This window comes from Nonomuraea sp. NPDC048826, from assembly GCF_043198225.1.
Taxonomy (GTDB): Bacteria; Actinomycetota; Actinomycetes; order Streptosporangiales; family Streptosporangiaceae; genus Nonomuraea.
In genome coordinates, this window is record NZ_JBICUQ010000011.1 from 55,541 (window position 1) to 109,331 (window position 53,791).

Annotated in this window: 61 protein-coding genes and 1 riboswitch (2 of these 62 cut by a window edge); of the genes, 32 read left to right on the plus strand and 29 right to left on the minus strand. The window is 72.5% G+C overall.

Annotated features, from left to right (window positions below):
• The 5 genes in view from ACGFI7_RS34905 to ACGFI7_RS34925 are tightly spaced (at most 28 nt apart) and all read right to left on the minus strand, a layout consistent with a single transcriptional unit that may run on beyond the window.
• Positions 1–527: the 5' portion of a 3,4-dihydroxyphenylacetate 2,3-dioxygenase gene (locus ACGFI7_RS34905; protein ID WP_393412280.1), read on the minus strand. Its footprint begins 385 nt before the window's first position; the window shows 527 of its 912 coding nt (coding positions 1–527); the start codon lies at positions 525–527; its stop codon lies beyond the left edge, outside the window.
• Positions 520–1,983 (minus strand): aldehyde dehydrogenase, encoded by a 1,464-nt coding sequence (locus ACGFI7_RS34910; protein ID WP_393412282.1) that lies wholly within the window; start codon positions 1,981–1,983, stop codon positions 520–522. Before ACGFI7_RS34910 ends, ACGFI7_RS34905 begins: the two co-directional genes overlap by 8 nt.
• A 28-nt stretch (positions 1,984–2,011) precedes the next feature.
• Positions 2,012–2,809 carry an acetoacetate decarboxylase family protein gene (locus ACGFI7_RS34915; RefSeq protein ID WP_393412284.1) on the minus strand — a complete coding sequence of 266 codons (798 nt, stop codon included), beginning with the start codon at positions 2,807–2,809 and terminating at the stop codon, positions 2,012–2,014.
• A 14-nt stretch (positions 2,810–2,823) separates the two neighbouring features.
• Entirely contained in the window at positions 2,824–4,029 is a 1,206-nt protein-coding gene (locus ACGFI7_RS34920; RefSeq protein ID WP_393412285.1) for an NAD(P)/FAD-dependent oxidoreductase, read from the minus strand.
• 5 nt (positions 4,030–4,034) lie between these two features.
• A complete protein-coding gene (locus ACGFI7_RS34925) occupies positions 4,035–4,223 on the minus strand; it encodes a ferredoxin (RefSeq protein ID WP_393412287.1) in 189 nt (62 codons plus the stop codon).
• 165 nt (positions 4,224–4,388) lie between these two features.
• Between ACGFI7_RS34925 and ACGFI7_RS34930 the strand changes: the two genes are divergently transcribed.
• A complete protein-coding gene (locus ACGFI7_RS34930) occupies positions 4,389–5,744 on the plus strand; it encodes a glutamine synthetase family protein (protein ID WP_393412289.1) in 1,356 nt (451 codons plus the stop codon).
• A 14-nt stretch (positions 5,745–5,758) separates the two neighbouring features.
• The gene (locus ACGFI7_RS34935) at positions 5,759–7,021 is read left to right on the plus strand and encodes a cytochrome P450 (protein WP_393412291.1); all 1,263 of its coding nucleotides are present in this window, start codon (positions 5,759–5,761) and stop codon (positions 7,019–7,021) included.
• Between the two features lie 54 nt (positions 7,022–7,075).
• Here ACGFI7_RS34935 and ACGFI7_RS34940 read toward each other — a convergent pair whose 3' ends face one another.
• On the minus strand, positions 7,076–8,596 hold the full coding sequence (locus ACGFI7_RS34940) for an APC family permease (RefSeq protein WP_393412293.1): 1,521 nt from the start codon (positions 8,594–8,596) through the stop codon (positions 7,076–7,078).
• 361 nt (positions 8,597–8,957) lie between these two features.
• Between ACGFI7_RS34940 and ACGFI7_RS34945 the strand changes: the two genes are divergently transcribed.
• A complete protein-coding gene (locus ACGFI7_RS34945; protein WP_393412295.1) occupies positions 8,958–9,611 on the plus strand; it encodes a response regulator in 654 nt (217 codons plus the stop codon).
• Positions 9,608–10,768, plus strand: a complete 1,161-nt coding sequence (locus ACGFI7_RS34950; RefSeq protein WP_393412297.1) for a sensor histidine kinase — start codon at positions 9,608–9,610, stop codon at positions 10,766–10,768. Before ACGFI7_RS34945 ends, ACGFI7_RS34950 begins: the two co-directional genes overlap by 4 nt.
• Here the strand turns inward: ACGFI7_RS34950 and ACGFI7_RS34955 are convergent.
• The 3 genes from ACGFI7_RS34955 to ACGFI7_RS34965 form a co-directional block, all read right to left on the minus strand.
• Complete coding sequence (locus ACGFI7_RS34955) at positions 10,735–11,415, minus strand: hypothetical protein (protein ID WP_393412299.1); 681 nt, start codon at positions 11,413–11,415, stop codon at positions 10,735–10,737. The genes ACGFI7_RS34950 and ACGFI7_RS34955 overlap by 34 nt on opposite strands.
• A gap of 135 nt (positions 11,416–11,550) precedes the next feature.
• Complete coding sequence (locus tag ACGFI7_RS34960; RefSeq protein ID WP_393412301.1) at positions 11,551–12,198, minus strand: class I SAM-dependent DNA methyltransferase; 648 nt, start codon at positions 12,196–12,198, stop codon at positions 11,551–11,553.
• Between the two features lie 46 nt (positions 12,199–12,244).
• Positions 12,245–12,592, minus strand: coding sequence for a rhodanese-like domain-containing protein (locus tag ACGFI7_RS34965; RefSeq protein ID WP_393412303.1), 348 nt, complete (start codon positions 12,590–12,592; stop codon positions 12,245–12,247).
• A gap of 38 nt (positions 12,593–12,630) precedes the next feature.
• On the opposite strand from ACGFI7_RS34965, the gene ACGFI7_RS34970 reads away from it, so the two are divergent.
• Positions 12,631–13,263 (plus strand): TetR/AcrR family transcriptional regulator, encoded by a 633-nt coding sequence (locus tag ACGFI7_RS34970; RefSeq protein ID WP_393412305.1) that lies wholly within the window; start codon positions 12,631–12,633, stop codon positions 13,261–13,263.
• Between the two features lie 392 nt (positions 13,264–13,655).
• Here ACGFI7_RS34970 and ACGFI7_RS34975 read toward each other — a convergent pair whose 3' ends face one another.
• Complete coding sequence (locus ACGFI7_RS34975; protein WP_393412307.1) at positions 13,656–14,381, minus strand: helix-turn-helix domain-containing protein; 726 nt, start codon at positions 14,379–14,381, stop codon at positions 13,656–13,658.
• A 150-nt stretch (positions 14,382–14,531) separates the two neighbouring features.
• Here ACGFI7_RS34975 and ACGFI7_RS34980 point away from each other — a divergent pair, with 150 nt between their 5' ends.
• A complete protein-coding gene (locus tag ACGFI7_RS34980; RefSeq protein WP_393412309.1) occupies positions 14,532–15,053 on the plus strand; it encodes an AAA family ATPase in 522 nt (173 codons plus the stop codon).
• Between the two features lie 19 nt (positions 15,054–15,072).
• Here ACGFI7_RS34980 and ACGFI7_RS34985 read toward each other — a convergent pair whose 3' ends face one another.
• Together ACGFI7_RS34985 and ACGFI7_RS34990 are read right to left on the minus strand one after the other, a co-directional pair.
• Positions 15,073–16,311, minus strand: a complete 1,239-nt coding sequence (locus ACGFI7_RS34985) for a hypothetical protein (protein WP_393412311.1) — start codon at positions 16,309–16,311, stop codon at positions 15,073–15,075.
• 65 nt (positions 16,312–16,376) lie between these two features.
• Complete coding sequence (locus ACGFI7_RS34990) at positions 16,377–17,627, minus strand: pectate lyase (protein WP_393412313.1); 1,251 nt, start codon at positions 17,625–17,627, stop codon at positions 16,377–16,379.
• Positions 17,628–17,829: 202 nt separating this feature from the next.
• On the opposite strand from ACGFI7_RS34990, the gene ACGFI7_RS34995 reads away from it, so the two are divergent.
• On the plus strand, positions 17,830–18,393 hold the full coding sequence (locus ACGFI7_RS34995) for a dihydrofolate reductase family protein (protein ID WP_393412315.1): 564 nt from the start codon (positions 17,830–17,832) through the stop codon (positions 18,391–18,393).
• A 112-nt stretch (positions 18,394–18,505) separates the two neighbouring features.
• On the opposite strand, the gene ACGFI7_RS35000 is transcribed toward ACGFI7_RS34995, so the two are convergent.
• The gene (locus tag ACGFI7_RS35000; protein WP_393412317.1) at positions 18,506–18,724 is read right to left on the minus strand and encodes a BTAD domain-containing putative transcriptional regulator; all 219 of its coding nucleotides are present in this window, start codon (positions 18,722–18,724) and stop codon (positions 18,506–18,508) included.
• 267 nt (positions 18,725–18,991) lie between these two features.
• Here ACGFI7_RS35000 and ACGFI7_RS35005 point away from each other — a divergent pair, with 267 nt between their 5' ends.
• Genes ACGFI7_RS35005 through hypE form a run of 12 tightly spaced genes read left to right on the plus strand, consistent with a single transcriptional unit; the run spans position 18,992 to position 27,940 of the window.
• Positions 18,992–20,341: a hypothetical protein gene (locus ACGFI7_RS35005; RefSeq protein ID WP_393412319.1), complete on the plus strand. Its 1,350-nt coding sequence runs from the start codon at positions 18,992–18,994 to the stop codon at positions 20,339–20,341.
• A complete protein-coding gene (locus ACGFI7_RS35010) occupies positions 20,338–20,838 on the plus strand; it encodes a hydrogenase maturation protease (protein WP_393412320.1) in 501 nt (166 codons plus the stop codon). Before ACGFI7_RS35005 ends, ACGFI7_RS35010 begins: the two co-directional genes overlap by 4 nt.
• A complete protein-coding gene (locus ACGFI7_RS35015) occupies positions 20,831–21,202 on the plus strand; it encodes a hydrogenase/urease maturation nickel metallochaperone HypA (RefSeq protein ID WP_393412322.1) in 372 nt (123 codons plus the stop codon). The genes ACGFI7_RS35010 and ACGFI7_RS35015 overlap by 8 nt, the downstream gene beginning before the upstream one ends.
• Complete coding sequence (locus ACGFI7_RS35020; protein WP_393412324.1) at positions 21,199–22,257, plus strand: hydrogenase expression protein HypE; 1,059 nt, start codon at positions 21,199–21,201, stop codon at positions 22,255–22,257. The genes ACGFI7_RS35015 and ACGFI7_RS35020 overlap by 4 nt, the downstream gene beginning before the upstream one ends.
• Positions 22,258–22,293: 36 nt before the next feature.
• Positions 22,294–24,087, plus strand: a complete 1,794-nt coding sequence (locus tag ACGFI7_RS35025; protein WP_393412326.1) for a nickel-dependent hydrogenase large subunit — start codon at positions 22,294–22,296, stop codon at positions 24,085–24,087.
• Entirely contained in the window at positions 24,080–24,427 is a 348-nt protein-coding gene (locus tag ACGFI7_RS35030; RefSeq protein WP_393412328.1) for a hypothetical protein, read from the plus strand. Before ACGFI7_RS35025 ends, ACGFI7_RS35030 begins: the two co-directional genes overlap by 8 nt.
• Complete coding sequence (locus ACGFI7_RS35035; RefSeq protein ID WP_393412330.1) at positions 24,424–25,020, plus strand: DUF5947 family protein; 597 nt, start codon at positions 24,424–24,426, stop codon at positions 25,018–25,020. Before ACGFI7_RS35030 ends, ACGFI7_RS35035 begins: the two co-directional genes overlap by 4 nt.
• Before the next feature lie 10 nt (positions 25,021–25,030).
• Positions 25,031–25,240, plus strand: a complete 210-nt coding sequence (locus ACGFI7_RS35040) for a hypothetical protein (protein ID WP_393412331.1) — start codon at positions 25,031–25,033, stop codon at positions 25,238–25,240.
• Between the two features lie 11 nt (positions 25,241–25,251).
• Positions 25,252–25,374 (plus strand): DUF6893 family small protein, encoded by a 123-nt coding sequence (locus ACGFI7_RS35045; RefSeq protein WP_393412333.1) that lies wholly within the window; start codon positions 25,252–25,254, stop codon positions 25,372–25,374.
• 17 nt (positions 25,375–25,391) lie between these two features.
• A complete protein-coding gene (locus ACGFI7_RS35050; RefSeq protein ID WP_393412335.1) occupies positions 25,392–25,664 on the plus strand; it encodes a HypC/HybG/HupF family hydrogenase formation chaperone in 273 nt (90 codons plus the stop codon).
• A 12-nt stretch (positions 25,665–25,676) separates the two neighbouring features.
• Positions 25,677–26,816, plus strand: a complete 1,140-nt coding sequence (hypD, locus tag ACGFI7_RS35055; RefSeq protein ID WP_393412337.1) for a hydrogenase formation protein HypD — start codon at positions 25,677–25,679, stop codon at positions 26,814–26,816.
• Positions 26,813–27,940, plus strand: a complete 1,128-nt coding sequence (gene hypE / locus ACGFI7_RS35060; RefSeq protein WP_393412339.1) for a hydrogenase expression/formation protein HypE — start codon at positions 26,813–26,815, stop codon at positions 27,938–27,940. The genes hypD and hypE overlap by 4 nt, the downstream gene beginning before the upstream one ends.
• A 1-nt stretch (position 27,941) precedes the next feature.
• Here hypE and hypF read toward each other — a convergent pair whose 3' ends face one another.
• The 5 genes from hypF to ACGFI7_RS35085 are packed head-to-tail and all read right to left on the minus strand — an operon-like array spanning position 27,942 to position 32,163.
• Complete coding sequence (gene hypF / locus ACGFI7_RS35065; RefSeq protein WP_393412341.1) at positions 27,942–30,215, minus strand: carbamoyltransferase HypF; 2,274 nt, start codon at positions 30,213–30,215, stop codon at positions 27,942–27,944.
• Position 30,216: 1 nt separating this feature from the next.
• Positions 30,217–30,867: an SIS domain-containing protein gene (locus tag ACGFI7_RS35070; RefSeq protein WP_393412343.1), complete on the minus strand. Its 651-nt coding sequence runs from the start codon at positions 30,865–30,867 to the stop codon at positions 30,217–30,219.
• On the minus strand, positions 30,864–31,079 hold the full coding sequence (locus tag ACGFI7_RS35075) for a HypC/HybG/HupF family hydrogenase formation chaperone (protein ID WP_393412345.1): 216 nt from the start codon (positions 31,077–31,079) through the stop codon (positions 30,864–30,866). The genes ACGFI7_RS35070 and ACGFI7_RS35075 overlap by 4 nt, the downstream gene beginning before the upstream one ends.
• The gene (locus ACGFI7_RS35080) at positions 31,076–31,690 is read right to left on the minus strand and encodes an SIS domain-containing protein (RefSeq protein ID WP_393412347.1); all 615 of its coding nucleotides are present in this window, start codon (positions 31,688–31,690) and stop codon (positions 31,076–31,078) included. The genes ACGFI7_RS35075 and ACGFI7_RS35080 overlap by 4 nt, the downstream gene beginning before the upstream one ends.
• The gene (locus tag ACGFI7_RS35085) at positions 31,669–32,163 is read right to left on the minus strand and encodes a PadR family transcriptional regulator (RefSeq protein ID WP_393412349.1); all 495 of its coding nucleotides are present in this window, start codon (positions 32,161–32,163) and stop codon (positions 31,669–31,671) included. The genes ACGFI7_RS35080 and ACGFI7_RS35085 overlap by 22 nt, the downstream gene beginning before the upstream one ends.
• A 174-nt stretch (positions 32,164–32,337) precedes the next feature.
• Between ACGFI7_RS35085 and ACGFI7_RS35090 the strand changes: the two genes are divergently transcribed.
• Complete coding sequence (locus ACGFI7_RS35090; RefSeq protein ID WP_393412351.1) at positions 32,338–32,568, plus strand: hypothetical protein; 231 nt, start codon at positions 32,338–32,340, stop codon at positions 32,566–32,568.
• Positions 32,565–33,713, plus strand: a complete 1,149-nt coding sequence (locus ACGFI7_RS35095) for an acyl-CoA dehydrogenase family protein (protein WP_393412353.1) — start codon at positions 32,565–32,567, stop codon at positions 33,711–33,713. Before ACGFI7_RS35090 ends, ACGFI7_RS35095 begins: the two co-directional genes overlap by 4 nt.
• Before the next feature lie 43 nt (positions 33,714–33,756).
• Here ACGFI7_RS35095 and ACGFI7_RS35100 read toward each other — a convergent pair whose 3' ends face one another.
• The 9 genes from ACGFI7_RS35100 to ACGFI7_RS35140 form a co-directional block, all read right to left on the minus strand.
• Positions 33,757–34,158: a four-helix bundle copper-binding protein gene (locus ACGFI7_RS35100; protein WP_393412355.1), complete on the minus strand. Its 402-nt coding sequence runs from the start codon at positions 34,156–34,158 to the stop codon at positions 33,757–33,759.
• Positions 34,159–34,234: 76 nt separating this feature from the next.
• Positions 34,235–34,708 (minus strand): TspO/MBR family protein, encoded by a 474-nt coding sequence (locus ACGFI7_RS35105; protein WP_393412357.1) that lies wholly within the window; start codon positions 34,706–34,708, stop codon positions 34,235–34,237.
• 37 nt (positions 34,709–34,745) lie between these two features.
• Positions 34,746–36,278 (minus strand): acyl--CoA ligase family protein, encoded by a 1,533-nt coding sequence (locus tag ACGFI7_RS35110; RefSeq protein WP_393412359.1) that lies wholly within the window; start codon positions 36,276–36,278, stop codon positions 34,746–34,748.
• A gap of 63 nt (positions 36,279–36,341) precedes the next feature.
• Entirely contained in the window at positions 36,342–37,025 is a 684-nt protein-coding gene (locus ACGFI7_RS35115; RefSeq protein WP_393412361.1) for a CHAP domain-containing protein, read from the minus strand.
• Between the two features lie 12 nt (positions 37,026–37,037).
• Positions 37,038–37,186: riboswitch (cyclic di-AMP (ydaO/yuaA leader) on the minus strand.
• A 201-nt stretch (positions 37,187–37,387) separates the two neighbouring features.
• Positions 37,388–38,674, minus strand: a complete 1,287-nt coding sequence (locus tag ACGFI7_RS35120) for an ArsB/NhaD family transporter (RefSeq protein WP_393412363.1) — start codon at positions 38,672–38,674, stop codon at positions 37,388–37,390.
• Positions 38,671–39,108: a CBS domain-containing protein gene (locus tag ACGFI7_RS35125; protein WP_393412365.1), complete on the minus strand. Its 438-nt coding sequence runs from the start codon at positions 39,106–39,108 to the stop codon at positions 38,671–38,673. The genes ACGFI7_RS35120 and ACGFI7_RS35125 overlap by 4 nt, the downstream gene beginning before the upstream one ends.
• Positions 39,109–39,342: 234 nt before the next feature.
• Positions 39,343–41,451 (minus strand): polysaccharide lyase 8 family protein, encoded by a 2,109-nt coding sequence (locus tag ACGFI7_RS35130; protein ID WP_393412367.1) that lies wholly within the window; start codon positions 41,449–41,451, stop codon positions 39,343–39,345.
• 33 nt (positions 41,452–41,484) lie between these two features.
• Positions 41,485–42,123: a response regulator gene (locus ACGFI7_RS35135; protein ID WP_393412369.1), complete on the minus strand. Its 639-nt coding sequence runs from the start codon at positions 42,121–42,123 to the stop codon at positions 41,485–41,487.
• Positions 42,111–43,337 (minus strand): sensor histidine kinase, encoded by a 1,227-nt coding sequence (locus ACGFI7_RS35140; RefSeq protein WP_393412371.1) that lies wholly within the window; start codon positions 43,335–43,337, stop codon positions 42,111–42,113. Before ACGFI7_RS35140 ends, ACGFI7_RS35135 begins: the two co-directional genes overlap by 13 nt.
• A 112-nt stretch (positions 43,338–43,449) precedes the next feature.
• On the opposite strand from ACGFI7_RS35140, the gene ACGFI7_RS35145 reads away from it, so the two are divergent.
• The 11 genes from ACGFI7_RS35145 to ACGFI7_RS35195 all read left to right on the plus strand — a co-directional run bounded on the left by ACGFI7_RS35145 (position 43,450) and on the right by ACGFI7_RS35195 (position 53,174).
• On the plus strand, positions 43,450–43,674 hold the full coding sequence (locus tag ACGFI7_RS35145; RefSeq protein WP_393412373.1) for a hypothetical protein: 225 nt from the start codon (positions 43,450–43,452) through the stop codon (positions 43,672–43,674).
• Entirely contained in the window at positions 43,671–44,345 is a 675-nt protein-coding gene (locus ACGFI7_RS35150) for an ABC transporter ATP-binding protein (RefSeq protein ID WP_393412375.1), read from the plus strand. Before ACGFI7_RS35145 ends, ACGFI7_RS35150 begins: the two co-directional genes overlap by 4 nt.
• Positions 44,346–44,355: 10 nt before the next feature.
• Positions 44,356–45,102, plus strand: a complete 747-nt coding sequence (locus tag ACGFI7_RS35155) for a phosphatase PAP2 family protein (protein ID WP_393412377.1) — start codon at positions 44,356–44,358, stop codon at positions 45,100–45,102.
• Entirely contained in the window at positions 45,092–45,769 is a 678-nt protein-coding gene (locus ACGFI7_RS35160) for a phosphatase PAP2 family protein (RefSeq protein ID WP_393412379.1), read from the plus strand. The genes ACGFI7_RS35155 and ACGFI7_RS35160 overlap by 11 nt, the downstream gene beginning before the upstream one ends.
• Before the next feature lie 59 nt (positions 45,770–45,828).
• Positions 45,829–48,612, plus strand: a complete 2,784-nt coding sequence (locus ACGFI7_RS35165; RefSeq protein WP_393412381.1) for a hypothetical protein — start codon at positions 45,829–45,831, stop codon at positions 48,610–48,612.
• Positions 48,613–48,672: 60 nt separating this feature from the next.
• Entirely contained in the window at positions 48,673–49,497 is an 825-nt protein-coding gene (locus ACGFI7_RS35170) for an alpha/beta fold hydrolase (protein WP_393412383.1), read from the plus strand.
• A gap of 28 nt (positions 49,498–49,525) precedes the next feature.
• Positions 49,526–50,011 (plus strand): MSMEG_6728 family protein, encoded by a 486-nt coding sequence (locus tag ACGFI7_RS35175; protein WP_393412385.1) that lies wholly within the window; start codon positions 49,526–49,528, stop codon positions 50,009–50,011.
• Between the two features lie 75 nt (positions 50,012–50,086).
• On the plus strand, positions 50,087–50,686 hold the full coding sequence (locus ACGFI7_RS35180; protein WP_393412387.1) for a sulfite oxidase-like oxidoreductase: 600 nt from the start codon (positions 50,087–50,089) through the stop codon (positions 50,684–50,686).
• The gene (locus ACGFI7_RS35185; RefSeq protein WP_393412389.1) at positions 50,687–51,412 is read left to right on the plus strand and encodes a ferredoxin reductase; all 726 of its coding nucleotides are present in this window, start codon (positions 50,687–50,689) and stop codon (positions 51,410–51,412) included.
• Position 51,413: 1 nt separating this feature from the next.
• Positions 51,414–51,674 (plus strand): DUF6510 family protein, encoded by a 261-nt coding sequence (locus ACGFI7_RS35190; RefSeq protein ID WP_393412391.1) that lies wholly within the window; start codon positions 51,414–51,416, stop codon positions 51,672–51,674.
• Positions 51,675–51,773: 99 nt separating this feature from the next.
• Positions 51,774–53,174: an LCP family protein gene (locus tag ACGFI7_RS35195; RefSeq protein ID WP_393412393.1), complete on the plus strand. Its 1,401-nt coding sequence runs from the start codon at positions 51,774–51,776 to the stop codon at positions 53,172–53,174.
• 3 nt (positions 53,175–53,177) lie between these two features.
• On the opposite strand, the gene ACGFI7_RS35200 is transcribed toward ACGFI7_RS35195, so the two are convergent.
• Positions 53,178–53,573: a hypothetical protein gene (locus ACGFI7_RS35200; protein WP_393412395.1), complete on the minus strand. Its 396-nt coding sequence runs from the start codon at positions 53,571–53,573 to the stop codon at positions 53,178–53,180.
• On the minus strand, positions 53,570–53,791 hold the 3' portion of the coding sequence (locus ACGFI7_RS35205; protein ID WP_393412397.1) for an SgcJ/EcaC family oxidoreductase. The gene runs 153 nt beyond the window's last position; the window shows 222 of its 375 coding nt (coding positions 154–375); the start codon falls outside the window, past its right edge; it ends in the stop codon at positions 53,570–53,572. The genes ACGFI7_RS35200 and ACGFI7_RS35205 overlap by 4 nt, the downstream gene beginning before the upstream one ends.

Here is a 53,791-nt window from a genome sequence, read left to right on the forward strand (position 1 = left end):
CCGGGGGTGGCGGCGATGCCGTCGGCCAGGGCTCGGCCCAGCCGCAGGTGGTCCTCCATGTCGCCGGTCTGGCAGACGCCGATTGTCATCCAGCGCTTGTCGGGCAGCCCCTCGCCGAGGAACTTCCACAGGTTGACCGTGGCGTAGAAGATCGGCAGGTACGGGTCGTCGATCGGGGTGATCCAGGTCCCGTGCTTGTCGGCGAAGGAGGCCACGTTGTGGGCCAGCTCCGGGTCGCCGGGGAAGTCGTACGGCATGCGGCACATGCCGCGCGGCAGTTCCTCGGAGGTGAACAGCCCGGCCCGCCGGTCCTGCGCGGTGATGACGAACTCCACGGTGGTGGCCCAGTGCGAGTCGAGCACCACGACGGTGTCGTAGTCGGCGGTCTCGAAGACCTCCTCGCGCAGCTCGCGCAGGCCGGTGACGAGGGTGATCTCCTTGCCCTCGTTCAGCTCCAGCCGATCCTGCTCGGGGAGCACGATGGTGGGGACGTGCGCGAGCAGGCCCGCCCCGACGATCTCACCCATGGTTCTGCCATCCCTCCGGTGCGGTCACGGTGTTCTTCAGGTCGCAGTAGAAGTCGAAGCTCCAGTCGCCGCCCTCGCGGCCGACACCGGAGTCGCGGGAGCCGCCGAAGGGCGCCCGCAGGTCGCGGACGAAGAAGCAGTTCACCCAGACCGTCCCGGCGACGAGCCGGGCGGTGACGCGCTCGGCGCGGGCCCGGTCGCCGGTGGCGACGGTGGCAGCCAGGCCGAAGCGGGTGTCGTTGGCCAGCGTGACGGCCTCGTCCTCGGTGTCGAAGGTCTGCAGGGTCAGCACCGGGCCGAAGACCTCCTCCTGGACGATCTCACTGTCCTGGGCCACGTCGGTGAGCAGGGTCGGCCGGTAGTACAGGCCCTCGCCGCGCTCGCCGCCGATGACGGCGCGCGCCCCCGCGGCCAGTGCCCGCCGCACGAACCCGTCGATCTTGTCGAGCTGGCGGGGGTGGATGTTGGGGCCGATGTCGGTGCTCTCGTCGCGCGGATCGCCCTGCTTGAGCGCCGAGGCCCGGGCCACGAAGCGGCGGGTGAACTCCTCGGCGACCGGGGCCTCCACCAGCAGCCGGGTGGCGGCCAGGCACACCTGGCCGGCGTTGTCGTACTGCTCGACCGCCAGGTTCACGGCCAGGTCGAGGTCGGCGTCGGCGAAGACCAGCAGCGGCGACTTGCCGCCCAGCTCGAAGCTGGTGGGCACCAGGTTGGCAGCGGCCGCCGCGGCGATCCGCCTGGCGGTGGGCACCGAACCGGTGAAGCTGATCCGGCGCACGTCCGGATGGGCCACCAGCGCGGCCCCCGCCTCGGCGCCGTACCCCTGGACCACGTTGAGCACCCCGGCGGGCAGCCCGGCCTCGGCCGCGAGGTCGGCCAGCAGCGAGGCGGTGAGCGGCGACCACTCGGCGGGCTTGAGCACGACCGTGTTGCCGGCCGCCAGCGCGGGGGCGATCTTCCAGGTGGCCAGCATCAGGGGCGCGTTCCACGGGGTGATCAGCACACACGGCCCGGCCGGGTCCCAGGAGACGTGGTTGGTGTGGCCGCGGGTGTCGAAGTCCTCGTGCCCGAGGTTCTCCAGCCAGTCGGCGAAGAAGCGGAAGTTGTGCGCGACGCGCGGCATCACGCCGCGGCGGTGCGAGCGCAGCAGCGCGCCGTTGTCGGTGGTCTCGACGATCGCCAGGTCCTCCAGGCGCTTCTCCACGCCGTCGGCGACGGCGCGCAGCAGGCGGGCGCGCTCGGCCGGAGGCGTGGCCGCCCAGCCGGGGAAGGCCTGCCGGGCGGCGGCGACCGCCGCGTCGGCCTCGGCCTGCCCGCCCCGGGCGATCTCGCCCAGCGGGCGGCCGTCGATGGGCGACTCGTCGGTGAAGGTGCCGGCGGAGGCCACGCGGGCGCCGCCGATCCAGTGCCGGGTGTCGACGGCTACCCCGGCGACGGTCAGCGTGTGCGAAGACATGGTGGACTCCATTCGGTGACGTGGTGACTTACTCGGAGCCGGACGTGCCGGATTCGAGGAGGGTCCCGCCGTCCCAGGTCACGCCGACCTGGCGGTAGTACGCGGCGATCGGCTCGTGGATCTCCAGCCGGGCCAGTTCCTCGGTCGGCGCCTCGAACAGCTCCAGGTCCGCGTCGCCGCGCCAGGCGGGGCCGGCCTCGAACGCCTTCGCCCCGGACTCGATCAGCTCGTCCAGCGCCAGGCCCTTGCCCTGCTCGATGGCGGGCATCCAGCGGTGGTGCGCCATCGGGTGACCGTTGACGAACCCGTTCGTCTCCGACTCTCCCCGCAGGGTGACCACGGCCTCCGCGAGCCTGCGGTCGGCGGCGGCGAGCGTGGCGCCGAACCGGGCCCCGGCCTCGATCCGCGGCGCCGGTCCGTACGGGTGCGGGCGGGTCAGGTGGATGGAGCCGAGCTTCTTCGGATAGCCCTGGTGCAGCCCCCGCGCGATGGCGAAGTCCTTGTCGACCCAGATGTAGACGCAGCGGGAGTACGTGCGACCCCGGTAGGAGCAGCGCACCACCGCGAACGCCTCCTTGTACTGGGAGCGCACCGGGTCGAGGAGCTCCTCGCGGGAGGTCGAGCAGGACTGCCAGTCGGCCCAGATCAGGGCGACCGCGCCGGGGTCCTCGGGGGCGAGTTCGAGGGGTGGCGGCAGCAGTTCCCTGACCCGGGCCGGGTCGGTGCGGTACTCGACGGTGAGCAGGTCGCCGGAATAGTGCCAGGGCGGTGCGGGGATCAGGGAGGACGCCCCGGTCGCCGTCTTGGGGTAGAAGTAGCCGCGCATGGGTTCGGTGCTCCTTATCCGGTGAGAGCGGGCTGCTTCAGCAGGTCCGCGCGATAGCGGGCGGCCCGGGCCACGACGGCCTGGCCGCCGAGCGCGACCACGGCCACGAGCCGTCCGGCGCGGTGGTAGCCGGCCAGCAGGTCTCCGCCGGTGCCGCCGTCGAGGACGCGCACGTCGTCCAGGCCGAGAGCCGGGGCGCCGAAGGACTGCAGGCGGAAGTCGTGCTGGTCGCTCCAGAACGTGGGCAGGGGCGCGAAGGGCTCCGGGTCGGCCACGTCGCCCGCGAGATGGGCGGCGAGGACCGGGGCGGCGTGCTTGGCCATGGCGGTCGGCAGCGACCAGTGCTCGACCCTGCGGGCCACCTCGTCGTAGCGGGCGTTGGGGAACCGGGCGACGTCGCCGACCCCGACCGCGTACGGCAGACCTCCCATGCGCAGGGACGCGTCGGTGAGCACGCCGTCGGCCAGGTCGAGCCCGTTGCCGTCGAGCCAGCCGGTGCCGGGGACCGAGCCGACCGCCTCGACGACCACGTCGGCGGGGAGCAGGGTGCCGTCGTCGAGCACGACGCCGGTCACGTGCTCGTCACCCGCGAACCGGGTCACGCTCCTGCCGAGCGCGAACCGTACGCCCCGCTCCTCGTGGCGGCGCAGCAGCTCGCCTGCCAGCAGCTCGCCCAGCGCGCCGACCATGGGCAGGGGGAGCGGGTCGACCACGGTCACGTCCGTCACCCCGAGGCCGGTCGCCGTGGCGGCGACCTCGCACCCGATGAACCCGGCGCCGATCACCACGAGGCGGGTGCCCGGCGTGGCCAGCGAGTCCTGCAGCCGCCGGGCGTCGTCGAGCGTGCGGACGGTGTGCCGGCCCAGGGCTGGGCCGGGGCACCGCAGGCGGCGCGGGCGCGTCCCGGTCGCCGCGACCAGGCCGTCGAAGGGCAGCTCGGTGCCGTCGTCCAGGACGACCACCCGCTCCGCGAGCCGGGCCGCGGTGACCGCCGTGCCGAGCCGCCAGTCGACGTCGGCGCCGGTGCGCGGGCGGAAGGCCAGCGTGTCGAAGGACGCCTTGCCCGCCAGCACCTCCTTGGAGAGCGGCGGCCGGTTGTACGGCATGTGCGGCTCGTCCCCGATCACCGTGATCTCGCCGCGCCAGCCGGCGGCGCGCAGCTGCTCGGCGGCGCGCAGGCCGCCGAGCGAGGCTCCGGCGACCACCACCCGTCCGGTCATCGCGGTCAGCCCTCGATGGAGATCGCCTGGAGCGGGCACACGTCGGCGGCGTCCTCGACGTCCGCGCGGAGGCTCTCGTCGGGTTCGTCGACGTAGACCAGCCGCCCGTCGTCGTCCATCCGGAACACCTCGGGGGCCGAGAAGACGCACTGGCCGTGGTCCTGGCACTTGTTCATATCGACGACGACCCTCATAGCCGCTCCCTCATGGATCGTTTGACTTCAAACAAAATAGAGCCGGGGAGCGCGACGGGTCAATGCGGGAAAAGGCGGGTTCGCACCCTTGCCAGCGAGGGAGCGCCTGCATATCGTTTGACCTCAAACAAAGAGCATAGCAGCCCTGCACTTAGGGAGATCACGGTGAGCGCCCACCCACCCCCCGCAGTTCGCGAGCACCTCGCTCGCCTCGCCGAGCAAGGCATCGACGTGGTCCGGGTGGTCTATCCCGACCTGATCGGCACCGACCGGGCCAGGGACGTGCTGGTGGACCACCTGGCGGCGGCCTGCGAGCACGGCCTCGCCTTCTGCCGCGCCGTCTACCACACCACCCCGCAAGGAGACGTGGTGCCGGTCGAGGGCGGGCTGGACCGCGGGCTGCCCGACGTCACCGTGTGGCCCGACCTGAGCACGCTCAGGCCGCTGCCCTGGGAGCCCGGCGTGGCCTGGTGCCTCGCCGACGTCCGCGACCCCGCGGACGGGAGCCGGGTCGCCGAGTCGCCGCGCGACCTGCTCCGCGGTGTGCTGGAGCGGTACGCCGAACACGGGCTGCGCCCGGTGGCCGGGCCCGAGCTGGAGTACTTCCTGTGCGAGCCCGACCCCGCCGCGCCGAACGGCTGGCGGCGCTACGCCGACGCCCCAGGGCTCGTCTACACCGCCGGACGGCGCGGCGACCCGGACGGCCACCTGCTGAGCACGCTGCGCCGGCTGCGCGATCTCGGCCTGGACGTGAGCATGGGCAACCACGAGTTCAGCAGCGGCCAGTTCGAGATCAACCTCGTGCACTCCGGAGCCCTGGACGCCGCCGACCGGACGTTCCTCTTCAAGTCGGCCGTCAAGGAGCTCGCCCGCGGTGAGGGACGCCTGGCGACCTTCATGGCCAAACCGTTCAACGACGAGGGCGGATCCGGCTTCCACCTGCACCTCTCCTGTCTGGCGGACGACGACTCCAACGCCTTCGACGACCCCTCGGCGCCGTACGGGCTGTCGGCGACCGCCCGCCACGCCCTCGCCGGCGTCCTGGCGCACGCCCCGGCGCTGGCCGCGCTGGCCAACCCCACCATCAACTCCTACAAGCGGTTCGGCCCCGACACCCTCGCGCCGTGGCTGATCGACTGGGGACTCGACAACCGCAGCGCCATGCTGCGCGTCCCGCCCGAGCGCGGTCCGGGGGCGCGGTTCGAGCTCCGGCTCGGCGACGCCAGCGCCAACCCGTACCTGCTGCTCGCCGGCACCCTCGCCGCCATGCTGCTGGGCCTGCGCGCCGGGCAGGAGCCGTCCGCCCCGCTGGAGGGCTACGGCTACGACACCTCCAGGGCCGCCGTCCTGCCGATGACGCTCGCCGACGCGCTCGACGCGCTCGAAGCCGACAGCGAGCTGACCGAGCTGCTCGGCAAGGGCTTCACCGCCTCCTACCTGGCCTACAAGCGCAACGAGATCGAACGCTTCCATCGGCACGTCACCGACTGGGAGTTCGTCGAGTACGCCCACCACCTGTGACGCCGAGGAGCCCCATGATCCCCGAACCCCTCCCCCTCGACCAGGTCGACCTCGCCGACACGGCCAACTTCACCGACGGCGTCACCCCGTGGCGGATGTTCCACACCCTGCACCGGGAGGACCCCGTCCACTGGCAGCCGGAGCCCGCGCCCAACGCCGGATTCTGGGCCGTCACCCGGCACGCCGACATCGCCCGCGTCGACCGCGACCCCGAGACCTTCACCTCAGCCAAGTTCGTGAACCTGGAGGAGGTGGACGACGACCAGATCAAGATCCGCGCCTCCATCCTGGAGATGGACGGCGTGCGCCACCGGGCCCTGCGCGGCCTGATGCAGCGCCAGTTCGGCGCGAAGATCATCAGTCAGTACGCCGACTTCCTGCGCGGCCTGACCGCCACCACCCTCGACGCCGCCTTCGCCAAGGGCTCGTTCGACTTCGTGGCCGACGTCTCCGCCGACTTCCCCATCAACGTGCTCGCCCGGCTGCTCGACGTCCCCGAAGGCGACACCAAGCAGCTCATCGACTGGGGCAACCGCATCATCGGCAACACCGACCCCGACTACGCCGACGTGCTCCTGGACAGCGAGGAGAGCGAACAGTACCGCGACCTGCCGTTCCGCTCGCCCGCCTCCCTGGAGGTCTTCGCGTACGGCCGCGAACTGGCCAGGCAGCGCCGCGGCGGCACCGGCACCGACCTGATCTCGCGGCTGGTCAACGAGACCCCGCGCGACGGCGTCCCCCTGTCGGACCGGGACTTCGACAACTACTTCCTGCTGCTCGTGGTGGCCGGCAACGAGACCACCCGGCACGCCATCTCCCACTCCATGCTGGCCCTGATCAACCACCCCGACCAGCTCGACCTGCTGCGCCGCGACCCGTCGCTGATCCCGGGCGCGGTCGAGGAGTTCCTGCGCTGGGCCTCGCCGGTCTACCACTTCCGCCGCACCGCCACCCGCGACGTGGAACTCGGCGGCAAGCAGATCAAGGAGGGCGACAAGGTCGTCATGTGGTACGCCGCGGGCAACCGTGACGAGGAGGTCTTCGACCGTCCGTACACGTTCGACGTCACCCGCACCCACGTCGACCACCTCACCTTCGGCAAGGGCAGCCCGCACCTGTGCCTGGGCAACCTGCTGGCCAGGACCGAGATCCGCATCATGTTCGAGGAGCTGATCCCGCGCATCGCGGACATCCGCCTCACCGGTGAGGTGCCCCGGGTGCGTTCCAACTTCGTCAACGGCATCAAGAAGCTGCCGGTCGAGGTCACCCTCGCCTGACCGGCACACGAAGAAGGGGGCGGCTCCGGTGGAGCCGCCCCCTTGTCGTTCGCGTCAGGTCACCAGGTCGGACACGGCCTGGGCGTTCTCCTTGTCACGCCGGACCAGGTGCACCACCGTCCCGATGGCGAAGACGATGAAGGGCAGGGCGACCAGGAACCAGCCGAGCGCCGACAGGCCCCACGCCTGGGCGGCGGGGTCGACGCCCTCGGCCGCGGTGCCCGACAGGAGGCCGAACCGCGACACGAGCAGGTAGCTGCCCAGCACCAGACCCGCGACGGCGGCGATCGGGGCGACGAGGGTGTTCCACACGTTCCCGCCGCCCTCCTTGCGGAAGTAGACGATCACCGCGACGGAGACCAGGACCTCCACCAGCACGATCGCCAGCACCGCCAGGGCGCTGAACCAGGTGAACAGGTGCACCACGGGGTCCCTGCCGGTCACGAAGAACAGCACGATGACGACCAGCGTCAGCACGGAGACAGCGGCCGTGCCCAGCGCCGGGGCGCCGCGCCCGTTCACCCTGCCGAGCCGGGCCGGCAGCACTCCGGCCCGCGCCAGCGAGAAGACGTACCGGGCCGCGCTGTTCTGGAAGGCGAGCAGGCCGGCGAACAGGCTGGACAGGACCAGCCAGCTCATCACCGTCGCCAGCCAGCCGCCGACGTACTCCTCGGCGACCGCGAACAGGACGGCGGCCGGGTCGGCCAGCGGCGTGCCGTCGACCGTGGAGATCTCCACCACCCGGTCGACGACCGAGGCGGACCCGAGCCCGCTGACCACGGCCCACGAGGTGAAGGCGAACAGCAGCGCGATCAGGCCGACCGAGATGTAGGTCGCGAGCGGGACGGCGCGCTTGGGGTCCCGCGTCTCCTCGCCGTAGATGGCGGTCGCCTCGAAGCCGATGTACGAGGCGAAGGCGAAGGTGAGCGCGATGCCCGCCGAGCCCGCGAACCCGCCGGCGAACACCACGTCCGGCGAGAAGGACGAGCCGAACGCCAGGCCGTCGGGGCCGCCGCCGCTCAACAGCACGGCGGCCGCCACCACGGCGAGGGAGAGCACCTCCAGGATCATGAGCACGCCGAGGACCTTGGCGCCGACGTCCACGCTCAGCACCGACAGGCCCGTCACCAGCGCCCACGCGATCAGGGCCCAGGCCCACCAGGGGAGGTCGAGGCCCAGCTGGGCGTTCATCTGGCCGGAGATGACGGCGCCGAAGAACCCGTAGATGGCCAGCTGGATCGTCAGGTAGGCGAGCAGCGACACGAAGGCCGATCCGACGCCCGGCGTGACGCCGAGCCCGCGTCCCACGTACGCGAAGAAGGCGCCGGTGTTGGTGACGCGGTGGCTCATGGCGGAGTAGCCGACGCTGAAGAGCAGCAGGACCAGGCCGACCGCCAGGTACGCGCCGGGGGCTCCCGAGCCGTTGCCCAGGACGATCGCGATCGGGACGGCGCCCGTCATGCCGACCAGGGGCGCGGCCGCCGCGACGACGAAGAAGACGATGCCGGCGATGCCGAGTTTGTTCCTGGCGAGGCGGGTTTCGCCGGAGTCGGCGGGGAGTGTTCTGTTCTCCATCAAAGACCTCTCTGCGCGTCCGCTCGGCCGTGGAACGGATGGCTCGCGATCTGGTCGGCGACGGCTGACACCAGAGCCGCGTTCCCGGGAACGCCGCGGCGGTTCGCATTCATGGGGGGTTCCTTCGGGGGCTCGACCCGGCCGGAGTCCGGGGACGACTCCCTCGGGTGCGTGTCACACAGAATGTTCGGACCGAAACGAACTGTCAATATGTTTGGGCCTAAACGATTGGGCGTTCCCCCGCCGATCAGCGGAGGGACGGTCCACCGCACGGTGGAGGCGGCGGTCACCCGGCTCCGCCCGAGGGCGATGGCAGGAAGGACGGAGGCGTCCATATGCTCGGTGCCATGCCGGGTGAGACATGACGATCAGGCTGGTCATCGCCGACGACCACGCCATGATCAGGGCGGGCCTGCGGCTGGTGGCGGAGAACGCCCCCGGCGTGGACGTGGTCGGCGAGGCGGCCGACGGCGTGGAGGCCGTCGCGGTGACGCGGCGGGAACGGCCGGACGTGCTGCTGCTCGACATCGCCATGCCGCGCCTGGACGGCCTGGCCGCCGCCACGACGTTGCTCGCCGACCCCGCGCCGCCGCGGATCGTGATGCTGACGACCTTCGGCAGCGACGAGAACCTGCACGCCGCCCTGCGCACCGGGGTCAGCGGCTTCCTGCTGAAGAGCTCGCCGCCCGAGCACCTCGTGGAGGCGGTGCGGGTCGCGGCGGCCGGCGACGGGATGATCGATCCGGCGGTCACCCTGCGGGTCATCGCGTCCTTCGCCGCGCAGCCGCTCTCACCGCCTCCCGAGCTGGACACCCTCACCCCGCGCGAGCTGGACGTGCTGCGGCTGCTGACCCGCGGCCTGTCCAACCGGGAGATCGCGGCGCGGGCCGGGATCGGCGAGTCGACGATCCGCGGCCATGTCGCCCAGGTCCTGCGCAAGCTGGGGGTGCGTGACCGTCTCCAGGCGGTGGTGTTCGCCTACGAGTCCGGTTTCGTCCGCCCGGGCCGGCCATGACGCGCGGCGGAGGCTGGCGGCCGAGCCGACTCGACGTGCTGCTGGCGCTCGCCGTGGTGGTCGCAGGGCAGGTCGAGTCGTTCGGGCGGCAGGGGTTCGAGCCTGGGCAGATCAGCCGGCCGGTGCCGCTGGCCGTCGGCGCGGCCACGGCCGGGGTGCTGCTGCTGTTCAGGCAGCGGTTCCCGATGAGCATGCTGCTCGCGCTGGTGGCCGTGGGCATCGGCGTGCGGGAGGCCACGGAAGCGGAGTACTACGCCGCGTGGCACTTCTACTCGACGCTCATCCTGGTGCACACCGTGGCCAGCGCGGCGGAGCTGCGTTCCCGGCGGGGGCTGGCGGGGTTGGCGTGCGTGCTGGTCGCGTACGCCTATTTGCAGACATTTCAGCATAACGACCTGGCGGAAGTGCTGATCAGCGCCATCTTCGTCGGCGTCGCGTACACCAGCGGCATCCTGTTGCGCCGCCAGATCGACCAGACGCTGCGCGTCACCCGGCAGGCCACCCGGCTGGAGGTCGAGCGCGAGGAGCGCGCCCGGCAGGCACTCGCCGGCGAGCGGGCGCGGATCGCCCGCGAGCTGCATGACATCGTCTCCCACAACGTCAGCCTCATGACCCTGCACACGGGCGGCGTACGGATGATGCTCCGCGACGACCCGGACCGCGAGCGCGAACGCGCGCTGCTGACCGGCGTCGAACGGGCGGGCCGCGAGGCGATCGAGGAACTGCGGCTCATGCTGGGCATGCTGCGCAGCCCCGGCGGCACCGGCGCCGAACCGCACGCCGCCGGGCTGGACCGGCTCGACGCCCTGGCCGCCCAGGTCGAGGAGGCCGGTCCGGCCGTGGACCTGCGGGTCGATGGTGAGCCCAGGCCGTTGCCCCCGGGGCTGGACCTGTCGGCGTACCGGGTGGCCCAGGAGGCGCTGACCAACGCGCTGAAGCACGCGCGGGCGACCCGGATCGCCGTCACCGTCACCTACTCCGCCGCAGACCTCACCGTGGAGGTCACCGACGACGGCCCGGGCGGCGGAGAGGGCGGCGGCAGCGGGCACGGCCTGATCGGGATGCGCGAACGCGTCTCCATGCACGGCGGCGACCTGTCGGCCGGGCCCCTGCCGGGCCGCGGCTACCGCGTGCGCGCCAGGTTCCCGACCGGCTGATCCTGCTCGCCGGCCCACTCGGCGTCGCTCATCCGTACGATGCGCAGACCGATGATCCCGGCCCCCGCCACGTACAGCAGCCCGCCCACGATCGTGCCGATCGGGAAGATCGGCGCCGTGAAGATGCCCGCGAGGATCGCGAACGGGGCCCACCAGGGCGCCCGCCGGCAGTACGCCAGCACGAGCCCGAGCCCGAACAGCCCGAGGATCCCGGCGAAACCCGGGATCTGGAATCCGAACACCACCCCCGGATCGCCGAACGCCTGGTCGCCGAGCGCGGCCCCCTCGGCAGGTGGCAGCGAGCGCTCCAGCCGCGCGTAGAAGTAGTCGCCCAGCATCAGCGCGGAGAAGTTCACCACGCCGAGCAGGGCGAGCCCGCCCGTGACGTGACCGAGGAGCACGGCGCGGCGGCGCACCAGGTGGATCATGCCGACGATGCCCGGGACCAGCAGCACCCAGCTCCAGTGCAGGATCGCCGCGCTGACCGACACCTGCTCCAGGTAGCGCCCGTAGACGCCGACCGTGTCCCCGCCGCCCTGCCGCAGGGCGGGGTCCACGACCATGGCCGTGAGATACAGGACGGGCGCGACGATGAGGCTCGTTCCGGCGGCGAGCCTGCGAAATCTGATCGGATCCGACAACGACATGGTGGTCCCCTTACTGGCCTTCGATGGCAACGAAGGCTAGGAACGCCGGACCCTCCCCGTCGTCCGCCGCCGGACCGACCCGCACCCCGCCGATCTACCGGGTCGCGGCGCACCAGGCAGCCGGGTCGTGGCTTCTCAGGCCGCCGGGTCGCGGCGCATCAGCAGGTGGCCCCGGCGGAACCGTTCGTCCTCCAGAGGCTCCCGCAGCATCCGCGCCACCTCGACGAACCTCTCCTCGCGCGCCAGCCCGGCCAACTCGTCGATCGGCCACCGGTAGGCCGGGGTGACCCGGTGGTCGAACTCCACCACCGGGCCACCCTCGGACTCGACGAACCCGACCAGAAGATGACCCCCCGGCGCCAGCACCCGGCGGAACTCGGCGAAATACGGCGGCAGCTCCGGCGGCGGGATGTGGATCATCGAGTACCAGGAGAGCAGCCCGCCCAGCTCCCCGTCGGCCACGTCGATCGCCCCCATCGAACCGACCTCGAACCGCAGGTCAGGATAGTCCGCCCGGGCGATCTCGATCAGCGCCGGAGACAGATCGACCCCGAAGGGGTCCAGCCCCAGATCACGCAGATGCGCCGTCATGTACCCGGGCCCGCACCCCGCCTCGACGACCCGCCGCACCCCACCGGCCCGGACCAGGTCGGCGAACGCGCCGACCACCGACCGATCCAGCGGCAACCGGTCGAGCGAGCCCCGCACGAAGTCGGCGTACAGGTCGGCGAGCGCGTCGTAGGCACCCGCGATCACATTGAGATAGGGGGAGGATTCAGCCACGGCGGACGACTGTAGCCCATCGGCCCGCCGTCTTCCCGGGCTTCGGTCAGGTGGCGGATCCGGCGGTCTCGGCGGATTCGGTGGGCAGGCCGGCGCCGATCCAGTCCTCGATGCCGTCGCGATACTTGCGGACGTGGGTGTAGCCGAGGGCGGTGAGCCGGTCGGCGACCTGGCCGCTGTTGGGGCAGGCGGGGTTGGTGCAGTAGGTGACGATCGGGGCGTCGAGGTCGGGCAGGAGGACGGGCGCCAGCCTGTCGACGTCCTCCCTGACGAGGGCGATGGCGCCCGGCAGGTGCTGCTGGGCGTAGTACGCGCCGCCCAGGGCGTCGACGACGGTCACGGCTCCGGCGTCGATCGCCGCCTTCAGCTCGTCCCGGGTGATGAGTGCGGTCATGCCGCCACCTCCAAGGGAAATGGACTATAGTCCGGTTTGTGTCTCGAGACGATAACGGACCGCAGTCCGTTTCTGCAACCCCGCTGGAACTGCTCCTCAAACCACCCCCCGCGGAACGCGCGGACGCGGCCCGCAACCGGGCGGCGGTACTGGAGGCGGCGGCCCGCCTCTTCACCGAACACGGCGTCGACGCGGTGACCATGGACCAGGTGGCCGCGGCGGCCGGCGTCGGCAAGGGCACGCTGTTCCGCCGGTTCGGCGACAAGTCAGGCCTGGCCGCCGCCCTGCTGGACGCCCGCGAGCGCGTGCTGCAGGAGGCGATCCTGCACGGACCGCCACCCCTCGGCACCGGCGCGGCAGCCGGCGAGCGACTCACCGCGTTCGTCGACGCGTACCTCGACTACCTGCTGGAACACCTCGACCTCATCCGGATGTCGGAAACCGCGACACCCGGCGCCCGCTACCGCATCGGGGCCTACCGGTTCTGGCACCGGCACGTGGCGATCCTCCTCGACGGCACCCCCGACCCCGACTACACCGCCCACGCCGTCCTGGCCGCCCTGTCGGCCGAACACGTATCCGCCCTCCTGCCGGAGCTGGGAGAGAAACGCATACGCGCCGGCCTCCACCACCTCACAAGCGCGGCCCACTCGAACGCCCAACGCCCGTAGCAGCCCTCAGAAGGCACCACTGGCCTTTCCAACAGTTGGACGGGTGCCAATGTCGAGTGAGGGAAAGATATGCCTCGGCGGCATTGCCGCGGTCGTCCTGGTCAGGTAGCACGACCCACGGTGCGTGGCGCGGATCTCCGACCAGGGCGAGGCGACGCAGGTGACTACGGTCTCGCGCGCTCAGACGCTCACGCAGCTGCCGGGGATTGTCCACCAGGCTGAGCAGGAAGGCCAGATCGGACAGGTGACGTTGTGGATCCGCGAGTCGGCGGCGGCAGCGCGAGCCTTGATGACGAGGGCACCTCCCAGGTCGGGCATCGGGACCTGGCCATACGCGGAGCCGAACGTGACAGGGATCCACAGGTTGGTTTCTGAGACGAGGCAGCTGGGTTTCAGTCACGGAGGGTGGCTTCCAGAAGTCGGGTGATGATCTGAAGGGCGGTTCGGCGGGAGCGCGGATCACCGCTGTCGAGAAGATCCACGGCGACCACCGCAGCCGGCATGACCTCACGATCGAGGACTACACAGAGATGCGGTTCCGTTACCGACGGCAACCGTAGCACCAGATTCCCCGATGGGCTGGAGACGAGGTGAAACTCCTTCTCAAGCAGCCGCCGGGTGTGGTCACCGAGATACGCCTCCGCCTGCTCCGCCGCGATCAGGTCGAGCCCATGCCGGGCGGTGGCGGAGACTCCGGAAGGGACGACCCCGTCCCACTGCAGGATCTCACCCAGGTAGGCGGGCCGGACGCGGACCCGATGCACGACGGCACGAGCCTTCGCCAGCCCGTCCCAGTTCCCCGCCGGGCTCCGGGCGATCAGTCGCTTCAACTTGTAGCGCTGCTGAGGAGACATCCCCAGAGCCCTGGTGAGCTCGCTCCAGCCGGCCGTCCCCAGGTCGCTGAGCAGTGCCGCCCATGCGGACGAGGGTGCCAACGGGCGGCCCGGCCGTCGCCAGTTGGTCGTCAGAAGCCGCTGGACGGAGGCAGGATCGATGAGCCGGGTACGGCCTGCCATCCGATGAGCCAGATTGCCTGACCTGGCCATGGCATTGACACGCCCGGCCGTTACCCCGAGCAGGTCCGCCGCCTCATGATTGGTCAGCCAGTCCTCAGGCATCTCCTCAACTATAGCTGTGCGGTGCTAGTTGAGGAGATGGTTCTTCGCTGCCTGATCAGCGGAGGACCGAAGGGATGAGCAGGCCTGTCTGCGCGGACGCCCGGGCTGGGCGGCCGGTCCGTGGTCCGCCACAGCACTACCATCGGGTTTGTGATCGTATGGCTCAACGGCACCCACGGCGCGGGTAAGACGACGACCAGTGGGCTGGTGCAGCCGTTGATCCCCGGTTCGCGGGTGTTCGATGCCGAGAAGGTCGGTGAGACGCTCATGGACATCAGGCCGGGGCTGCCCGCGACGGACAACTTCCAGCACTGGCCGCCGTGGCGGCCGCTCGTGGTGGAGACGGCGCGGCGGGTGCTCGACTACGCCGGGGGGACGCTGGTGGTGCCCATGACCGTGCTGGTCGAGGAGTACTGGCGGGAGATCAGCGGGGGGCTGGCCGAGCATGGCATTCCGGTGCGGCACTTCGTGCTCCACGCCGACCAGGACACCCTCCGCGAGCGCATCGAGGGGGACACGTTTCTCGGCCCTTCCCCGTTCCGGCTGAAGTACCTCGAGCCGTACGCCGAGGCGGCCCGTACGTGGCTGCATGCCGAGGCCGAGGTGGTCGACACCACGCACCTCACGCCCGTACAGGCCGCCGAGCGGATCGCGGAGGCCGTCAAGAGCTGAGGCCCCAGGACGGCGCGGTTCAGCGGCCGTAGCGGCTCTTCAGGTGGCGCCACCAGTCGCGGAACATCCACGCGTCGAACTCCGTGATCGACGACGCGCTGCCCGCCTTCATCAGGAAGCAGCACACGCCTGTCGGGGTCCAGTCGTAGAAGTCGTCCAGCCCGAACGAGTGGCCTATCTCGTGCAGCAGGATGTGGATGTTGTCGGCGTCCAGGTTGGACACGTAGTACTCGCTGCCGATGCGCTGGCCCCAGTCGCCGCCCGCGCCGCCGCCCATGCCGGCGGTGAGCCAGAGAGACATGTCGTAGTGGCGCGCGGCGCCGCCCGGGCAGTTCGGGTAGGCGCCGTTCTGGTTGAAGAAGCGTCCACAGGCGGCGGCGCACTGCGGGGCGTTCTCCCGGATGTCGCCGACGTAGATGTCGACCGAGTTGTCCGTCCACTGGAGCTGGTTGCGGTCGCGTACGGCCCAGCCGACGACCTTGACCGGGACGTTCCCGTACGGCCAGCCTTCCTGACCGGCCATCACGTCCATCCACTTCTTGAACTGGCGGGCCAGCGCGGCGTGGATGCGGTCACGCTGGGCGGCCGTCACGGAGGCGGAGGAGTCCCAGCGGACGCAGTAGTTGATGGATCCGCCGTTGGCCATGACCTGGTCCCAGCCGTAGTTGCGGAACCCGTACAGGTTCGGGTACGTGCTCTCGACGTGCTGCCAGACCTCGTTGAGCGGGGTGACGAGGTTGGCCGGGGGGTTCCAGGGGGTCGAGGGGCCGCCGTCGACGCCGTACGCCTTGACCTCCAGGAGGCCGACGGAGGCGGCGCCGCTCTGCAGGACGACGCGCAGCCGTACGGTGCTGATCTGGGAGAAGGTGACGCGGTTGTAGGTGTCGGCGGCGGTGGGGTAGGCGCCGGGGATGTCGATGTACGAGCCGCCGTCCCAGCGCTGGAGTTTCCAGGAGGCGGGGACGCGCACGCCGCCGCCGTCGTCGAAGAAGTAGACCTCGGCCGAGGTGATCGTCTGGGCGGCGGGCCAGATCAGTTCGGCCCATTGGGTGCCGGTCTGGGGCCAGGTGCCCCAGCGGGCGTTGGCGGTGTCGTCGGACCGGGGCGGGTCGACGCCGTCGTTGATGGCGGTGACCCGTTCCCAGGGCGAGGTGTAGGAGGCGGCGGGGGTGGCGGCGGGCGCCAGGTTGACGGCGGCGGCCTGGGCAGGGACGGCCGGGAGCAGGAAGAGGGCGAGGAGGATCGCCAGGAGTCTCATGGGTCTCCTTGTGTTATCGCTACCATCCGCGCGCCGGGGAAGGCGCTCCCCGGCGCGCGGGGGCCTTACCGGTAGGTGATGTCGGACGAGGAGTACAGGCAGTTCACGCCGTCGGCGCCTTCGCCGATCTTGGTGGGTTCGCTGCCCTTGGGCACGCCCCGGTACTTCTCGCAGATGGTGGCGCTGCCGTAGAGGGTGATCCGGCTGAACCGGGCGGTGTCGCCCCAGTTGGTGTTGATGCCGGCCAGCACCTTGGTGGAGCGGGCGGTGATGCCGTCCATGACCACGTGCCGCTGGTAGGAGCTGGAGCAGTTGCCGCAGGCCCGGTAGAGCTTGCCGGCGCTGTGCACCTGGAAGTTGCGGATGGTCAGGGTGCCGGCGCCGTTGTGCTGGAACACCTTGTCGGAGGCGGACTTGGCGCCGCCGCCGTCGACCAGGTAGGCGGCCGAGGAGCTGGAGCTGCGGAAGGTGGCGGCGTCCTCGCCCACGTCGTTCCACCACACGTTCTTGATGGTGCAGGAGCCTTCGCAGTGGATGCCGTCACCGGCCGGCGCGTCGATGAACAGGTTCTGGATGGTGCCGCCGTTGGCCACCACGAACATCGGGTCCTGGCTCTCGCTCTGGCCGCCGTCACCGATGCCGTAGTAGCGCTTCATTCCGCCGTCGAAGAACGAGCCGACGTTGCGGGTGGAGGTCTGGTGGACGCTGCCGGTGTCGGACGGCCAGGAGCCGCTGCCGTCACCGCCGCCGCCACCGCCGCCGCCGCTGCCCATTTTGACGAGTCGCCATTGCTGGTTGGCGCCGTTGAGGTCGTCCCACTGGGAGATGCGGGCGCCGTCGGCGGTGGACCATTCCCAGGTCTCCAGGGCTTTGCCGCTGTGGCGGTTGATCAGGCGGACGTGGCCGCCGTCGGAGTCGGCGAGGCGGAACTGCTGGTTCCAGCCGTTGGTGTCGGCCCATTGGACGATCTGGGCGCCGCCGTCGGCGTTCCATGCGTAGAGGTCGAGGACTTTGCCGCTGTGGCGGGACTTGAGCCGGTAGTAGCCGTCGCCTGAGCTGACGAACTGCCATTGCTGCTGGTTGCCGTCGTTGCGGGCCCATTGGACGATGGGGGCGCCGTCGTGGGTGGCGAACTCGTACACGTCGAGTGCTTTGCCGCTGTGCCGGTTGACCAGGACGTACCAGGCGCCGGTGTCGACGGTGGCGGCGCTCGCGGGCGGCGGCAGCGCGACGAGGACGCCCGCCAGCGCCATCAGGAGGGCGACCAGGCTCAGCGGCAGGCGCCGCCGGCCCGTTCTTCGGGGGTGCTGTGACACGACCGTCTCCCTTCGGGTAAGCGCTTTCCGGCGATTGATCCCATGCCCCGGCCCCGCCGTCAACCGGAAGGCCCCGTACCCTCGGATGACCTGCGACGGTCCCTGAAACTTTCACCTGCCGCGAGCACCGGAAGAAGACCGTAAGCAGGCCGTAAGAGCGCTCCGGGAGTCTTACGGTGACGCACTGCGGAAAGGACATCTCATGCGCAAGCTCAAGCTCCAGGTTCAGACCACCGTCGACGGCTACATGGCCGGTCCGGACGGGGCGATGGACTGGCTGACGGGCCCGTGGAGCGACGACCTCAGCGGCTACGTCGACGGGCTGACCAAGTCGGTCGACCGCATCGTCCTGGGCCGCAGGCTCGCCGAGGGCTTCATCCCGGCCTGGGCGTCCGGCCCCGAGGGCGAGGACCAGGAGTCGATCGACTGGATGAACGACACGCCCAAGACCGTCATCTCCAACAGCCTCACCGAGTCGCCCTGGGAGAACGCCACCGTGGCCGGCGGCGACCTGACCGAGCTCGTGAACCGGCTCAAGGCCGAGCCGGGCGGCGACCTCATCGTGTACGGGGGCGGCACCCTGGTGTCGAGCCTGATCGCCGCCGAACTCATCGACGACCTCCACCTGTTCGTCAACCCGACCGCGACCGGGGGCGGGATGCCGGTCTTCCCCACGGGGGCCTACCAGCGGCTCCGGCTCGTCTCCGCGACGCCGTTCGCCTGCGGGATCACCGGACTGCACTTCCAGCCGGCGCGGGACAAGTAAGACCAGGAAGTCAGGGGGTGAGGCCGGCTCTCACTCCGGGCGCGGCGCCAGGCGAGGGCGGCCGGCACGCCTGCGGTCAGCCCCGCGGCCCCCGCGACGCCCAGCGCGCCCGTCACCCCCAGGTGCGTGGCCAGCAGGCCGCCTCGACGTAGGCGCTGGACGCGTCGCTCAGCGCCGGGCCGTTCCAGAGCGAGAGCCCCCGGCGCAGCGACCGGACCACCTGCTCGGGCGGCTGTCCCGACCCGGCCTGCCGGGCGTACTCCTCGAACAGGGCGAGGTCCGGGTTCGCGGCGTCGGCCCGCACCGTGTAGCAGCCCCGGTACGAGGCCATCTCGTGGACGCCGAGGGCGCGTAACTCCCGGCGGACGGCGTGGATGCCCGAATAGATCTGGTCGCGGAGACCGGCAAAGCGGCGGGCAAATCCTGTTGGGGCGAGGCGGAGCTTACGTCGCGCCGCCCCCGGTCCCTCTCGGATGGATCACCAAGAACCGCTAAGTGAGGACGGCACCTAGGGGAGCGCGCCACCTACTTGGCCCGGCACGGCGTGGCTATACCGAAAGAGCCACGTACGACGAGGGACAGAAGGGGGCCACCCGCCGTGGACGCGAACGGCATCGACGCCGTGCCCGGTTTCCGGGCGGCTCTGGCGGTGGCGGACGCCGTCCTGTACGAGGGCTACCTGCTGTACCCGTACCGCCGATCCTCCCCGAAGAACCAGGTCAGGTGGCAGTTCGGCGTGCTGCTGCCGGAGCCGTGGGCACGGGCGCACGGACTGGACGGCGGTGGCGTGGCGGGCTCCGCCGAGTCCTGGTGGCAGCGGACCGAGTGCCTGCTGACCGCGCCCGGCGACGCCGTCGTGCACGGCCGGCTCCGCTTCCTGCACCTGCGCCGCCGTACCCCGGAGGAACGGCTGCCGGACGGCGGCCACCGGAAGGCTGACCGGGTCGGCGAGGCGCTGAGCTTCGACGAGGCGGTCCCCCGCGAGCTCGACGTGCGGGCGTCCGTGGCGGAGCTGCTGGCCGGGGACAAGCTGTTCGACCTGCGGGTTCCCGGCTTCGAGACGGTCGCCCCGCTGCCCGGCGCGGCGGGGCGGACGCGGTGGCGCGAGTGGCCGCTGCACGCGCGGGCGACGCTGTCGCTGACGCCCTGCGCGGGCTCGGCGCCGGACGGGAACGCGCTGTTCAAGCTGCGGGTACGGATCGAGAACGCGGGTCAGGAGCCGTCACCGGAGACGCCCAGGGAAGAGGCGCTCCGGCACGCCCTGATCGCCTGCCACACGCTGCTGACGGTGCCCGGCGGCCGGTTCGTCTCGCTGCTCGAACCCCCGGCCTGGGCGGAGACCGCGGCGAGCGACTGCGCGAACGCGCACACGTACCCGGTGCTGAGCGGGGACCGGGTGGTCCTGTCGTCGCCGATCCTGCTCTACGACAACCCGCGGGTCGCCCCGGAGAGCCCCGGGGACCTGCACGACGCGGCGGAGATCGACGAGATCCTGTCGCTGCGCACGCTGACCCTCACCGACGCCGAGAAGCGCGAGGCGCGCGCCACCGACCCGCGGGCCGCCGCCATCCTCGACCGGGTGGAGGCGATGACCCCGGAGGACCTGGCGCGCCTGCACGGGACCACCCGGCCCGCCGAGCCCTGGTGGCACCCGGAGGCCGACGCCTCCGTCTCACCCGCGACCGACAGCGTGGACGTGGGCGGGACCCGGGTGCGCAAGGGCAGCCGGGTGCGGCTGCGGCCCCGGCTGCGCGGCTCGGATCCGCAGGACATGTTCCTCGACGGCAGGACGGCCCTGGTGGAGGCGGTGCTGCTGGACGTCGACGGCGCCCGCCACCTGGCGGTGACCCTGGAGGACGACCCGGCGGCCGAGCTGAACCAGTGGTACGGCCGGTACCGCTACTTCGCGCCCGAGGAGACCGAGCCGCTGGACGGTGAGCCGGTATGAACCGGGTGCTGGTGGCCGGGATCGGCAACGTGTTCCTGGGGGACGACGGGTTCGGCGTCGAGGTGGTCAGGCGGATGGACCCGTCGGCCGTGCCCGCCTCGGTGGTGGTGGCCGACTACGGCATCCGGGGCGTCCACCTGGCCTACGAACTGCTCGGCGGCGCGTACGACACGCTGATCATGGTGGACGCGGTCGAGCTGGACGGCCCGCCGGGCACGGTGGCCGTGCTGGAGATCGACGAGGAGCCGGAGCGGGACGCCCCGCCGCCCGTGGACGGGCACGGCCTGCATCCCCAGGCCGTCCTCGACCTGCTGCGCAAGCTGGGCGGCGGGGTGCCCCGGGTGCTGCTGGTGGGCTGCCGGCCGCAGGTGATCGACGAGGTCATGGGCCTGTCCGAACCGGTGGCCGCCGCCGTCGACGGCGCGGTCGCCGTGGTGACGGCGCTGGCCCGGGACGAGACGTACCGAAGAGCCGACAGGGAGTGCGCCGATGCATGAGACGGGAATGTGCGACGAGATCGTGGAGGCGGTCCTGCGCCGGGCGGGGGGACGGCGGGTGGCCGCGGTCCGGGTCCGCGCCGCGTTCGCCGGGCACGAGGCCGATCCGGCGGTCGTCGAGCAGGGCTTCCGCGTGGCCGCGGCCGGGACCCCGGCCCAGGACGCGCGGATGGAGCTGGTCACCGAGCCGCCCGCGGTGAGCTGCCGCGACTGCGGCGCGCGGACGCCCGCCACCGACGCGCTCGCGCTCGTCGCCTGCCCGCCCTGCGGCGGCGTGGACGTCGAGGTCTCCGGCGACACCGGTGTCGTCGTCGAGTCGATCACCTACGAGCCGGACGTTCTCACCAGCGAGGTGCGGTCATGACCGAGACGCAGCAGCAGAACGGCCGGACGGCCGGGTACGACGAGATGCACATCCTGTGGATATCCGAGGGCATGAGCTGCGACGGGGACACCGTCTCGATCACCGCGGCGACCCAGCCCGCGATCGAGGACGTGGTCGGCGGCACCATTCCCGGCCTGCCCAAGGTCCACCTGTACAACAAGGTGCTCTCGGCCAGTCTCGGCGGCGAGGACTACCTGGCCCCGTTCCGGGCCGCCGCCCGGGGCGAGCTGGAGCCGTTCATGCTCGTCATCGAGGGCTCGGTGCCCAACGAGAACATCAACGGCGACGGCTACTGGACGTCGTTCGGCAACGACCCGGCGACCGGCGAGCCGCTGACCTTGAACAGCTGGATCGACAAGCTCGCCCCGCGGGCGTGGGCGGTCGTCGCCATCGGCACCTGCGCGGCCTACGGCGGCATCCACGCGATGGCCGGCAACCCGACCGGCTGCATGGGCCTGGCCGACTATCTCGGCTGGGACTTCCGCTCCGCCGGCGGGCTGCCGATCGTGAACGTGCCCGGCTGCCCGGTCCAGCCGGACAACTTCATGGAGACCCTGACCTGGGTGCTCTACCACGCGGCCGGCAGCGCGCCGCCGCCTCCGCTGGACGAGATGCTGCGGCCGCAGTGGCTGTTCGGCAAGACGGTGCACGAGGGCTGCGACCGCGGCTCGTACTACGAGCAGGGCGACTTCGCCGGTGACTACAACTCGCCCAAGTGCCAGGTGAAGGTGGGCTGCTGGGGCCCGGTGGTGAACTGCAACGTGCCCAAGCGCGGGTGGATGGCCGGCATCGGCGGCTGCCCGAACGTGGGCGGCATCTGCATCGCCTGCACCATGCCCGGCTTCCCGGACAAGTTCATGCCGTTCATGGACATGCCGCCCGGCGGCAACCTGTCGTCGATGCTGATCAAACCGTACGGCGCGTTCATCCGCCGGATGCGCGGCATCACCAACCACACCGCCAACAGGGAGCCCCGGTGGCGGCACAACCGTGAGGCGTTGACCAGCGGCTACGACCCGCGCTGGCGCCCGTAGAGCCGCCGGCTCGCACGAGAGAGGGGAACACGGCGGATGGCCATCGAACAGCAGGAAAGAGCCACGCCCAAGCCGGGTCAGCTCGTCGAGATGTCATGGGATCCGATCACCCGGATCATCGGCAACCTCGGCATCTACACCAAGATCGACTTTGACAACCAGCGCGTGGTGGAGTGCCACAGCACGTCCTCGCTGTTCCGCGGCTACTCGGTGTTCATGAAGGGCAAGGACCCGCGCGACGCCGGCTTCATCACCAGCCGCATCTGCGGCATCTGCGGCGACAACCACACGACGTGCTCGGTCTACGCGCAGAACATGGCGTACGGCATCAAGACCCCGAAGCTCGCCGAGTGGATCATCAATCTCGGCGAGGCGGCCGAGTACATGTTCGACCACACGCTCTTCCAGGACAACCTGGTCTTCGTCGACTTCTGCGAGGCGATGGTCAAGGGCACCAACCCGAGCGTGCTGCACCGGGCCGAGAACACCCAGGCGCCGAACGCCGCCATCCACGGCAAGCGCACGATCGCCGACATCATGCGGGCGTTCAACCCGTTCGAGGGCGACATCTACAAGGAGGCGCTGACCGTCAGCCGCGTCACCCGGGAGATGTTCTGCCTGATGGAGGGCCGGCACGTGCACCCGTCGACGGTCTATCCGGGCGGCGTCGGCACGATGCCGTCGCCGTCGGTCTTCACCGACTACCTGTCGCGGCTGATGAGCGTCATCGACTTCGTCAAGAAGGCCGTCGCGCTCAACGACGACGTCTTCGACTTCTTCTACCAGGCGCTGCCCGGCTACGAGGAGGTCGGCCGGCGCCGGGTGCTGCTGGGCTGCTGGGGCGCGTTCCAGGACCCCGACGTGGTCGACTACCGCTACGAGACGATGAACGAGTGGGGCAAGGCGATGTACGTCACCCCCGGCATCGTCGTCGACGGCGAGCTGATCACCACCGACCTCGTCGACATCAACCTCGGCATCCGCATCCTGCTCGGCAGCTCCTACTACGAGGACTGGGTGAACGAGAAGCCGTTCGTCACCCAGGACCCGCTCGGCAACCCGGTCGACATGCGCCACCCGTGGAACCAGACCACGCTGCCCGCCCCGCAGAAGCGGGACTTCGACGGCAACTACAGCTGGGTGATGAGCCCGCGCTGGCTCGACCCGCGCACCGGCGACCACCTGGCGCTCGACACCGGCGGCGGCCCGTTCGCGCGTCTCTACACCACGGCGCTGGCCGGTCTCGTGGACACGCCGTACGTGCGGTCGACGGGCTCCAGCGTGCAGATCAACCTGCCGAAGGGCACGGCCCTGCCGGAGATGACGCTGGAGTGGCGCATCCCGCCGTGGTCCAACGCGATCGAGCGCAACCGGGCCCGGGTGTACTTCGTGGCGTACGCGGCCGCCATGGCGGTGTGGTTCGTGGAGCGGGCGCTGAACCGCGTGCGGGCCGGCGACACCAAGGTGTTCCAGGACTTCGACGTGCCGGACCAGGCCATCGGCGTCGGGTTCCACGAGGCGGTGCGCGGCGTGCTGTCGCACCATCTGGTGATCGAGAAGGGCAAGATCGCCAACTATCACCCGTACCCGCCCACCCCGTGGAACGGCAGCCCGCGCGACCGCTACGGCACCCCGGGCCCGTACGAGGACGCCGTCCAGGACATGCCCATCTTCGAGGAGAACGGGCCGGAGAACTTCAAGGGCGTCGACATCATGCGCGCGGTGCGCAGCTTCGACCCGTGCCTGCCCTGCGGCGTGCACATGTATCTGGGCAAGGGACGCACGCTGCGCAAGCTGCACTCGCCCATGTTCGGCGGCGGCCATGACTGACCGGCCGAGGCTGGACGAGCGCGCCGTCGCCGGGCACCTGGAGCTGCTGGAGGAGCTGCTGAGCGAGCTGGAGACGACCTCCGGGCCCACGGCGGAGCTGGCGCTCGACGCGGTCGCCACGCTCGCCGGGGTGTACGGGGAGGCGCTCGCCCGGGTCATGGACCGCGCCGCCAGCTACCCGGAGCTCGGCCCCGCGCTGGCGGAGGACCTCCTGCTGGCGCACCTGTTCGTGCTGCACGGGGTGCCCGCGGGCCAGCCCCCGGCGAGTGGGCAGGGGTCGGCGTTCATCCCGCTCGACACGCTGGCGCGGCGGCCCGCCACGTCGAGGGCGGCCCCATGACCGACGCCGTGACCTCCGGCGCGCTCGGCCGGGTGATCAACAGGCCCGTCGCCCGGCGGCGGCGGGCCGCCGAGCCGTGCGAGCTGTGCGGCGCGCCGCTGCCGGGCGAGCACGCCCACCTGCTGGAGGAGCGGAAGGAGCAGGTGTTCTGCGCCTGCCGCGCCTGCGCGCTGCTGTTCGAGCAGGGGGAGACCGGCCCGGGGCGCTTCCGGCTGGTGCCGCACCGGCGGGTCCGCCTCACCGGCCCGCCGCCGTCCGAGCTGGGCGTGCCGGTGGGCCTGGCGTTCTTCGTCCGCCGGTCCGACGGCACGGTGACGGCCCACTACCCGAGCCCGGCGGGCGCGACCCGCTGGGAGGTGGACTCCGCCGCGTGGGAACGGCTCGCCGTCCGGTACGCGGAGCTGGGGTCGATGCGGCCGGTGGTGGAGGCCTTCCTGGTCGCGATCGTGCGCGGCCTGGACGAGCGCTGGCTCGTCCCCATCGACGACTGTCACCGGCTCGTCGCCCTGGTGCGCCAGGAATGGACGGGCATGTCCGGCGGCCAGCGGCTCTGGGACCGGATCGCGGCTTTCTTCGCCGAACTCGGGAGATGAGGAGGACGACATGGCACAGATCCGGGTGGGCAGACCCGACGTGGCGCCCGACACGCCCTCGCACGTCAAGGGCGTGCGCCAGGGCAACGCGAAGGGTTCCTACAGCCGGCAGGCAGGTCACCACGAGGACGACACGGCCGACGCGCGCCGCTCCACGGGCGTGCGTCCCGGTCACGAGGACCCGATCCTGCCGATCATGCCGAATCTCCCCCCGGCCTAGACCGAGAGGAGGTGGACACCGACATGCGGCACCCAGGCAAGCTCCTGGCCCTGTTCGCCGGAGCCGCGCTCATCGCGATGTTCTGGCGGGAACTGCCCGCCATGAAGCGCTACATCAAGATCACCAGAATGTGAGAGGAGCGAGGCGGCCGATGTGCCTGGGCATTCCCGGCGAGATCGTCGAACTCATCCCCGGACAACCCGAGCTCGCCAAGGTCGAGGTCGCGGGCGTCCGGCGGGCCATCAACGTCGGGCTGGTCGGCGCGGACGCGATCCGTCCGGGCGACTGGGTGCTCGTGCACGTCGGCTTCGCCATGTCCAAGATCGACGAACGGGAGGCGGCGACGACGCTCGAACTCCTGCGCGGCCTGGGACAGGCGTACACCGACGAGCTCGAGGCGCTCGCGGAATCAGACATCACCTGAGAGGCGGGGGCAGTGCGGTTCGTCGATGAGTACCGCGACGCGGGCCAGGCCCGGAAGCTGGCGGCGCGGATCCGGGACCTGTGCGAGCCCGGACGGCGCTACACGTTCATGGAGGTGTGCGGCGGCCACACGCACACCATCTACAAACACGGGCTGGAGGACCACCTGCCCGAGTCCGTGTCGCTGGTGCACGGGCCCGGCTGCCCGGTCTGCGTCATCCCGATGGGCCGGGTGGACGACGCCGTGGCGATCGCCCGCGAGCCCGGGGTGATCATGACGTCCTTCGGCGACATGATGCGGGTGCCGGGCGGTCAGGGCTCGTTCTTCGACGCCAAGGCCGCGGGCGCGGACATCCGCATGGTCTACTCGCCACTGGACGCGCTGAAGATCGCCCGGCAGAACCCGGACCGCACGGTCGTCTTCATGGCCATCGGCTTCGAGACCACCGCCCCGTCCACGGCGATGACCGTGCTGCGGGCGGCGGCCGAGGGCATCGGCAACTTCGCGGTCTTCTGCAACCACGTGACGATCATCCCGGCGATCAAGGCCATCCTCGACTCGCCCGACATGCGGCTCGACGGCTTCATCGGGCCCGGTCACGTGTCCACCGTCATCGGCTGCCGGCCGTACGCGTTCATCGCCCGCGACTACGGCAAGCCGCTGGTGTGCGCCGGGTTCGAGCCGCTGGACGTGCTGCAGTCGGTCTACATGCTGATGCGGCAGCTCGCCGAGGGGCGGGCCGAGGTGGAGAACCAGTACACCCGGGTGGTGCCGTGGGACGGCAACGGCAGGGCGCTGTCGGCGATCTCGCGGGTGATGGAGCTGCGGCCGCACTTCGAGTGGCGCGGGCTGGGCTTCATCGCCAACTCCGCGTTGCGGATGCGCGAGGCGTACGCGGCCTTCGACGCCGAGACGCGCTTCCCCGTGCCGGGCGTACGGGTCGCCGACCCGAAGGCCTGCCAGTGCGGCGAGGTGCTGAAAGGCGTGCTGAAGCCGTGGGAGTGCAAGGTCTTCGGCACCGCCTGCACGCCCGAGACGCCCATCGGGACCTGCATGGTCTCCTCGGAGGGCGCCTGCGCCGCCTACTACAACTTCGGCCGCTTCACCCGCCGGCGCGAGCCGGTGCCGCTGACCCTGGGAGAGCGATCATGACCACGGCCGAGTGGGCCGAGCGGGCCCTGGCCGAGGCGGCGGAGCGGCACGCGCCGGCGTCCCGCGAGGAGCAGGTGCTGGAGCGGATCGAACGGGCCCGCCGCCGTCGGCCCAAGGTCACCGAGGAACGGGTGACGCTGGCGCACGGCGCGGGCGGCAAGGCGTCGCGGACGCTGATCGAGGCCGTCTTCGTCGACGCCTTCGCCAACCCGGAGCTCCAGCCGCTCGACGACGGCGCCACGCTCGACCTCGGCACCGGCCGACTGGTGTTCACCACCGACGCGTACGTGGTCTCGCCCTTGTTCTTCCCCGGCGGCGACATCGGCGACCTCGCGGTCAACGGGACGGTCAACGACCTGGCGGTCTGCGGGGCGCGGCCGGGATACCTGTCGGCGGCGTTCGTCCTGGAGGAGGGGTTCCCGATCGCCGACCTGCGCCGGATCGCGGCCTCGATGGCGGCGGCGGCCGAGCGGGCCGGGGTGCGGGTGGTGACCGGCGACACCAAGGTGGTCCAGCGCGGCAAGGCCGACGGCTGCTACGTGACCACGGCCGGCGTGGGGGCGCTGGACCGGGCGGTCACGCTGGGCGAGTCGCAGGTGCGGCCGGGGGACGCGGTGATCGTGTCCGGGCCGATCGGGGAGCACGGCATCACGGTCATGATCGCCCGGGGTGACCTGGACATCGAGGCCGACCTGACCTCCGACACCGCGCCCGTGCACGAGGCCGTGGCCGCGCTGCTCGACGCCGTCCCGGTGCGGATGATGCGCGACGCCACCCGCGGCGGGGTCGCGACGGTCCTGAACGAGGTCGCCCGCGGCGCCGGGGTGGCCGTCACGGTGGACGAGCGTGCGGTCCCGGTGCGGCCGGTCGTCAGCGGCGCGTGCGAGCTGCTCGGCCTGGACCCGCTGTACGTGGCGTGCGAGGGCAGGTTCGTGGCCGTGGTCGACGGCGACCACGCCGAGGCCGCGGTCGCGGCGCTGCGCCGGCACCCGGTGTCGGAGGAGGCCGCGGTGGTGGGCTCGATCGAGCCGGGACCGCCGGGGATGGTGCTGCTCAACACCGCCTTCGGCGGCACCAGGATCGTGGACCTGCTGGTCGGCGACCCGCTGCCACGCATCTGCTGATCTAGAGGCGGTCGTGCGCGGCGGCCACGACCGCCTGGCCGAGCGCGACGCCGCCGTCGCCCGGCGGGACGCGGGAGTGGGTCAGCACCTCGAACCGCTCCAGCTCCAGGCCGGACACCACGGCCTCCAGCAGGACGGTGTTCTGGAAGACGCCGCCGGACAGCGCCGCCGTCCGCAGGCCGGTCCGTTCGGCCAGAATCCGCACCGCGCGGACGACCGCCCCGGCCAGCCCGCGATGGAACCGCGCGGCCACCCGCCCCGCGTCCACCCCGGCCAGCACGTCCTCCGCCACGCCCCTGATCAGGTCGCTCCCCGCGATGACCAAGGGATCGCCGTCGACGATCCGGACCGGGTAGCCGCCCCGCTCGCCGGGATCCACCCGGGCCTCCAGCTCGGCCGCCGCCTGCCCCTCGTAGCTGATCGTGCCGCGGACGCCGGCGATCGCGGCGACCGCGTCGAACAACCGGCCAGCGCTGGAGGTGAGCGGCGCGTTCGTCCCGGTCCGCGCCAGGGCGACGACCGCCGGCCACCGCTCCTCCCGGGTCACCGGCAGGGCCGGCGGCGCGTCGCCGTAGACCCGGTCGAGCCAGGCCGCCGCCATCCGCCACGGCTGCCGGACCGCCGCCGCGCCACCCGGCATCGGCACCGTCTCCAGGTGCCCGGCCCGCCGGTAGGAGACCAGGTCGGCCACGAGCAGCTCGCCGCCCCACAGCGTGCCGTCCGCGCCCAGGCCGAGCCCGTCGAACGCCACCCCGATGACCCGTCCGCCGTGACCGTTCTCGGCCAGGCAGGAGGCTATGTGCGCGTGATGGTGCTGCACCCCGACCAGGTCCGCGTCCACGCGGTCCCGGGCGTACTTCGTCGACAGGTACTCCGGGTGCAGGTCGTGAGCGATCACGGCCGGGCGGACGCCGAACAGCCGGCAGAAGTGCTCGACGCCCTCGGTGAAGCAGCGCAGGGTCTCGTAGCTCTCCAGGTCGCCGATGTGCTGGGACAGGAAGGCTCGGGTGCCCGCGGCCACGCAGAAGGTGTTCTTGAGCTGGGCGCCGCAGGCCAGCACCGGCCGGGGGAACGGCCACGGCACGCCGACGGGGTCCGGCGCGTACCCCCTCGACCTGCGCACGACCAGCTCCCTGCCCCGGAAGACCCGCACCAGCGAGTCGTCGGCGGGCGCGTGGATCCGCCGGTCGTGCACGAGGAACCCGTCGGCGACGCCCGCCAGCCGACGCAGCGCCTCCTCGTCGCGGTGCGCGATCGGCTCGTCGCTCAGGTTCCCGCTGGTCAGCACGTACGGTGCGGCCAGCCGGTCGGCGAGCAGGTGGTGCAGCGGCGTGTACGGCAGCATGACCCCGAGGTCGCGGGCGCCGGGCGCCACGGCGTCGGACACCGGCGCGTCACGGCGGCGCGGGGCCAGCACGATGGGCCGGCGCGCGCCGGTGAGCAGCTGTTCGGCCGCCGCCTCCAGATGGACCAGCGTCCCGGCCGCCGCCGCGTCCGGCGCCAGCACGGCGAACGGGCGGCTCTCGCGGCGCTTGCGGGCCCGCAGCGCGGCCACGGCGGCGTCGTCGGCGGCCAGGACGGCGAGGTGGTAGCCGCCCAGCCCCTTGATCGCCACGACCCGGCCCGCCTCCAGCCACAGGGCCGCCGTCTCGACCGGGTCCCCCGGCACGGGCCGGCCGTCCGCGCCGAGCGCGCGCAGTTCGGGCCCGCAGGCCGGGCAGCAGACAGGCTGGGCGTGGAACCGCCGGTCGCCCGGGTCGCCGTACTCCCGGGCGCACGCGGCGCACATCGAGAACGCGGCCATCGTCGTGGCGCACCGGTCGTACGGCACCCCGGTGACGATGGTGAACCGCGGCCCGCAGTCGGTGCAGTTGGCGAACGGGTACCGGTGCCGCCGGTCACCGGGGTCGCGCAGCTCGGCCAGACAGGCGGCGCACGTCCCGGCGTCCGGCGACACCGGCGCGACTCCCCCCGCGGGAGACCCGAGCCGGCTGGTCAGGATCCGGAACCCCGGCTCGCCCACCGGCGCGGCGGGCACCACCGAGACGCGTTCGACCCGGGCGAGCGGAGGCGCCTGGACGGTCAGCCCGGCCGTGAACGCGTCCAGCATCGGCGGCTCGCCCTCCGCCTCGATGAACACCCCGCCGGGGTCGTTGCCGACGAACCCCGACAGCCCGTGCGCCCCGGCCAGCCCGCACACGAACGGCCGGAACCCCACGCCCTGCACCAGCCCCTCGACCCGCACCCGGATCCGGCGCGCCCCCGTACCGGACACGTCACAGCTCGCCGGTCAGCGCCCGCTGGGTCAGCTCCCACAGCACGTGGCAGAGCGTGATCTGGGCCTCCTGGATGCGGTGCACCGAGGCCGACGGCACCACGAACAGGTAAGCGACCCGGTCCTCCTGCGCCATCGGCCCGCCGTCGTAGCCGACCAGCCCGACGGTGAGCAGGCCGCGCCGGGACGCCTCCGCCAGCGCGTTGCGCACGTTGGCCGAGCCGCCGCTGGTCGACAATCCCACGGCCACGTCACCGGGACGGCCGAGCGAGGCCAGCTGCCTGGCGAACACAAGCTCGTACCCGACGTCGTTCGACAGCGCGGTGAGCAGCGCGACGTCCTGGGCGAGCGGCACCGCGGCGACGGCGCGGGCCGGCTTCGGCGGATGGGCGAACAGCTGCGCGACCGCCTGGGCGTCCGTGCTGCTCCCCCCGTTGCCGAAGGCGAACAGCCGCGCTCCCGTGCCGAACGCCGCCGCCATCGCCCGCGCGCACGCCACCAGGCGCTCGGCGTGCAGCGCGACCAGCGACCGGCGCAGCGCGACGATCTCGTCGGCCTTCCTCCGGGTGGACGCGCACAGGTCGGCGACCACGGCCTCCCGGTCGACCGGCCCCTGAGCGAGGAACGGGTAAAGGGCCTCGATCCCGTTCACCGGCGCTCGTCCCCACGGACCGCGATGGCTTCCTTGGCGTGCACCAGCACGACGTCGCCGGGCCGCGCGTCGACCAGCGCCACGCTGACCTCCTCCGGCCCCGACTCCGTCTCCACCAGGGCCATCCCGTCGTCCAGCAGCCGCAGGACGCGCACCGGCACCGCGACGTCGGAGCACGTCACGCAGACCTCGTCGTGGCACGGCTCCGTCATCGGACCGCCTCCAGCTCGTAGAAGACGTGCACCAGTTCCCAGAGCACGTGGTAGATCGTCACGTGCACCTCCTTGACGATCATCGGGTCGTCGGAGCGGGCGGTCAGCACGTGGTCCGCCTCGGGCTCCCGCTCTCCGGTGAGCACCCCTCCGGTGAGCGCCACCCCTCCGGTGAGCGCCACCGTGAGCAGGCCCAGCTCGCGGGCCGCCGCCAGGCCGTTCCGTACGCCGGCGCACCGGCCGTCGGCGGTCAGCCCGAGCGCGATGTCGCGCGGCGAGGCCAGCAGCCGCAGCTGGGTCGCGAAGATCCCGTCGAGGCCCTCGGTCCGCGCGATCCCGGTGGCCACCGCCATGTCCGTGGTCAGCGAGATCGCCGGGAGCGCGGGCTTGCCCACGACGACCGGGTGCGCGAACTCGACGGCGACGTGCTGGGCGTCGGCCACCGACCCGCCGGTGCCGAACACCAGCAGCTTGCCGCCCTTGCGGAACCGCTCCGCCATCTCCTGGCAGGCGCGGACGATCCGGTCCGCGTCCTCGCCGACGGCGGCGGCCGGTCCGATCCGCCGTTCGAACGCGGCGGACACGACGGTCATCGCCGGGTCCTCACCCATGACGCCTCCTCCTCCCGCGCGACCGCGGGCCTCTCCCGCAGGACCGCGAGCGACTCGTGCGCGGATTCGTGACCGCCCGGTGCGCCGCCCGGTGCGCCGCCCGGTGCGCCGCCCGACGTGCCGCCCGGTGTGCCGCCCGGTGTGCCGCCCGGTTCCGCGATCCGGGTCCACCGCCCCAGGCAGGTCTCCAGCACCTGGCGGACCTCGGTCAACCGGCGCATCCACGCCTGCAGCTCGGCCATCCCGCCGGTGGTCAGCTCGTACCGCCTGCGGGCCGGACCCGCCTCGGAGGCGACCCAGGCGGAGGCCAGATGGCCTTCACGTTCGAGGGCCCGCAGCGCGCGGTAGACCTGGCCGGGCTCCGTGCCGCCCGCGCCCAGCCGGGCCAGCCGCTCGATCAGGTCGTACCCGTGGCCGGGCCGCTCGCAGATGAGCAGCAGCAGGAAGGGATGGAGCAGCCCGCGAACGTCCATGGATCCCCCCGCCGACGACGACATGGCCGGTCGGTAGGACAGTAGGCCGGCGGACGTCACAGGCCGAAGCGGCGCGTCCGGCAGTTGCACGACTCTTCGCCGTAGGCACGCCAAGAATCTCCCGGGCGGCCCGAAGATCCGTTTCACGGGCCCCCACCAGGGCAGTCGTGGGCCATGCGACTCATCGACCGCCAAGCCGTACGTGAACTCATCGCCGCTCCCGATCAGGACGCGGCGCTCGTCCTCGTCCGGGGCGAGTGCGTCGTCATGCCGGAGGACCAGGCCGAACGGCAGGGCGCCCTGGTGATCGCGCGACGCCGCGACGTGGGGCAGGTGACCGACGAGCACGAGCTGGACTCGCTCGCCGCCCGGCTGGACACCATGGCCAGGGACCTGGGCGCATGATCGGCGACTTCTACGAGTACGCGGACCTGCTGGACGAGGACGAGAAGCGGGTCGTCCAGCGGGTGCGGGAGTTCATGGTCGAGAAGATCGCGCCGATCGCGGACGAGGCGTGGACCAAGGCGAGCTTCCCGCACCACGTCGTGCCGGAGATGGCCAAGCTGGACGTGGCGGGCCTGCAGCACGGGGGCGCGAGCAGTCTGCTGACCGGTTTCATCGTGCTGGAGATGAACCGGGTGGATCCGTCCATGGGCACGTTCTTCGGCGTGCACAGCGGCCTGGCCATGGGCAGCATCGCCCGGCTCGGCTCGGACGAGCAGCGCGAGCGGTGGCTGCCGGGGATGGCGGCGATGGAGCGGATCGGCGCGTTCGCGCTGACCGAGCCGGAGGGCGGCTCGGACGTGGCGGCCGGACTGCGCACCACGGCCAGGCGCGAGGGCGACACGTGGGTGCTCGACGGCGCCAAGCGCTGGATCGGCAACGCCACCTTCGCCGACCTGATCGTGGTCTGGGCCAAGGACGAGGCCGACGGCCAGGTGAAGGGCTTCGTCGTGGAGAAGGACACGCCCGGCTTCGAAGCCACCAGGATCGAGAACAAGATCGCGCTCCGTACGGTCCAGAACGCGGACATCACGCTGACCGGATGCCGCGTCCCCGAGGCCAACCGGCTGGCCGGGGCGCGCAGCTTCCGCGACACCTCGGTCATCCTGCGGCAGACCCGGGGCGGCGTGGCGTGGCAGGCGGTGGGCTGCATGATGGGCGCCTACGAGCGGGCGCTGGAGTACGCCGGGGAGCGCGAGCAGTTCGGCCGCCCGATCGCGGCGTTCCAGCTCGTCCAGGATCTGCTGGTGCGCATGCTCGGCAACGTCACCAGCTCGCTCGGCATGGTGGTCCGGCTGGCCCAGTTGCAGGACGCCGGCGTCTACCGCGACGAGCACTCGGCGATGGCGAAGGCCTACTGCACCGCGCGGATGCGGGAGGCGGTCGGCTGGGGCCGGGAGATCATGGCGGGCAACGGGATCGTGCTCGACTACGGCATGGGCCGGTTCGTGGCCGACTCCGAGGCCATCTACTCGTACGAGGGGACCCGCGAGATCAACAGCCTGATCGTGGGGCGGGCGATCACCGGCCACGGCGCGTTCGTCTGATCGGCGCCGGGCCGGGGGCGTGGCCCCGGCCCGGCGCGCTCGCTCAGCTCATGGCTTCGAGCAGGTTCTCACAGGCCTGGCGGCAGGTGCGGCACCGCTCGGCGCAGACGCGGCAGTGCTCGTGCATGTCGGCGTGCTTGGCGCACTCCTCCTCGCACGACGTGCACGCCTGGATGCACGCCTGGAGCTGGGCGCGGGTGATGTTGGCGTCGTAGCCGGTGTGGCGCGACAGGACGCGCGCGGTGGCGTCGCAGATGTCGGCGCAGTCGAGGTCGGTACGGATGCACTTGCGCAGCTCGTCGACCCGCTCCTCGCTCAGGCAGGCGTCGGCGCACGCGGTGCACGCCTGGGAGCAGTCGACCAGGGCCAGGATCGCGTCGGCGATGCGCTCACGGTCGAGGTTGATCTCGGCCGGATACGTCTTGATCATTTCTCGGACGGGCATGTCGGGTTCCGCCTCCCTTGTCGCTTTCGCGGTCCCTCCGCCCCTACCCGTCCTCGCCCGCCTACACGGGCACCGCTCAGTTGAGCTGCCAGATGGCGAAGTTCAGCGCGCCGGCGTAGGTGACCCACACCAGGTAGGGCAGCATCAGCAGCGCCGCCGCCCGTTTGATCGGCCACATCGCCGCGATGGTCGCCACGATGACGATCCACAGCACGCAGATCTCGGCGAAGGCGAGACCGTACCGGCCCGCCGCGAAGAACAGCGGGGTCCACCCGGCGTTGAGCACCAGCTGGACCGCGTACAGGGTCATGGCCCGCGACCAGCCGCGTTCGCGCCAGGCCAGCCAGCCGGCCACGGCGATCATGACGTAGAGCACCGTCCAGACGGGCCCGAACAGCCACTGCGGCGGCGCCCACGGAGGACGTTCCAGGGACAGGTACTCCTGGGCGGAGCCGGACGCGGCCAGTGACCCGATGACGGCGACCAGCGCCACGGCCACCAGGAAGACCGGCAGCGCGATCCAGCGGCGGGAGGCTGTGGTGACGACCATGAACGTCCCGTGCCCTGTGGAACGGCCGATATGTCCCCTAGTGGGCGGCGTCGCGCAGCACGTTCTTCTGGATCTTGCCCGTCGAGGTCTTCGGCAGCTCCTGGAACGTGACCCGGTGCGGGGCCTTGAAGTGGGCCAGCCGCTCGCGCACGTGCTCGATGATCGCCTCGGCCGTCACCGGCCCCGCGTCCTCCCGCAGGCTCACGAACGCCACCGGCACCTGGCCCCACTTCTCGTCGGGCACGCCGACCACGGCCGACTCCAGCACCGCCGGATGGCTGTCGATGACCCGTTCGACCTCGACCGAGGCGATGTTCTCGCCGCCGGAGATGATGATGTCCTTCGACCGGTCGCGGATCTCCACGTAGCCGTCGGGGTGGCGGACCGCCAGGTCGCCGGTGCGCAGCCGGTCGCCGAGCGCCGCCTCGCCGGTGGCCCGCTCGTCGCGGTAGTAGCCCAGCATGACGTCGTTGCCGCGCACTACGATCTCGCCGATCGTCTGCCCGTCGGCGGGCACGTCACGGCCCTCCGGGTCCACCACCCGCAGGTCGTCGGCGATCACGTTGCCCACGCCCTGGCGGGCCTTGAGCTCGGCCTGCTCCCCGGCGGACAGGGAGTCCCACTGCGGCTGCCACTGGTTGACGGCGATCGGGCCGAACGTCTCGGTCAGCCCGTACAGGTGGGTGACCTCCATGCCCAGCCCGGCCATCCGGGCCAGCAGCGTCGGCGTGGGCGGGGCGCCGCCCGTCTGCACCCGTACGAGCCGGTCCAGCGGCCGCGCGCCCGGCGCGTTCGCGATCATGGTGAGCACGGTCGGCGCGCCGCTGAAGTGGGTGACGTCCTCCTCGCGCAGCAGCCGCCAGATCTCGGCGGGGTCGACGGCCCGCAGGCAGATGTGGGTGCCGCCGGCCGCGGTGACGGCCCAGGTGAAGCACCAGCCGTCGCAGTGGAACATGGGCAGCGTCCACAGGTAGGCGCTGGCGGGGCCGAGCCCGGCGTGCAGCGCCATGGCCAGCGCCTGGAGGTAGGCGCCGCGGTGGTGGTACATCACGCCCTTGGGCAGGCCGGTCGTGCCGCTGGTGTAGTTGATCGCCAGCAGCCCGCGCTCCTCGGCGCACCCGACCTCGCGCGGCTCGGCGCCGTCGAGCAGCTTCTCGTACTCGTCGCCGGCCAGGACGAGCCGGGCCCCGGTCGCGGCGGCGACCTCGCCGGCCCGGTCGGCCAGCTCGGCGGAGGCGACGAGGACGCGGGCGCCGGAGTGGTCGACGATGTGCGCCAGCTCGCCGGCCGACAGCCGGATGTTGAGCGGCACCAGCACCGCCCCGCGCATCGGCACGCCGTGGTGGAGCTCCAGCATGACGTGGCTGTTGACGCAGAGGGCGGCGACCCGGTCGCCGGGTTCGACGCCGAGCCCGGCGAGCGCTCCGGTGAGCCGCCGCGAACGGTCGAGGAGCCGCGCGTAGGTGAACCGCTCCGGCCCGTCGACGACGGCGATCCGGTCAGGGAAGACCTGACCGGATCGCCGGAGGAACGAGGAGGGGGTGAGTGGGGAGAACGTGAACTGTGCCATCGCGGTCCGATCCAGGGCGAGTCCCGTCCGCGTCGTACCCCCGCGCGACCGCGGCGAATCCGCTCAGGCGGCCTTGTACTCGGGGTAGCCGTAGCCGGTCACGTGGCCCTTGGGCCGGACCCGCTCCTCGACCTTGCCGTTGCCGGTGTTGCCCTCGATCGTGGTGATCGTGCCGTCGCCGTTGTCCTTCTTGACCAGGCCGACGTGGTCGATCGAGCTGATGCTCTTGCTGCCGCCCCAGTCGAAGAAGACGACGCTGCCCGGCTTGGCCTCGCCGCCCCAGCGGCCGTTGTTCGCGAACCACTGGGCGTAGGTCACGGTGTAGGCGTCCCAGCCCACCGTGGAGCGGGCGCCGACCTGCTCGCCGACCCAGGACACGAACATCGCGCACCAGGGGGCGTTGGCGTACATCGCGGGCGTGCCGCCGCCGTCACGGGCCAGGGTCTCGGCCGCACGCGGGGAGGACATGTACCACTGGTGGAACTTGGTGCCGCCACCGGAGGCGTCCTCGGACACGCCGATCTGCGCCTCGGCCACCTGCAGGACGGTCTGCGCGCTCACCGCGTTGGCCTGGTTGGCGCCGCTCTGCTGCTGGGCGACGGGGTGCGGCTGCGACGGCGAGGCCTTGGTCTCAGCGTCGACGGGGAGGGCGGAGGTGCCGGCGAACGCGACACCCAGGGCGAGGGTGGCGCCCACCGCGTAGCGGGAGGCGGTCGTGGGCATGCGGTCGAAGAGGTGCTTCACCATGCTGGGGATTGCTCCTTGCTTCCATGCCGCCTACCGGGTTAGCTGTCGGGTTCGGGCGTGGAAGTGCCCTACGGTGTGCTCCAGGTAAAGAGCGACCGATTCACCCCGGTGAAAAGTGGGTCCCCGGTTCCGCCTGCCAGCGGATTCGGCGGCCGCGCCGTGCTCTGCACGGAGGCGCGGTCTCGGCAATACATCGGCAACGCGCAGGGTCTTACGGAAAAGCTCTGCTCAAGCGCGTGCCATCGATGTGCTCGAAGGTAATCGGCGCGCAACGCCGAGGGCAAGTGCGGGGCGGCCCCCGGCGGCGGGATCCCCGATGGCATAGGGGTTTGCGGGCGAATATTTTACTTTTGCCCAGGTTTCTACAGGTAGCGGAACCACAGATACGGGGCCACCAGCCCCACCGTCACGACCGTGACGATCAACCCGTACTTGGTGAACTGCCAGAAGCTGATCGGCGCCCCGTTGCGCGCCGCGATGCCCAGCACGACCACGTTGGCCGCCGCGCCCACCGCCGTGGCGTTGCCGCCCAGGTCGGCGCCGAACGCCAGCGCCCACCACAGCACCTGCGCCGACTCGCCGCCGTTCGCCGCCACGAGGTCGGCCACGATCGGGCTCATCGTGGCCACGAACGGGATGTTGTCCACGATCGCCGACAGCACCGCCGAGCCGCCCAGCAGGCCCATCGCCGCCACGTCGAGCCGGCCGTCCGTGGCCGCCACCGCGGCCTCGGAGATCTGCCCGATGACCCCGGTGTGGACGAGCGCGCCGACCATGACGAACAGCCCGGCGAAGAACACCAGTGTCGGCCACTCCACCTCGGCCAGCGACTCCTCCGCGGTCACCCGGGTGGCCGCCACCAGCACGCCCGCGCCCAGCAGCGCGACCACCGACGGCGAGTAATGGAGCACCGGGTGCAGCACGAACGCCGCCAGCACCACGGCCAGCACGGCCAGCGCCTGCCACAGCAGCCGCCGGTCGGCGATCGCCTCCTTCTCGTCCAGCGCCATGACCTCCGCCGCGCGGCTGGGATCGTAGGTGAACGACCGTCCCCACATCAGCCAGCAGAGCCCCACGAACACCACGACCAGCACGATCACCATGGGCGCCATGTGCACGAGGAAGTCGTTGAAGCTCAGCCCGCCCCGGCTGGCGATGATGATGTTGGGCGGATCGCCCACCAGCGTCGCCGCGCCGCCGATGTTGGAGGCGAGCGCCTCGGCGATCAGGAAGGGGATCGGCGACACGGCCAGCCGCTCGCACACCAGGAACGTCACCGGCGCGATCAGCAGCACCGTGGTGACGTTGTCCAGCAGCGCGGACGCCACCGCGGTGATCAGCACCAGCAGGACCATGAGCCGGAAGGGCCGCCCCTTGGCGCGTTTGGCCGCCCAGATCGCCAGATACTCGAAGACGCCGGTCTGTTTCAGCACCCCGACGATGATCATCATGCCGAGCAGCAGGAAGATGACGTTCCAGTCGATGCCGGAATGCTCGGAGAAGAAAGCCGCCTGGGCGTCCGTGGCGTGGATCAGCAGCATGATCCCGGCCCCGCCCAGTGCCGCGGCCACCCGCGGCACCTTCTCGGTGGCGATCAGCGCGTAGGCGGCCAGGAACACCGCCACGCTCGCCCAGGCGACCGGGGTCACGTGCCCAGCATCCGGTCGAGCAGCGCCTGCAGCGTGACCGCGCCCAGCAGCCGGCCTTCCTCGACGATCGCGACCAGCGGGGTGCGGGTGCGCGCCATCAGCGCCGCCAGCTCCAGCACGGTCGCGTCAGGGTCGGTGACCGGCAGCTCGCGCCGGTCCTTCGGCAGCGCCTCGCGCACCGTACGGCCGCCCAGGGCGTCCAGGAACGCGTCGGCGTGCGCCTCGTCGACCACCCGGGCCAGCGCCGGGTCGTCCATGATGTAGCGCGGCACGGCCAGCCGCAGCGCCTCGGTGCCCGAGAGGATGGTGTGCTGGTCGTCGCCCTTGACGATCAGACCGGGCAGATCCTGCTCGGCCATCAGCCGGCAGGCGTCGAGCACCGGGGTGTCCAGGGCCACGACGGGATATTCGGCAACCAGGTCTCTGGCGCGCATGGGGGCACATCCTTCGCTCGTACGGATGAGGACCTGCCGACCAGACTTCCCGGCGCACCACCGGACAACCTATCAAGACCATCGCCGCATGCTCACATCCGGTCGGTAGGCTCTCTAATCTGCATGAAGTTACTCAAAGTGGCGCAGATTTGCTCCTTCGGAGGGTGACGTTCCGGCCACGGCCGTTTCCCACGACAGCACGACCATGGCGGCCGGATCCGCCGCCACACGCCCTCACTTGCCGGGACTTGGCCGGACGGTGGTCGTCGCGGGGTCCGGCAGGGGGCCGAACGCGAGCGTGAGCCGGGGCCCCGTCACGGCCCCGGCCAGGGCCGGCGGGCGTCGGGTGACCTCACGGACCGGACGCTCCCAGGTCACGGTCAGCCCGGTCAGGTCGCGGCGCGGGTCGGACACGGTGACCGTGGCCGAGCCGTCGTCGTGCTCGACGACGAGCACCGCGCACGGGCCGGACGCCGACAGCGGACCGACCGAGCCCGGCTGCCAGAAGTTGACCGCCGTCACCCCCGCCGACGGGACGTGCACCCCCTGCTGGGAGGCCGTGTTGGCGAGCACCCGCAGCCACCCGGGGTCGGCGGCGCGGGCCCTGGTCGCCTCCAGGGTGGCGTTCGGCAGCAGCACGTAGGCGTAGCGGGCGTCGTCCGGGTCGAGGCCGTGCCCGAGCCAGAGTGTGACGTACGGGCGCGTCATGCCACCGCCCGCCCGGTGTTCCCGCAGGTGGCGCAGCACGCCGCCGTCGCGGACGACGTAGCCGCCGTGTCCCGCCAGGTGGGCCCAGCCCGCCTCCTCGGCCACGGTGAGGAGCGCGGCGCTGCGCCGGTTGTCGACCACGGTCTCCACCGGGGCGCCGTCCCTGCCGGTGATGCCCGCGCCGAGGCAGACCACGGCGTCGTCGAGGAAGAACCAGGACTTGAACGCCTCCACCGTGGATTCCAGCCCGCGCAGGTGCTGGCCGACGGTCGCGTGACGGCCGTCGGTCGCGCCGCCGACCCAGCGGAACGGCGGGCACGCGCCGCCCCACGCCGCGCCCGCGCCGTCGGGCGGGCGCCGGGCGGAGACCGTGGTGCCGGGCAGCCGGCCGGGGTCGACGGTGGCCCAGAACCCGTCGGCGTAGTGGGCGTCGTGGCCCTCGCCCCACCAATAGAGCATCCCCGAGCCGGTGTGCCAGCCACGCAGGTTCTCGCCGTTGCCGTGCTCGTAGTGGGCGATCCGGTCGGAGGACATGCTGAGCGCCGCGCACCAGCCCGGCGCGCGGTGCACGGCACGGGCGCTCATCGGGAACAGCCGGTGCCCCACCGGCTCGACCGCGCGGCCGGCCAGCAACGGCCGCCAGCGGCGGCGTTCCTCCGGCGTGGCGGTGACGGCCAGCCGCCGGACGGCCCCGGCCAGGCGGCGGGCCCTGATCTCGCCTCCCGCCGGATGCCGGGCGATGCCCCGGCCGCTGACCAGGTCCATGACGTGACCGGCGTGCACGAACGGGGCGAACGACCGCTCCACGCTGTCGTACACCACCTGTCTGCCGGGGTCGGTGACCTGCCACGGGGTGCCGCGCAGCACCGCGAAGAGCGTCGCCAGCCCTTCCAGCAGGACCAGGCCGTACCCGCCCTGATACGGCACGGTGCCGTGCTGGAGGAATGAGCCGTCCCGGTAGAAGCCATCGCCTTCCGTGACGTACCGGAAGACCGGCGTGAGCGCCCGCACCGCGAGGTCCGCCCGCGCCGCGTCGGCGCCGAGCACCGCGCGCAGCAGCGTCACCAGGCACAGGTCCACCCGGTTCGCGGCGGTGCTGGTGCCGCTGTAGTCACGCAACCGGTCAGGCGGGACGAAATGGTCGACGGCCGCCCCCAGCGCGCCGGCCCGCCGCCCGGACAGGCCGGCCAGGACGGCGGCGTCGAGCAGCCGCTTCGGCGCGCCGATCTCCCAGTGCCACCAGTTGCCCGCCGGCTCCGCACCCGCCGCGTACACGTGCTCGCGGAAGTGGTCGACGCCGGCCGCCACGCCGGCGCGCAACCGCGCGTCGCCGGTGACCGCGTACGCGCGCGCCATCGCGAGCAGCCGCGCCGGGGTGGCGTCCAGAGACGGGTACGGCAGATCGGGCCAGAGGCGGTCACCGGTGGGCGTCATGGCCACCAGCCACCGCCGGGCTGCCGCCACCGGGTGCGCCGGATCGACCGTGATCTCCCGCCACTGCCGCCGCACGAGCCGGAACGCCGCGTCCGGGTCGCCCCGCGCCGCCCTCCCGGGACCGACCGCCGGAACCGCGGCCCCCGCGGCGGTGGCCGCGCCGAGCCGGAGCACCGCCCGCCTCGACCACACCGCTGCCACGAACGGATTATCACACCGGGACGGCGACGGCGCTCAGGCGTCGAGGTAGTGCAGGACGGCGGCGACCCGCCGGTCCACCCGGTCGGCCGGGGACAGGTCGAGCTTGGCGAAGATGCTGCGGATGTGCTTGTGCACGGCCCCTTCGGTGACCACCAGCCGTTCGGCGATGGCCGTGTTGCCCAGGCCCTCGGCCATCAGCGCCAGCACCTCCAGCTCCCTGGTGGTGAGCCGGTCGAGCGGCCCGTCGCGGCGGGTGAAGAGCTGGGCCACCACCTCGGGGTCGATGGCGGTGCCGCCGGCCGCCACCCGCTCCAGCGCGGTCATGAACTCCCCGACCCTGCCCACCCGCTCCTTGAGCAGGTAGCCGATCCCCGAGGCGCCGCCGGCCAGCAGCTCGGTGGCGAACGCCTGCTCCACGTACGCCGACAGCACGAGCACCGCCAGCTCCGGGTGCAGCCGCCTGGCCTCCACCGCCGCCTTGATGCCCTCGTCGGTGTGGGTGGGGGGCATCCGGACGTCCACCACGGCGACGTCCGGGTGGTGCTCGGCCACCGCCTTCATGAACGCGTCGGGGTCCGGCACGGCGGCCGCGACCTCGAACCCCTCGCCGCCCAGTAACAGCGCGAGCCCCTCGCGCAGCAGGGCGTCGTCCTCGGCGATCACGACACGCACGCTAGCTCCACTTCGATTCTGGTCGGCCCGCCTGCCGGGCTGGTCAGGGTGAGGACGCCGTCGTGCGCGGCCACCCGGCGGCGGATGCCCGTCAGGCCGGAGCCCGTCCGCTCCACCGCGCCGCCGTGCCCGTCGTCCTCGATCTCGACGCGCAGCTTCCCGCCGCGCCGGCGCAGCGCCACCCGGGCGTGGGCGGCGCCGCTGTGCTTGGCCACGTTGGTCAGCGCCTCGGCCACCGTGAAGTACGCGGTGGTCTCCACCGACAGCGGCAGCGCCCCCAGCTCGCCCACCGACACCTTGCACGGCACCGGGCAGTCGGAGGCCAGCGCGGTGAGCGCGCCGGCCAGGCCCCGGTCCTGCAGGATCGGCGGCAGGATGCCGCGCACCACGCCGCGCAGCTCGCTCAGCGCGGTCTCGGCGGCCTCCTGGGCGCGGTCGAGGGCCGGGCCCGCCGTCGCCGGGTCGCGGTCCAGCGCCCGCCGGGCGGCGGCGACCAGCACGACCACGGCCACCAGCCGGTTCTGCGCGCCGTCGTGCAAGGAGCGCTCGATGCGGCGCAGCTCGGCGGCGTGCGCCTGGAGAGCGCCCGCGCGGGTGGCGGTGAGCTCGGCGATCCGGTGCGACAGGTCGACCGACGGGTGCGGCGCCAGCAGCCGCCGGCCGGGCAGCGCCTGCAACCTGGCCATGAGCGGGCCGATCGTCAGGCTGAGCATGGGCCAGATCAGGCCGATCAGCGCCGTGCCGGCGACGCCCGTCCAGGAGTCGAGCGGCAGGTACATCGTGCTGGTGGTCTCGGTCTCCGGCAGCAACCCGTACCACAGGGGGAACGTGACGTCCCGCACCGCCATGATCGGGAAGGCGATGCCGAGCATCCCCAGGGTGAGGCCGGACGTCGCGTGCAGGGCCAGCCAGCGCAGGTCACGCCAGGTCGCCGGGTCGCGCCGGGCGGCGCGCAGCGCCTCCTGCCAGCTCAGGTCCTCGATGGACGTCTCGTACGGGGTCAGCACCGGCTCGCCCCACCGGCCCAGCCTGGCGCGTTCCTTGTCCGCCACCGCCCTGGTCACCGACAGCACGGAGGGGATGAGGGGCAGGCCGACCCAGAACAGCGCGGCCGTGCCCGCGATCACCCAGCAGGCCACGGTGGCGAAGGCGAGGACGGCGGTGCCGAGACCGCCCGCGAGGCGGTCGAGCGCCTCGACGGCGTTTCTCATCATCACCGGTCAATCTACGGATGGTTCGACCGGCCCGTCATTCCAGCCTGCTGTACCTACCAGAGGGTAGTAAGTGGGATTTTTCTGGATCTGCACCGTTCTTAACGTTTCTGCCATGACTGATCCGTACAGCATCGCGACCGACCGTTCTTCCGACTCCGAGAAGTCCAGCGCGCCGCGCATGGCCCTGTGGACCGCGCTGATCGTCTGCGCCGCGGCCAACATCGTCGCCAACACCATTGGCGGGTGGGGCCTGATCGTCGGCGTCGTCACCGGCCTGATCGTGCTGGCCTGCGTCGCCGGGCTGGTCATGGACCACGGGGCCCGGCACCGCGCGTGACCGGTGCCGTGACGCTGGAGCACGTCACCAAGATCCACGCCGGGGCGGTGGTGCTCGACGACGTGTCGATCTCCGTCCCTGCCGGGCGGCTCCTCACCGTGCAGGGACCCCCAGGGTCGGGCAAGAGCACGCTGCTGCACTGCGCCTCCGGCCTCGACCTGCCCACCTCCGGCACCGTGACCGTCGCCGGCGTGGACGTCACCGCGCTCGGCGAGAGCGAGCGCGACGGGTGGCGGCGGGCGCACGTCGGCTTCGTCTTCCCGTCGCACAACCTGCTGCCGTCGCTCACCGTCGAGCAGAACCTCATCCTGCCGCTCCGCCTGGCCATGGTCCGGCCGGACCGGGCCTGGCTGCGCGAACTGGTCGGCCGGGCGGGACTGACCGGCCGGCTCCATCACCGGCCCGCCGAACTGTCCGCGGAGCGGCAGCGGCGGGCCGCCGTCATCCGGGCGTTCGCCGCCCGGCCCGCGGTCGTGTTCGCGGACGAGCCCGCCGGCGGCTCCGCGGCGGTCCTCGACCTGCTCGCGGAGCTGGTCGAGGACCTGGGACAGACGGTGGTGACGGTCACCCGCGACCGCGCCGCGAGCACCCGGGCGCACGACACCCTCCTGATCGCCGGCGGCAAGGTCGCCGGTCCCCTGACCGCGCATGAGCGTCTCGGATGGGGGTAGCCACGGGCGCATGCGGCTGCGGCGATGGGTGGCGGCCCGCCTCGAGAAAGAGCGCGGGCTGCCTGTCAGACTGACGATCGCGTCGATCACGGTGGTGGTCGTCACGATCCCCTTCATGCTGCTGCTCGTGGTGGCCAAGCTGCCGCTCAACCGGCTGGACAGCCGGGTGGCGCACGAACTGCACGCGTACGCGCTGGCCAACCCCGTCATGACGGACCTGCTGATCGTGTGGACGGACGTGTTCGGGCCGTGGCCGTGGCGGGCGGTCGTGCTGGTGCTGGCGTTCTGGCTGTGGCGCAGCCGGCGCGAGGGGGCGGCGCTGTGGGCGGCCACCACGATCATCGTCGGCGGCGTGCTCGGCTGGCTCCTGAAGATCGTCGTGGACCGGGCCCGGCCCAGCCTGCCCGATCCGGTGGCCCTCGCGCCCGGGGAGTCGTTCCCGTCGGGCCACGCGCTGCACGTGACGCTCGGGGCCGGGATCGTGCTGCTGCTCGCCCTGCCCCATCTGCCCGTCTGGGGGCGGGTCGCCGCGTGGGCGGGGGCGATCTTCATGATCGTGAGCGTCGCGTACACCCGGGTGGCGCTGGGCGTGCACTGGGTGAGCGACGTGCTCGGCGGGGTGATGCTCGGCGTGGCCGTGCTGGCGGCGACGGTGGCCGCGTTCGAGAGCTGGCGGCGGCAGCAAGGGCGCAGGCGCGCCTCGCCGCCATTGGAAGGTGTCGAACCGGAGGCGGTGAGGGCGGGACGTGACCGTTGACGACTTTCGCTATTACGGGTTATCGCTGGTGTTGCCGCTGGTGCTGATGGCGGGAGTGACGTTCGGCGCGGGGCAGCTGGTGCTCTCCGTGCGCACCGGTGAAGAGGCCGTCAGCAGGGAGCTGGCCGCCGGGCGCACCGGCCTGTGGAACACACTCACCGACTTCGGCAGCAGCCTGTCCGACACCCCGTACATCGTGGCGCTCACCGCGGTCACGGCGATCGCCTTCCGGCTGGCCTACGGGCGGTGGCGCGAGTCCGTCTTCCTGATCGCGGCCGTGTGGAGCCAGTCGCTGATCTTCCTGGCGACGACCGTGGTCATCGCCAGGACCCGGCCGGACGTGCCGCACCTGGACCCGGCCCCGCCCACGTCCAGCTTCCCGTCCGGGCACACCAGCGCCGCGGTGGCGTTCTACTGCGGGCTGGCCCTGGTGCTGAGCACCCGGTTCAGGCATCCGTTGCCGCGGGCGGCGGTATGGGTGGCGGCCGTGGCGGCGGCGCTCGCGGTCGCGGCCTCGCGGCTCTACCGGGGGATGCACTTCGTCACCGACGTCGGGTGGGGTCTGCTGCTGGGCACCGTGTGCGTGCTGGTGGCGGCCCGGGCGATCCTCTACAGGCCGGAGACCGCGGAGGAAAAGGTGCGCACCGAGCCCGCCACCGTGCAGTAAGTCCAGATTTCCGGTGATTCCGGTTGCCGGGCGAGTGCCGTGCCCGAATCATGAGGCAGGTGCGGCTGGCATACGGGGTCATGACAGGGCGCGACCAGCAGGTCCGGGACGTCCGCGGCGGCCCCGCCGACGGCCTGGCCCCCGGGTCCGCCGTCGTCGTGGGCCCGGCGGGCGGCGACCCCCGGCCCGCCGCCGCCGAGCTGGCCCGTCTGGTCGCGGCGGGCGGGGTGGCCGTGGCGGGCGCGGGCGTGGACCTGGGCCGCGGGTTCGTCTCGGCCCGGCTGGACGGGGTGCGCGGCGACCGGCGCGACGCGGTGCTGGCGGCGCTGCGGATCCTGGGCCCCGACGGGGTGACGCGCGTCGGCGGCCGGGCTGGCGTCCTGGTGGCGCTGTTCGGGCCGGACGCGACCAAGCCGGTGGGCGCGGCGGCGGTGCGGGCCATCGCCGAGGAACGCTGGGCGGCCGTGGATCTGGCCTCGGCCGCCAGCGCCCTGCTGACGCCCGAGCAGGTGGAGAGCGTGCTGAACCTGGACGGTGTGGACACCGCCGGTGACGTGCCGCCGTCCGTCGTGGCCGGGCACCTGGACCGGGTGCTCGGGCCGTACTCGCGCAAGCGAAGGCTCGACCTGCTGCTCGACCTGTGGCGGCGGGTGGCCGGCCACCAGGAGCGCGCCCGGCGGGCCGAGCGGCTGCGCGGGTCGCAGGCGCGGGTGGTGAAGGTGGAGGAGCTGACCGAGCGCCACCGCCGGCACGACGACGACTTCCTGATCAGCCTGGTCACGCAGGACCTGGGCCACGAGCCGACGCTCGCCGAGGCGGCCCGCTGGGTCCCGGACACCGGACAGCGCTCCCGGATCATGCTGCGCGCCGTGGCCGACGCCCTGGCCGCCACCGTGCTCGCCCGTACCGCGATCGCCGTGTCCGACCACGGCGTCCGGGATGGGCTGGCGCGCGCCGCCGGCGAGCTGGCCGCAGCGGCGCAGCTCATGGACGCGCACGAGGCAGGGGAGGCGGCGCGGCGCGTCCCCGGCCTCGTCGGGCTGCCAGCCCGGCCCGGCTGCTACGTCAGGGACCTGACGCGCCGGCGCGACTTCCCCGAGGACTACGTCAGGCAGCGGGTCTCCAGGGCCCGCGACTACGGGGTCATGCTGCTGGACCGGCTGCACGACCTGCTGGAAGACCCGGTGCCTGAGGCGGACGACGGGTTCGTCACCGGGTTCCGCCGGTGGCGGGCCGCCGTCGGCTACTCCGAGGCGCACCCGCCCGCCTCCTGGACACAGCCGCCGCTCGGGGAAGAGCGCCCGCCGCTCGCCGACCGGCTCGCCGCCGACCCGGGCAGGCCGCCGGAGGAGGTCGAGGAGGTCGCCGACCTGCTCTGGCTCGCCGACCTCGCGGACGCCGTGGCGCGGCTCAACGGGTACGGATCCGCCGAGGTCCACGCGGCCCCGCCGCTGCCGTACGCGATCGTGGAGCCGCCCGAGCCCGACACGGTCGTCCCCCGGCTGGACTCGGCGCCCGTCGCGCTGGCCGGCGCCGCCCAGCTCGTCTCGCTCGGCGGGCGGCCGCCCCGGCAGGGCCGTACCTGGGACGAGCTGGCCGCCGGGCTGGTCAGGAGCATGGAGGCGGCCCAGGCGACCGTCGAGCGGTTCCCGCTGCCCGAGCCGGTGGCCGCCGCCGACGGCGGGTTCGTCCCCGGCACCCGGCTGCGCGTGGAGTGCGCCAGGAACCCGCGCATGCTCGCGCAGTGGGCCTCCTACATGGGCAACTGCATCGGCGGCGACCGCTACCTGCAGGACGCGATGCTGGGCAGGTGCGTGCTCGCGGCGCTGCGTGACGAGGACGGGCGCATCCAGGCCAACCTGGAGCTGCGCCGCCGGCACCAGGGGTGGCAGGTGGTGGACCTGCTCGCCCGGTTCAACGAGGTTGTGGACGAGGAGGTGCGCGAGCGGGTGCTCCGGTGGGCCGCGACCCTGCCGCCCGAGACGCCGCCGCCCGATTCCGTCGCCGAGCTCGTCCCGGCCGACCGCCCCGTCCAGCGCCGTCGCCGCAGCCGGCTCGCGCCCGACGTCTCCGGGCCGCTGTCCGAGCTGGCCGCCACCGCCCTGGCGGCACCGGAGGTTCGGCGGGCCTTGCGCGACCTCGCCATCCTGGCGGCGCCCGACGTGCGGCCGGCCCTGCACGACCTCGCCGCCCTCGACCCCGGCGAGGGTGCGGGTGTGCTGACGGCGCTGCGGCGGATGAGCGCCGAGCGGATGGCGGCGGCGTGTCTCGCCGCGCTGCCCCTGACGGGGCCGGCCGTGCTGTGGCGGGCCACCGGCGTGCGGCCGCTCGCCGCCGCCCTGGCCGGGCTGGACCCGCAGCTGACCGCCCGGTACGACCGGCTCGGCCTGCTGCTGGCCGACCAGCCGCTGCCCGGGTCGCTGCGCGCGCCGGCCCGCCACGAGGCGGTCGCCGCCGCGCGCTCGATGGAGCTGGTGGCCCGCCGGGTCAGGGCCGCCGTCGGCCGGCTGGCCCGTACGGGTGATCCGGTGCTCGCCCGTCAGATCGCCCGCCGGTCGGACACCTCCGTCCTGTGCGCCCTGGTGGTGGCCGCGACGTCGTGGGGCGTGCCGGGCGTGGCGATCACCCGGCCCGGCGACCCGGCGGTCCCCGGCTACCCGGCGTCCGCCCTGGACGACCCGTCCGGCCCCTGGCAGCGTGCCCTGTCCGGCGCCGGGGAGCTGGGCGCCGACCTCGGCGCGTACCCGGAGCTGGTGGCGCGTGACGGTCTGCGGATCCCCGCCGCGTGGCTGGACCAGGGCGGCTGGCCGGTTCTGTGGCAGCGCGCCGCCCGTTCACGCTAGATCTCCTTACGTCATAAGCTATTCTCTTGCCAAGAACTCTTTACAGCGTATGGAGATGCCATGCCCAAGGCCACGCTGCACGACGGCGCCACGATCGCGATCGAGGCGCACGGCACCGGTCCCACCCTGCTGCTGCCCGTCAACCCCGTCCCCGCCGAAGGGGCGCAGGCCGAGGCGATGCGCGCCTGGGGCGCCGACCCCGCGCTGGGCCGCTCGCTCATGGAAGGGCTGGGCGACCTGGTCCGGGTCGCCGCGTTCGACTACGAGGGGCACGTGCTCGCGCACCCCAAGCCGGCGACCCTCACCCCGGACAACATCGCCGCCGACCTGCTGGCCGTGGCCGACGCCGTGGGCGCCGACCGGTTCGCCTACTACGGCTACTCGTGGCTGGCCCTGAGCGGCCTGCAGCTCGCGCTGCGCACCGACCGGCTCGACGGGCTCGTCATGGGCGGCTACCCGCCCGTCGACGGCCCCTACGCGGAGATGCTGGCCGTGACCAGGGCGACCGTCGAGCTGGTGGGCACCGCCACCGGCAAGGAAGCCACCCCGGGCGACTGGTCCACCGTGGAGGTCGACCTGTCCGACGACCAGGCCAGGCAGTTCGTCACCCTGTACGAGGCGCTCCGGGGCTTCGACGACCTGGCGGCGCAGGGCCGGGTCACCTGCCCGCGGCTGTGCTTCGCCGGCTCGGCCGACGTCATCGCGTACGACGCGCGCTGGGGCGGCACCCGCGTCGACGTCGCCGGGCCGATCGTCCGCCGCCGGGCCGAGCTGGAGGCGCTCGGCTGGACCGTGCGGGTGCTCGACGGGCTCGACCACGCGCAGGCCATGCAGCCGGCAAGCGTGCTGCCCGTGCTCCGCCCCTGGCTGCAGGCGCACGTGTGAACGCCCTGGCCGGGGCAGGAGACCCGGTATGCAGACGTTCCTGCCCTACCCGGACTTCGCCCGCACCGCGGCGGTCCTGGATTCGCTCCGGCTGGGCAAGCAGCGGGTGGAGACCCTGCAGGTGCTGCGGGCGCTGACCGTGCCCGGCTACGGCTGGCGGCACCACCCGGCGGTGAAGATGTGGGCCGGGTACGAGGAAGGGCTGGTCCGCTACGGCCTGGAGATCTGCCGCCAGTGGTGTTCGACGGGCCGGGCCGACACCTGCGCCGCCACCATGACGCAGGAGCTGGCCGAGCACTGCGGCAGCCCGGGCGCCCGGACCCAGGAGGAGCTGGCCGAGGCGGGCGAGCTGCCGCCGTGGCTCGGCGACCCCGCCCTGCACCGCAGCCACCGCTCCGCGCTGCTGCGCAAGGACCCGGCGTTCTACCGGCCGATCTTCGGCGCGGAGCCGGACGACCTGGAGTACGTGTGGCCGCCCTCGGGCCGTCCGCCCGCCTGCATGCCGGACAGCTGAATCGTGCCTTCCAAAACGGGTTAAATGATCGGAAACCGGCTGTTCACCAGGGCTCGGCGGTGCGATCGTGGCCCCATGAGCATCATCTCGCGCGGCTTCAGGGGCCGCAGGAGCGAGGGCGGTGACCGGTTGCCGCCGGGACAGTATCTGGAACGCGGCTTCCCGGTGCTCTCGGCCGGGCCGACCCCGCGCGTCCCGCTCGACCGGTGGGAGTTCACCATCGACACCGAGGACGAGCGGGTCCACCGGTGGACCTGGGACGAACTGATGGCGCTGCCCACCGAGACGCCGACGGTCGACATCCACTGCGTCACCAAGTGGAGCAAGCTCGACACGACCTGGGAAGGCGTCTCGCTCGACGTGCTGTTCGAGGACGTGGAGAGCGCCGCCGAGTACGCCCTGGTCCACTCCTACGGCGGCTACACCACCAACCTGCCGGTGGAGGACCTGCTCGACGGCAAGGCGTGGATCGTCCACCGCTACGACGGCGAGGAACTGGAGCCCCGGCACGGCGGGCCGGCCCGGCTGCTGGTGCCGCACCTGTACTTCTGGAAGTCGGCCAAGTGGGTGCGCGGCATCCGGCTGCTGAACGAGGACTGGCCGGGCTTTTGGGAGACCGCGGGCTACCACGACTACGGCGACCCGTGGCGCGAGCAGCGCTACCAGGGCGACTAGATGCGGCGCCTCACCTGGCTGGCGGCCACCCTGGCCGAGATCCGGCCGGAGACTCCCACGGCCCGCACGCTGGTGTTCGACGTGCCCGGCTGGCCGGGCCACCTGGCCGGTCAGCACGTCGACGTGCGGCTGACCGCCGAGGACGGCTACCGCGCCCAGCGCAGCTACTCCATCGCCGCCCCCGTCGACGGCGACCGGGTCGAGCTGACCGTGGAGGAGGTGCCGGACGGCGAGGTCTCCCCGTACCTGGTCGAGGTGATCGAACCCGGTGACCGGGTGGAGCTCCGCGGGCCGGTGGGCGGCTGGTTCGTGTGGCGGCCGGAGAACCCCGCGCCGGTGCTGCTGGTGGCCGGCGGGTCGGGGATCGTGCCGCTGATGGCCATGGTGCGGGAACGCCGGCGGACCGCGGGCCGGACGCCGTTCCGGTTGTTGTACTCGCTGCGCGACCCCGGCCGCCGCTACTACGCCGACGAGCTGCGCCGCCCCGACCCCGGCCTGGACGTCACGTACCTCTACACCAGGAGCGCGCCGGAGAACTGGCCGCGCAAGGCCGGCCGGATCGTCCTCGACGACCTGGCCGTGGGCGGCTGGCCGCCCGACTTCGAGCCTGAGGTGTACGTGTGCGGCCCGACGGGGTTCGTCGAGGCCGCGGCGGACCTGCTGCTCGCACTCGGGCACGCGCCGCACCGGATCAGGACGGAACGCTTCGGACCCAGCGGAGGCTGACATGACCCACCTCGACGGGAACGCGCTGGCGGGACCGCTCGGCGAGCTCTTCGCCGTGGACGTCACCGCGGCCACCGGCCGGTGCGCGAGCTGCGGGATGACCGGCCCGGTCGCCTCGCTGAAGGTGTACGGACCGGGCCCGGGCCTGGTCGCCCGCTGCCCCGGCTGCGACGAGGTGATGCTCCGCCTCGTCCGCGGCCCCGGGGCCGCCTGGCTCGATCTGCGCGGTACGGTCACGCTCCGTATACCGGTAGTCGACTGATACGGACCCCTGGCCCGGCCCGGTTCAGTACTATCGACCGGCCGGACCCACCACGCGCCTAGGGCTGCCGCCCGCGGCCCCGTCTCCCTGGGGAGTCTCGTGACCAGCGGGCTCATCGACACGCCCCCGAAAGCCAGCGACCCGCCGCGACGGCGCCGGTGGCCGCGGCTGCTGGCCGTCGGCGCCGGGGCGACCGCGCTGCTGGTGACGGCCGCAGGAGTGGGCGTCGTGCTCAAGCTCACCGGCAACGTCCGCCACATCGACGTGGCGAGCGAGCTGGGCACCGCCCGCCCGCCCAAGGTCGCCGCGACCGCCATGAACGTGCTGATCGTCGGCTCCGACCAGCGCGACGGCAAGAACGCCCGCTACGGCCACCACATCATCGGCGAGCGCACCGACACGATCATGCTGGCCCACCTGTCGTCCCGCCGCGACGGCGCCGTCGTGATCAGCTTCCCGCGCGACTCCGTCGTCCGCCTGCCCGCCTGCCGCCCCCGCGAGGGCCACCCCGGCCAGCATCCGCACACCGGCATGATCAACGAATCGTTCAACAACGGCGGCATCGCCTGCATCTGGAAGACCGTCGAGTCGCTCACCGGCATCCGCGTCGACCACTTCGTCAAGGTCGACTTCTCCGGGTTCAAGAGCATGGTCGACGCGATCGGCGGGGTCGAGGTGTGCCTGTCGCGCCGGGTCGACGACAGCAAGGCCAAGCTCCACCTGCCCGCCGGCCGCCGGACGCTCGACGGCGAGCAGGCGCTCGGCTACGTCCGCGCCCGCTACTCCTTCGGCGACGGCTCCGACATCGGGCGGATCCAGCGGCAGCAGATGTTCGTCGCCTCCATGGTGAAGAAGGTGATGAGCGGCGACACGCTCACCGACCCGGCCCGGCTGATCGGCTTCCTCGACGCCGGCACGCGGGCCGTCACCACCGACCCCGATTTCACCGTCGGCGTCATGAAGGACCTGGCCGAGAGCCTCCAGGGCATCAACGCCGGGCGGATCCGCTTCATCACCACCCCGTGGCGCTACTCGGCGACCCAGCCGGGTCGTGTCGAGTGGGTGCAACCCGAGGCCGACCGGCTCTTCCGCACCGTCGCCAGGGACGAGCCGATCGGCGGCGTGCGCGGCGGGCGCACCCAGGTGCCCCGCTCCAAGGTGGCGCTGGAGCTGCGCAACGGCACCGACCGCCGCGGCCTCGGCACCGAGGTCGCGGCGGCCCTGGAGCAGCGCGGCTACCACATCGCCGGGGTCGGCGACACGCGGCGCAAGCCGTACCGCAAGACCCTGGTCATGTACGGCCCGAGCGGCGCGGCGAGCGTGCCGACGCTCTCCCGCGACGTGCGCGCGGCCGCGCCGCGGTCGGTGCCGAGGGCCCGCACGGCCCGGCTGGTGCTGGTCGTGGGCGACGACTGGCGCGGTCTCAAGCCTCTCGGCCGGGGCGACGACGAGGCGCTCAAGGGCATCGACGCCACCCACGACAGCTGCGCCGCAACCTGACGGTCAGGTCACCCGGGTGCCGACCCCCAGATCCGCGCCGAGCCGGGTGAGGGTCTCGGTGAACGATCGGCGGGTGTCGTCGGCGAAGCCGGCGAAGAACCGGTTGGCGAGCCCCACGCCCCAGCGCGCCCGCCGGGCGACGTTGTAGACGCGGTGCACCAGCAGCGTCCCGGCGGGGTGCGGGGCGAGCGACCACTCGCCGCGGTACCACCAGCCGCCCTGGAAGGCGATCACCGCCTCGGTGACCTCGACGGCGGACGTGTGGCCCGGGATGTCCTCGACGGTGAACTTCCCGAGCACGTCCCTGCCGCCGGGCAGCAGCGCCCGGGCCAGGGCCGCGCGCACCTGCGCGGCGGGCGCCTCGACGACGCCGGACACCTCGGTGACGAGCTTCTTCACGGCCGGCCCACCCGGGTGTTCTGGAAGGAGGCGAACCGCCACCCCTCCGGGGTCCGGACGGCGGTGTAGGTGAGGACGGAGTCGCGGCCGTCGACCCGCTCGCCGTCGACGGTGGAGCCGCCAGTGGCGATCACCAGCGCGACCCCGTCGCCGAGCATCCTGATGACGGGCTCGCCCCGGCTCTCCAGCTTGATCGGCATGGTGAACAGCTGACGGTG

Bases quoted from the DNA above. Each gene is read 5' to 3' on its own strand.
- ACGFI7_RS34910 (WP_393412282.1), bottom strand. From the start codon at position 1,983: ATGTCTTCGCACACGCTGACCGTCGCCGGGGTAGCCGTCGACACCCGG.
- ACGFI7_RS34915 (WP_393412284.1), bottom strand. From the start codon at position 2,809: ATGCGCGGCTACTTCTACCCCAAGACGGCGACCGGGGCGTCCTCCCTG.
- ACGFI7_RS34920 (WP_393412285.1), bottom strand. From the start codon at position 4,029: ATGACCGGACGGGTGGTGGTCGCCGGAGCCTCGCTCGGCGGCCTGCGC.
- ACGFI7_RS34925 (WP_393412287.1), bottom strand. From the start codon at position 4,223: ATGAGGGTCGTCGTCGATATGAACAAGTGCCAGGACCACGGCCAGTGC.
- ACGFI7_RS34935 (WP_393412291.1), top strand. From the start codon at position 5,759: ATGATCCCCGAACCCCTCCCCCTCGACCAGGTCGACCTCGCCGACACG.
- ACGFI7_RS34940 (WP_393412293.1), bottom strand. From the start codon at position 8,596: ATGGAGAACAGAACACTCCCCGCCGACTCCGGCGAAACCCGCCTCGCC.
- ACGFI7_RS34945 (WP_393412295.1), top strand. From the start codon at position 8,958: ATGACGATCAGGCTGGTCATCGCCGACGACCACGCCATGATCAGGGCG.
- ACGFI7_RS34950 (WP_393412297.1), top strand. From the start codon at position 9,608: ATGACGCGCGGCGGAGGCTGGCGGCCGAGCCGACTCGACGTGCTGCTG.
- ACGFI7_RS34955 (WP_393412299.1), bottom strand. From the start codon at position 11,415: ATGTCGTTGTCGGATCCGATCAGATTTCGCAGGCTCGCCGCCGGAACG.
- ACGFI7_RS34965 (WP_393412303.1), bottom strand. From the start codon at position 12,592: ATGACCGCACTCATCACCCGGGACGAGCTGAAGGCGGCGATCGACGCC.
- ACGFI7_RS34975 (WP_393412307.1), bottom strand. From the start codon at position 14,381: ATGCCTGAGGACTGGCTGACCAATCATGAGGCGGCGGACCTGCTCGGG.
- ACGFI7_RS34985 (WP_393412311.1), bottom strand. From the start codon at position 16,311: ATGAGACTCCTGGCGATCCTCCTCGCCCTCTTCCTGCTCCCGGCCGTC.
- ACGFI7_RS34995 (WP_393412315.1), top strand. From the start codon at position 17,830: ATGCGCAAGCTCAAGCTCCAGGTTCAGACCACCGTCGACGGCTACATG.
- ACGFI7_RS35000 (WP_393412317.1), bottom strand. From the start codon at position 18,724: ATGGCCTCGTACCGGGGCTGCTACACGGTGCGGGCCGACGCCGCGAAC.
- ACGFI7_RS35010 (WP_393412320.1), top strand. From the start codon at position 20,338: ATGAACCGGGTGCTGGTGGCCGGGATCGGCAACGTGTTCCTGGGGGAC.
- ACGFI7_RS35015 (WP_393412322.1), top strand. From the start codon at position 20,831: ATGCATGAGACGGGAATGTGCGACGAGATCGTGGAGGCGGTCCTGCGC.
- ACGFI7_RS35020 (WP_393412324.1), top strand. From the start codon at position 21,199: ATGACCGAGACGCAGCAGCAGAACGGCCGGACGGCCGGGTACGACGAG.
- ACGFI7_RS35025 (WP_393412326.1), top strand. From the start codon at position 22,294: ATGGCCATCGAACAGCAGGAAAGAGCCACGCCCAAGCCGGGTCAGCTC.
- ACGFI7_RS35030 (WP_393412328.1), top strand. From the start codon at position 24,080: ATGACTGACCGGCCGAGGCTGGACGAGCGCGCCGTCGCCGGGCACCTG.
- ACGFI7_RS35035 (WP_393412330.1), top strand. From the start codon at position 24,424: ATGACCGACGCCGTGACCTCCGGCGCGCTCGGCCGGGTGATCAACAGG.
- ACGFI7_RS35040 (WP_393412331.1), top strand. From the start codon at position 25,031: ATGGCACAGATCCGGGTGGGCAGACCCGACGTGGCGCCCGACACGCCC.
- ACGFI7_RS35050 (WP_393412335.1), top strand. From the start codon at position 25,392: ATGTGCCTGGGCATTCCCGGCGAGATCGTCGAACTCATCCCCGGACAA.
- hypE (WP_393412339.1), top strand. From the start codon at position 26,813: ATGACCACGGCCGAGTGGGCCGAGCGGGCCCTGGCCGAGGCGGCGGAG.
- ACGFI7_RS35075 (WP_393412345.1), bottom strand. From the start codon at position 31,079: ATGACGGAGCCGTGCCACGACGAGGTCTGCGTGACGTGCTCCGACGTC.
- ACGFI7_RS35080 (WP_393412347.1), bottom strand. From the start codon at position 31,690: ATGGGTGAGGACCCGGCGATGACCGTCGTGTCCGCCGCGTTCGAACGG.
- ACGFI7_RS35085 (WP_393412349.1), bottom strand. From the start codon at position 32,163: ATGGACGTTCGCGGGCTGCTCCATCCCTTCCTGCTGCTGCTCATCTGC.
- ACGFI7_RS35090 (WP_393412351.1), top strand. From the start codon at position 32,338: ATGCGACTCATCGACCGCCAAGCCGTACGTGAACTCATCGCCGCTCCC.
- ACGFI7_RS35095 (WP_393412353.1), top strand. From the start codon at position 32,565: ATGATCGGCGACTTCTACGAGTACGCGGACCTGCTGGACGAGGACGAG.
- ACGFI7_RS35100 (WP_393412355.1), bottom strand. From the start codon at position 34,158: ATGCCCGTCCGAGAAATGATCAAGACGTATCCGGCCGAGATCAACCTC.
- ACGFI7_RS35105 (WP_393412357.1), bottom strand. From the start codon at position 34,708: ATGGTCGTCACCACAGCCTCCCGCCGCTGGATCGCGCTGCCGGTCTTC.
- ACGFI7_RS35110 (WP_393412359.1), bottom strand. From the start codon at position 36,278: ATGGCACAGTTCACGTTCTCCCCACTCACCCCCTCCTCGTTCCTCCGG.
- ACGFI7_RS35115 (WP_393412361.1), bottom strand. From the start codon at position 37,025: ATGGTGAAGCACCTCTTCGACCGCATGCCCACGACCGCCTCCCGCTAC.
- ACGFI7_RS35125 (WP_393412365.1), bottom strand. From the start codon at position 39,108: ATGCGCGCCAGAGACCTGGTTGCCGAATATCCCGTCGTGGCCCTGGAC.
- ACGFI7_RS35140 (WP_393412371.1), bottom strand. From the start codon at position 43,337: ATGATGAGAAACGCCGTCGAGGCGCTCGACCGCCTCGCGGGCGGTCTC.
- ACGFI7_RS35145 (WP_393412373.1), top strand. From the start codon at position 43,450: ATGACTGATCCGTACAGCATCGCGACCGACCGTTCTTCCGACTCCGAG.
- ACGFI7_RS35155 (WP_393412377.1), top strand. From the start codon at position 44,356: ATGCGGCTGCGGCGATGGGTGGCGGCCCGCCTCGAGAAAGAGCGCGGG.
- ACGFI7_RS35170 (WP_393412383.1), top strand. From the start codon at position 48,673: ATGCCCAAGGCCACGCTGCACGACGGCGCCACGATCGCGATCGAGGCG.
- ACGFI7_RS35175 (WP_393412385.1), top strand. From the start codon at position 49,526: ATGCAGACGTTCCTGCCCTACCCGGACTTCGCCCGCACCGCGGCGGTC.
- ACGFI7_RS35180 (WP_393412387.1), top strand. From the start codon at position 50,087: ATGAGCATCATCTCGCGCGGCTTCAGGGGCCGCAGGAGCGAGGGCGGT.
- ACGFI7_RS35185 (WP_393412389.1), top strand. From the start codon at position 50,687: ATGCGGCGCCTCACCTGGCTGGCGGCCACCCTGGCCGAGATCCGGCCG.
- ACGFI7_RS35190 (WP_393412391.1), top strand. From the start codon at position 51,414: ATGACCCACCTCGACGGGAACGCGCTGGCGGGACCGCTCGGCGAGCTC.